General features: G+C 64.4%; 52 protein-coding genes and 1 tRNA gene (1 of these 53 only partly in view). 34 read left to right on the top strand and 19 right to left on the bottom strand.

Annotated features, from left to right (window positions below):
- Together AC0L2O_RS30500 and AC0L2O_RS30495 are read left to right on the top strand one after the other, a co-directional pair.
- On the top strand, window positions 1–925 hold the 3' portion of the coding sequence (locus AC0L2O_RS30500; RefSeq protein ID WP_473372351.1) for an ABC transporter ATP-binding protein. 77 nt of this gene lie to the left of the window's left edge; the window shows 925 of its 1,002 coding nt (coding positions 78–1,002); its start codon lies beyond the left edge, outside the window; the stop codon is at window positions 923–925.
- Window positions 915–1,877 carry an ABC transporter permease gene (locus tag AC0L2O_RS30495; RefSeq protein ID WP_369721827.1) on the top strand — a complete coding sequence of 321 codons (963 nt, stop codon included), beginning with the start codon at window positions 915–917 and terminating at the stop codon, window positions 1,875–1,877. Before AC0L2O_RS30500 ends, AC0L2O_RS30495 begins: the two co-directional genes overlap by 11 nt.
- Before the next feature lie 89 nt (window positions 1,878–1,966).
- Here the strand turns inward: AC0L2O_RS30495 and AC0L2O_RS30490 are convergent, their stop codons facing one another.
- Together AC0L2O_RS30490 and AC0L2O_RS30485 are read right to left on the bottom strand one after the other, a co-directional pair.
- The gene (locus AC0L2O_RS30490) at window positions 1,967–3,526 is read right to left on the bottom strand and encodes a glycine betaine ABC transporter substrate-binding protein (protein ID WP_409192393.1); all 1,560 of its coding nucleotides are present in this window, start codon (window positions 3,524–3,526) and stop codon (window positions 1,967–1,969) included.
- Window positions 3,523–4,305, bottom strand: coding sequence for an ATP-binding cassette domain-containing protein (locus AC0L2O_RS30485; protein WP_473372350.1), 783 nt, complete (start codon window positions 4,303–4,305; stop codon window positions 3,523–3,525). Before AC0L2O_RS30485 ends, AC0L2O_RS30490 begins: the two co-directional genes overlap by 4 nt.
- Before the next feature lie 135 nt (window positions 4,306–4,440).
- On the opposite strand from AC0L2O_RS30485, the gene AC0L2O_RS30480 reads away from it, so the two are divergent.
- The 9 genes from AC0L2O_RS30480 (at window position 4,441) to AC0L2O_RS30440 (ending at window position 12,436) form a co-directional block, all read left to right on the top strand.
- Entirely contained in the window at window positions 4,441–5,259 is an 819-nt protein-coding gene (locus AC0L2O_RS30480) for an ABC transporter ATP-binding protein (protein WP_473372349.1), read from the top strand.
- Window positions 5,259–6,044 carry an ABC transporter permease gene (locus tag AC0L2O_RS30475; RefSeq protein WP_369721829.1) on the top strand — a complete coding sequence of 262 codons (786 nt, stop codon included), beginning with the start codon at window positions 5,259–5,261 and terminating at the stop codon, window positions 6,042–6,044. The genes AC0L2O_RS30480 and AC0L2O_RS30475 overlap by 1 nt, the downstream gene beginning before the upstream one ends.
- Before the next feature lie 169 nt (window positions 6,045–6,213).
- On the top strand, window positions 6,214–7,242 hold the full coding sequence (locus tag AC0L2O_RS30470; RefSeq protein ID WP_473372348.1) for an ABC transporter substrate-binding protein: 1,029 nt from the start codon (window positions 6,214–6,216) through the stop codon (window positions 7,240–7,242).
- 29 nt (window positions 7,243–7,271) lie between these two features.
- The gene (locus tag AC0L2O_RS30465) at window positions 7,272–7,976 is read left to right on the top strand and encodes an NUDIX hydrolase (RefSeq protein ID WP_473372347.1); all 705 of its coding nucleotides are present in this window, start codon (window positions 7,272–7,274) and stop codon (window positions 7,974–7,976) included.
- A gap of 187 nt (window positions 7,977–8,163) precedes the next feature.
- Entirely contained in the window at window positions 8,164–8,931 is a 768-nt protein-coding gene (locus tag AC0L2O_RS30460; RefSeq protein ID WP_473372346.1) for an ABC transporter ATP-binding protein, read from the top strand.
- A gap of 3 nt (window positions 8,932–8,934) precedes the next feature.
- On the top strand, window positions 8,935–9,639 hold the full coding sequence (locus tag AC0L2O_RS30455; RefSeq protein ID WP_369721832.1) for an ABC transporter ATP-binding protein: 705 nt from the start codon (window positions 8,935–8,937) through the stop codon (window positions 9,637–9,639).
- A gap of 16 nt (window positions 9,640–9,655) precedes the next feature.
- The gene (locus tag AC0L2O_RS30450; protein ID WP_409192398.1) at window positions 9,656–10,537 is read left to right on the top strand and encodes a branched-chain amino acid ABC transporter permease; all 882 of its coding nucleotides are present in this window, start codon (window positions 9,656–9,658) and stop codon (window positions 10,535–10,537) included.
- Window positions 10,534–11,553 (top strand): branched-chain amino acid ABC transporter permease, encoded by a 1,020-nt coding sequence (locus tag AC0L2O_RS30445; protein ID WP_473372345.1) that lies wholly within the window; start codon window positions 10,534–10,536, stop codon window positions 11,551–11,553. The genes AC0L2O_RS30450 and AC0L2O_RS30445 overlap by 4 nt, the downstream gene beginning before the upstream one ends.
- Window positions 11,513–12,436 (top strand): polyphosphate kinase 2 family protein, encoded by a 924-nt coding sequence (locus tag AC0L2O_RS30440; RefSeq protein WP_473372344.1) that lies wholly within the window; start codon window positions 11,513–11,515, stop codon window positions 12,434–12,436. The genes AC0L2O_RS30445 and AC0L2O_RS30440 overlap by 41 nt, the downstream gene beginning before the upstream one ends.
- 220 nt (window positions 12,437–12,656) lie before the next feature.
- Here AC0L2O_RS30440 and AC0L2O_RS30435 read toward each other — a convergent pair whose 3' ends face one another.
- Window positions 12,657–13,541, bottom strand: coding sequence for an MBL fold metallo-hydrolase (locus AC0L2O_RS30435; RefSeq protein ID WP_473372343.1), 885 nt, complete (start codon window positions 13,539–13,541; stop codon window positions 12,657–12,659).
- A 756-nt stretch (window positions 13,542–14,297) separates the two neighbouring features.
- Between AC0L2O_RS30435 and AC0L2O_RS30430 the strand changes: the two genes are divergently transcribed.
- From AC0L2O_RS30430 to AC0L2O_RS30390, 9 genes are all read left to right on the top strand, one after another.
- A complete protein-coding gene (locus tag AC0L2O_RS30430) occupies window positions 14,298–16,628 on the top strand; it encodes a mechanosensitive ion channel domain-containing protein (protein WP_473372342.1) in 2,331 nt (776 codons plus the stop codon).
- 346 nt (window positions 16,629–16,974) lie between these two features.
- Entirely contained in the window at window positions 16,975–18,627 is a 1,653-nt protein-coding gene (locus AC0L2O_RS30425) for an NAD-dependent malic enzyme (protein WP_473372341.1), read from the top strand.
- A gap of 306 nt (window positions 18,628–18,933) precedes the next feature.
- The gene (locus tag AC0L2O_RS30420; protein WP_473372340.1) at window positions 18,934–19,326 is read left to right on the top strand and encodes a BlaI/MecI/CopY family transcriptional regulator; all 393 of its coding nucleotides are present in this window, start codon (window positions 18,934–18,936) and stop codon (window positions 19,324–19,326) included.
- Window positions 19,323–21,842 carry a M56 family metallopeptidase gene (locus AC0L2O_RS30415; RefSeq protein ID WP_473372339.1) on the top strand — a complete coding sequence of 840 codons (2,520 nt, stop codon included), beginning with the start codon at window positions 19,323–19,325 and terminating at the stop codon, window positions 21,840–21,842. The genes AC0L2O_RS30420 and AC0L2O_RS30415 overlap by 4 nt, the downstream gene beginning before the upstream one ends.
- A 162-nt stretch (window positions 21,843–22,004) precedes the next feature.
- Complete coding sequence (locus AC0L2O_RS30410; RefSeq protein ID WP_473372338.1) at window positions 22,005–23,462, top strand: DUF1800 domain-containing protein; 1,458 nt, start codon at window positions 22,005–22,007, stop codon at window positions 23,460–23,462.
- A 2-nt stretch (window positions 23,463–23,464) separates the two neighbouring features.
- The gene (locus tag AC0L2O_RS30405; protein ID WP_473372337.1) at window positions 23,465–24,715 is read left to right on the top strand and encodes a DUF1501 domain-containing protein; all 1,251 of its coding nucleotides are present in this window, start codon (window positions 23,465–23,467) and stop codon (window positions 24,713–24,715) included.
- A gap of 27 nt (window positions 24,716–24,742) precedes the next feature.
- Window positions 24,743–24,910 carry a hypothetical protein gene (locus AC0L2O_RS30400; protein ID WP_409192408.1) on the top strand — a complete coding sequence of 56 codons (168 nt, stop codon included), beginning with the start codon at window positions 24,743–24,745 and terminating at the stop codon, window positions 24,908–24,910.
- A 150-nt stretch (window positions 24,911–25,060) separates the two neighbouring features.
- The gene (locus AC0L2O_RS30395; protein ID WP_473372336.1) at window positions 25,061–25,594 is read left to right on the top strand and encodes a septal ring lytic transglycosylase RlpA family protein; all 534 of its coding nucleotides are present in this window, start codon (window positions 25,061–25,063) and stop codon (window positions 25,592–25,594) included.
- A 116-nt stretch (window positions 25,595–25,710) separates the two neighbouring features.
- On the top strand, window positions 25,711–25,866 hold the full coding sequence (locus AC0L2O_RS30390; RefSeq protein WP_473372335.1) for a hypothetical protein: 156 nt from the start codon (window positions 25,711–25,713) through the stop codon (window positions 25,864–25,866).
- A 51-nt stretch (window positions 25,867–25,917) separates the two neighbouring features.
- Here AC0L2O_RS30390 and AC0L2O_RS30385 read toward each other — a convergent pair whose 3' ends face one another.
- From AC0L2O_RS30385 to AC0L2O_RS30375, 3 genes are all read right to left on the bottom strand, one after another.
- A complete protein-coding gene (locus AC0L2O_RS30385) occupies window positions 25,918–26,208 on the bottom strand; it encodes a hypothetical protein (RefSeq protein ID WP_409192411.1) in 291 nt (96 codons plus the stop codon).
- 128 nt (window positions 26,209–26,336) lie between these two features.
- The gene (locus tag AC0L2O_RS30380) at window positions 26,337–26,612 is read right to left on the bottom strand and encodes a hypothetical protein (RefSeq protein WP_409192412.1); all 276 of its coding nucleotides are present in this window, start codon (window positions 26,610–26,612) and stop codon (window positions 26,337–26,339) included.
- Window positions 26,613–26,745: 133 nt separating this feature from the next.
- Entirely contained in the window at window positions 26,746–29,436 is a 2,691-nt protein-coding gene (locus AC0L2O_RS30375; protein ID WP_473372334.1) for a flavin-containing monooxygenase, read from the bottom strand.
- Between the two features lie 192 nt (window positions 29,437–29,628).
- On the opposite strand from AC0L2O_RS30375, the gene AC0L2O_RS30370 reads away from it, so the two are divergent.
- Window positions 29,629–29,877 carry a hypothetical protein gene (locus AC0L2O_RS30370; RefSeq protein ID WP_409192414.1) on the top strand — a complete coding sequence of 83 codons (249 nt, stop codon included), beginning with the start codon at window positions 29,629–29,631 and terminating at the stop codon, window positions 29,875–29,877.
- Between the two features lie 83 nt (window positions 29,878–29,960).
- Here AC0L2O_RS30370 and AC0L2O_RS30365 read toward each other — a convergent pair whose 3' ends face one another.
- Window positions 29,961–31,196: an LON peptidase substrate-binding domain-containing protein gene (locus AC0L2O_RS30365; RefSeq protein ID WP_473372333.1), complete on the bottom strand. Its 1,236-nt coding sequence runs from the start codon at window positions 31,194–31,196 to the stop codon at window positions 29,961–29,963.
- Window positions 31,197–31,464: 268 nt separating this feature from the next.
- Here AC0L2O_RS30365 and AC0L2O_RS30360 point away from each other — a divergent pair, with 268 nt between their 5' ends.
- Complete coding sequence (locus AC0L2O_RS30360; RefSeq protein WP_473372332.1) at window positions 31,465–32,928, top strand: carboxylesterase/lipase family protein; 1,464 nt, start codon at window positions 31,465–31,467, stop codon at window positions 32,926–32,928.
- A 7-nt stretch (window positions 32,929–32,935) separates the two neighbouring features.
- Here the strand turns inward: AC0L2O_RS30360 and AC0L2O_RS30355 are convergent, their stop codons facing one another.
- A complete protein-coding gene (locus tag AC0L2O_RS30355; RefSeq protein WP_473372331.1) occupies window positions 32,936–33,115 on the bottom strand; it encodes a hypothetical protein in 180 nt (59 codons plus the stop codon).
- Between the two features lie 161 nt (window positions 33,116–33,276).
- Between AC0L2O_RS30355 and AC0L2O_RS30350 the strand changes: the two genes are divergently transcribed.
- Complete coding sequence (locus AC0L2O_RS30350) at window positions 33,277–34,074, top strand: DODA-type extradiol aromatic ring-opening family dioxygenase (RefSeq protein ID WP_409192416.1); 798 nt, start codon at window positions 33,277–33,279, stop codon at window positions 34,072–34,074.
- A 12-nt stretch (window positions 34,075–34,086) separates the two neighbouring features.
- On the opposite strand, the gene AC0L2O_RS30345 is transcribed toward AC0L2O_RS30350, so the two are convergent.
- From AC0L2O_RS30345 to glgC, 3 genes are all read right to left on the bottom strand, one after another.
- The gene (locus AC0L2O_RS30345) at window positions 34,087–34,326 is read right to left on the bottom strand and encodes a hypothetical protein (protein WP_473372330.1); all 240 of its coding nucleotides are present in this window, start codon (window positions 34,324–34,326) and stop codon (window positions 34,087–34,089) included.
- A 197-nt stretch (window positions 34,327–34,523) separates the two neighbouring features.
- On the bottom strand, window positions 34,524–35,960 hold the full coding sequence (gene glgA / locus AC0L2O_RS30340; protein ID WP_473372329.1) for a glycogen synthase GlgA: 1,437 nt from the start codon (window positions 35,958–35,960) through the stop codon (window positions 34,524–34,526).
- On the bottom strand, window positions 35,957–37,219 hold the full coding sequence (gene glgC / locus AC0L2O_RS30335; RefSeq protein WP_369721853.1) for a glucose-1-phosphate adenylyltransferase: 1,263 nt from the start codon (window positions 37,217–37,219) through the stop codon (window positions 35,957–35,959). Before glgC ends, glgA begins: the two co-directional genes overlap by 4 nt.
- A gap of 628 nt (window positions 37,220–37,847) precedes the next feature.
- On the opposite strand from glgC, the gene AC0L2O_RS30330 reads away from it, so the two are divergent.
- The 4 genes from AC0L2O_RS30330 (at window position 37,848) to AC0L2O_RS30315 (ending at window position 40,699) form a co-directional block, all read left to right on the top strand.
- Window positions 37,848–38,126 (top strand): hypothetical protein, encoded by a 279-nt coding sequence (locus AC0L2O_RS30330; protein ID WP_473372328.1) that lies wholly within the window; start codon window positions 37,848–37,850, stop codon window positions 38,124–38,126.
- A 97-nt stretch (window positions 38,127–38,223) separates the two neighbouring features.
- Window positions 38,224–39,069 (top strand): CmcJ/NvfI family oxidoreductase, encoded by an 846-nt coding sequence (locus AC0L2O_RS30325; protein ID WP_369721861.1) that lies wholly within the window; start codon window positions 38,224–38,226, stop codon window positions 39,067–39,069.
- Between the two features lie 101 nt (window positions 39,070–39,170).
- Window positions 39,171–39,482 (top strand): septal ring lytic transglycosylase RlpA family protein, encoded by a 312-nt coding sequence (locus AC0L2O_RS30320; RefSeq protein WP_473372327.1) that lies wholly within the window; start codon window positions 39,171–39,173, stop codon window positions 39,480–39,482.
- A gap of 47 nt (window positions 39,483–39,529) precedes the next feature.
- Window positions 39,530–40,699 carry a Gfo/Idh/MocA family protein gene (locus AC0L2O_RS30315; RefSeq protein WP_473372326.1) on the top strand — a complete coding sequence of 390 codons (1,170 nt, stop codon included), beginning with the start codon at window positions 39,530–39,532 and terminating at the stop codon, window positions 40,697–40,699.
- Window positions 40,700–40,893: 194 nt separating this feature from the next.
- Here the strand turns inward: AC0L2O_RS30315 and AC0L2O_RS30310 are convergent, their stop codons facing one another.
- The 8 genes from AC0L2O_RS30310 to AC0L2O_RS30275 all read right to left on the bottom strand — a co-directional run bounded on the left by AC0L2O_RS30310 (window position 40,894) and on the right by AC0L2O_RS30275 (window position 50,918).
- Window positions 40,894–42,204 carry an ABC transporter substrate-binding protein gene (locus AC0L2O_RS30310; RefSeq protein WP_473372325.1) on the bottom strand — a complete coding sequence of 437 codons (1,311 nt, stop codon included), beginning with the start codon at window positions 42,202–42,204 and terminating at the stop codon, window positions 40,894–40,896.
- A gap of 189 nt (window positions 42,205–42,393) precedes the next feature.
- On the bottom strand, window positions 42,394–43,635 hold the full coding sequence (locus AC0L2O_RS30305) for an ABC transporter substrate-binding protein (RefSeq protein WP_473372324.1): 1,242 nt from the start codon (window positions 43,633–43,635) through the stop codon (window positions 42,394–42,396).
- Window positions 43,636–43,673: 38 nt separating this feature from the next.
- Entirely contained in the window at window positions 43,674–45,155 is a 1,482-nt protein-coding gene (locus AC0L2O_RS30300) for an ATP-binding cassette domain-containing protein (protein WP_473372323.1), read from the bottom strand.
- Window positions 45,155–46,081, bottom strand: coding sequence for a branched-chain amino acid ABC transporter permease (locus AC0L2O_RS30295; RefSeq protein ID WP_369721867.1), 927 nt, complete (start codon window positions 46,079–46,081; stop codon window positions 45,155–45,157). The genes AC0L2O_RS30300 and AC0L2O_RS30295 overlap by 1 nt, the downstream gene beginning before the upstream one ends.
- 1 nt (window position 46,082) lies before the next feature.
- A complete protein-coding gene (locus AC0L2O_RS30290) occupies window positions 46,083–46,958 on the bottom strand; it encodes a branched-chain amino acid ABC transporter permease (protein WP_369721868.1) in 876 nt (291 codons plus the stop codon).
- A gap of 91 nt (window positions 46,959–47,049) precedes the next feature.
- Window positions 47,050–48,228, bottom strand: coding sequence for an ABC transporter substrate-binding protein (locus AC0L2O_RS30285; protein WP_473372358.1), 1,179 nt, complete (start codon window positions 48,226–48,228; stop codon window positions 47,050–47,052).
- Between the two features lie 263 nt (window positions 48,229–48,491).
- Window positions 48,492–49,586 (bottom strand): NAD(P)/FAD-dependent oxidoreductase, encoded by a 1,095-nt coding sequence (locus tag AC0L2O_RS30280; protein WP_473372322.1) that lies wholly within the window; start codon window positions 49,584–49,586, stop codon window positions 48,492–48,494.
- A 108-nt stretch (window positions 49,587–49,694) separates the two neighbouring features.
- Window positions 49,695–50,918 (bottom strand): SMP-30/gluconolactonase/LRE family protein, encoded by a 1,224-nt coding sequence (locus tag AC0L2O_RS30275; protein WP_369721870.1) that lies wholly within the window; start codon window positions 50,916–50,918, stop codon window positions 49,695–49,697.
- 322 nt (window positions 50,919–51,240) lie between these two features.
- On the opposite strand from AC0L2O_RS30275, the gene AC0L2O_RS30270 reads away from it, so the two are divergent.
- The 7 genes from AC0L2O_RS30270 to AC0L2O_RS30240 all read left to right on the top strand — a co-directional run bounded on the left by AC0L2O_RS30270 (window position 51,241) and on the right by AC0L2O_RS30240 (window position 55,829).
- Window positions 51,241–51,468: a hypothetical protein gene (locus AC0L2O_RS30270; protein ID WP_409192804.1), complete on the top strand. Its 228-nt coding sequence runs from the start codon at window positions 51,241–51,243 to the stop codon at window positions 51,466–51,468.
- Between the two features lie 285 nt (window positions 51,469–51,753).
- Entirely contained in the window at window positions 51,754–51,909 is a 156-nt protein-coding gene (locus tag AC0L2O_RS30265; protein WP_473372321.1) for a hypothetical protein, read from the top strand.
- A 109-nt stretch (window positions 51,910–52,018) separates the two neighbouring features.
- On the top strand, window positions 52,019–53,581 hold the full coding sequence (locus tag AC0L2O_RS30260; RefSeq protein WP_473372320.1) for a 2-isopropylmalate synthase: 1,563 nt from the start codon (window positions 52,019–52,021) through the stop codon (window positions 53,579–53,581).
- A gap of 221 nt (window positions 53,582–53,802) precedes the next feature.
- Window positions 53,803–54,807, top strand: coding sequence for a TRAP transporter substrate-binding protein (locus tag AC0L2O_RS30255; protein WP_473372319.1), 1,005 nt, complete (start codon window positions 53,803–53,805; stop codon window positions 54,805–54,807).
- A gap of 208 nt (window positions 54,808–55,015) precedes the next feature.
- Window positions 55,016–55,585, top strand: coding sequence for a Spy/CpxP family protein refolding chaperone (locus tag AC0L2O_RS30250; protein WP_369721873.1), 570 nt, complete (start codon window positions 55,016–55,018; stop codon window positions 55,583–55,585).
- 28 nt (window positions 55,586–55,613) lie between these two features.
- Window positions 55,614–55,763 (top strand): hypothetical protein, encoded by a 150-nt coding sequence (locus AC0L2O_RS30245; RefSeq protein WP_409192427.1) that lies wholly within the window; start codon window positions 55,614–55,616, stop codon window positions 55,761–55,763.
- Window positions 55,754–55,829: transfer RNA gene (locus AC0L2O_RS30240), tRNA-Lys, on the top strand. Before AC0L2O_RS30245 ends, AC0L2O_RS30240 begins: the two co-directional genes overlap by 10 nt.
- The last annotated feature ends 31 nt before the right edge of the window (window positions 55,830–55,860 follow it).

Genomic DNA, 55,860 nt, shown 5'->3' with positions numbered 1-55,860 from the left:
GCTGACGAGGCGCTACGGCAAGATCGAGGTCGTGGATGCCATCGACTTCGACATCGGTCGTGGCGAGGTGTTCGGCCTGCTCGGACCGAATGGCGCCGGCAAGACCACGACCATCCTGATGATGCTCGGCTTAACCGAGATCTCGTCCGGCGAGGTCAGCGTGCTCGGTTTCAATCCGGCTCGCGAGCCGCTGAAGGTCAAGCGGCGCGTCGGCTATCTGCCGGATGCGGTCGGCTTTTACGATCAGCTCACCGCGACTGAAAACCTGGCCTATACCGCCAAGCTGATGGGCCTGGCGCGCGTCCAGCGCGGGCGGCGGATCGAGGCGGCCTTGGCGCGGGTCGGCCTGGCCGAGGTCGCGTCGCGCCGCGTCGCCACCTTCTCGCGCGGCATGCGCCAGCGGCTGGGCCTTGCCGAGATCATCGTCAAGCGCGCCGAGATCGCGATCCTGGACGAGCCGACCTCCGGGCTCGATCCGCAGGCCACCCAGGAATTCCTCGCATTGATCGGGGAGTTGAAAGCCGAGGGCGTGACGGTGCTGCTGTCCTCCCACATGCTCGACCAGGTGCAGCGCATTTGCGATCGCGTTGCGCTGTTCCAGGCCGGCCGCATCGTGCTGATGGGCGCGGTGCCGGAGCTGGCGGTCAAGGTGCTCGGCGCCGGCTTCGTCGTGGAAGTCGAGGCCGAGGGGCTCGGCATCGCGCGGCGGCTCGCGATGATCCCCGGCGTGACCCAGGTCGAGACGCTTGCCGCCGATCGCTTCCGCATGACCGCGGAACGGGACGTGCGGCCGGACGCGGCGCGGGCCGTGGTCGCGGTCGATGGATCGCTGCGAAGATTGTCGGTCGACGAGCCGAGCCTGGAGGCGATCTATGCGCGGTATTTCCAGGCCCAGCCCACGGGGGACGTTCGTCATGCGGCGTGAGGGTTCACCGTTCCAGGGTCTGTCCACCGTCTTCGTCAAGGAGCTCGCGGATCACATCTCCAGCGTCCGCATGCTGATGCTGGAGCTGCTGATCGTGTTCACTGCGCTTGCCGCGCTCTACGAGGCGATCAACAGCCTGCGGCAGAACACCGCCGAAGATCCGTTCCTGCTGCTGCGTCTTTTCACCATCGACCAGGCGCCGCTGCCGTCCTTTGTTGCGATCCTCGGATTCCTCATTCCGCTGATGGCGATCGGCCTTGGCTTCGACGCCGTCAACAGCGAGCACAACCGGCGCACGCTGTCTCGTATCCTGGCGCAGCCGATCTATCGCGATGCGCTGCTGATGGGGAAATTTCTTGCAGCGCTCGCCACCATCGGCATCAGCCTCGCCGCCTTATGGCTCCTGGTGATCGGCCTCGGCCTGATCTTCCTCGGCGTGCCGCCGGGCGGGGAAGAGATCGCGCGCTCGCTGGTGTTTCTGGTGGTCGCGATCTTCTATGCGGGCGTCTGGCTGTCGCTGGCGATGCTTCTCTCGATCGTGTTCCGCTCGCCCGCGACCGCCGCGCTGGTCTCGCTCGGCATCTGGCTATTCCTGACCGTGCTGTGGCCGATGCTGGCCCCTGCGATCGCGCAGGCGATCGCACCGGTCGATCCGCGCTACGCAATGCTCGGCCTGAATGACCCCGCGACTGCGGTCTGGACCCAGGAACTGCTGCGGCTGTCGCCCAACGACCTGTTCGGCGAGGCGATGCTCGCGGTGCTGTCGCCGACGACGCGCACGCTCGGTCCGGTCTTCCTCGATCAGCTCCGCGGCGCCGTTATGGGCGCGCCGCTCCCGTTCGGCGAAAGCGTCATGATCGCATGGCCGCAGACCGTCGGCCTTATCGCGGGCACTATCGTGCTGTTTGCGTTCGGCTATGTGCTGTTCCAGCGGCAGGAGGTGCGAGCCTAAACTGATTGCGGTTTGCCCTCTCTTCCTCCAGAGACGGGCGAGAGAGGGTGGCCGGAGTTCCCCGCCGCGGCCACCCTCTCAACTCTCACCTATGGTCGCCCGATCTTCTCCCATAGCCATCTGGCAACCGCATCGGGCGAGGAGTTCGCGTCGTTGCCGGCGGCGCGCAAATTTGCTTCTCGCATCGTGGCGATGTCGATCTTGCCCAACAGCGGCTTCAGCGCGGCTTGCAATCGTTCGTCGCCGGCGCGTTTCGGTGCCAGCAACAGAATCGCATCGTAAGGCGGGATCGCCTGTTTGACATCGTCGAGCACGACGAGATCGTATTTCGCGATCAGTCCGTCGCTGGTATACCCCGCAATCACGTCGACCTCGCCGCTGGCGACCGCAGCATACATGAAGTCCGGCTGCATCTGCCGCTGCGCACGGAACTGAAGGCCGTAAGCTTTTTGCAGCCCCGCCCATTCCGGGCGCGAGAAGAATTCGTAGTCGCCGGCGATCGACAGCGTCGATGCATGGCCCGCGAGATCGGCGATGGTGCGGATGCCGAGCGCGTCAGCGCGCTTCTTCGGCATCACCAGCGCATAGGCGTTCTCGAAGCCGAGCTCTCCGAGCAGGGTGATGTGGTCCCTAGCAAGTGCCGTCTTCAACTCCGCCACCAGTTCCGCGCGTGGCTTGATGTCGGTGCGGTGCAACTGGTTGGCCCAGAGCGTGCCGGAGTAATCGACATAGAGGTCGATGTCGCCGGCCTTCAGTGCCCCGAAGATCACGCTGGAACCGAGGCCCGATCGCGCGCTGGCCGGAAGGCCGGCCGCCTGCAGGCGATCCCTGAGCAGCGCCGACAACACATATTGCTCGGCAAACGTCTTGGCGCCGACCACGTAGCCCGACGGCGAACGCCCCATGGTCGGCACCAGCGTCGCTGCGACAAGCGCGGCTATGCCGATCACGCCGACCCCCGCACGCAGACGGCTGCGGTGGCGCAGGCCGCTCTCGATTAGGCCGAGCAGTTGGTCGACGGCCAGCGCCAGCAGCGCAGACGCAACGCAGCCGAACAGCACGAACACCCAGTTTTGGGTTTGCAGCCCTGCGAAGATGTAGTTGCCGAGGCTGGTCTGCCCGATCGGTGTCGACAGTGTCGCAGTTCCGATCACCCACACCGCGGCGGTTCGGATGCCAGCCATTATCACCGGCAGGGCCAGCGGCAGCTCGACCATGACGAGCGACTGCCGCGCGGTCATGCCGACCCCCTCGGCGGCTTCGATCAGTGCGGGGTCGATGCCGTTAAGCCCGGTGATGCCGTTGCGCAGCACCGGCAGCATCGAATAAAGCGCGAGCGCCAGCATCGCCGGCAGGAAGCCGAACGCCGAGAAGGAGATGCCGAACCACGCCAGTGTCACGGACGCCGCAGCCAGCAGCAGCGGGTAGAACAGCGCGAGCAGCGCCAGTCCCGGCACGGTCTGCACGATGCTGGCGAGCGCGAGGAGGATACTTCGCGGTGCAGGTCGGTTGCGGGTGAGAATTGCCAGCGGCAGGCTGATGACCAGGCCGAGCGCAAGCGCGGCAAGGCTTACCCGCACGTGGTTGCCGAGATAATCGGGCAAATGCGACAGCGCCTCGCCCCAGCGTGGATCGGAGAAGAGGCTCATGCCGCACCGCTTTGCGGCAGCAGCGCATTCAGCCGCTCGACCTGGCGCCGCGGTGTCCGCAACAGCTCCAGCACATAGCTATCGCTGCTTTTCGAGAGCGCTGCCGGCGTGCCCTGTGCCAGCAGGTTTCCACCACGCATCACGGCGATACGATCGGCGAGCAGGATCGCCTCCGTCATGTCGTGCGTGATCATCACGGTGGTCAGTCCGAGTTTGCGATGCAAGCCGCGAAAGTCGTCGCCGAGTGCATCGCGGGTGAGGGGATCGAGTGCGCCGAACGGCTCGTCCATCAGCACGATGCGGGGGCGTGCCGCGAGCGCCCGCGCAACGCCGACGCGCTGGCGCTGACCGCCGGAGAGCGCATCGGGCAGGCGGTCGCGATGCGCGCTGCGATCGAGTTGCACGAGCTCGATCAACTCGTCGATCCGCGCAGCGATGGCGGCCGCCGGCTCGCCCAGCAGCTTCGGTGTGATCCCGATATTGTCGGCGACGCTGAGATGCGGGAACAGCCCGCCGCTCTGGAAGACGTACCCGATCCGGCGCCGGAGCGCGACCGGGTCGATGTTTTGGACGTCCTCGCCCTCGACCGTGATGGTGCCGCCATCGGCCTCGATCAGCCGGTTGGCAAGCCGCAGCAGCGTCGTCTTGCCCGAGCCCGAGCCGCCGACGACGGCCACGAACTCGCCCTCGGCAATGTCGAGCGATACGCCGTCCACCGCCTTGAGGCGGCCGAAGCTCTTGGTGACCTGTGCATAGCCAATCATCGGCCGGGAAGGCATCAGACGCGCGCTCGGTTTGCTCGCCCCCAGGGAAGGGCGAAGGGGATGACCAGACCATCCGTACCATGCTTGGCGGCTTGATTGAACTTGGCCGCGCGAGAGGCTAAGGCATCGACCTGGGACCGGAGGAAACATATGACGTCGCCCACGGCAGTGGCGCTGGAGGACACCAAGGTTGCGTTCCGGTTGGGGGACGGGCGGGTCTATACGGCGGTGGAGAAGGCGCATCTGACGGTGGCCCAAGGCGAATTCGTCGCCATTGTTGGTCCGACCGGCTGCGGGAAATCCACCCTGCTCAACGTCGCGGCCGGCCTGCTGAAGCCCGCCGCCGGCAAAGTCCAGATCTTCGACCGGCCGCTCGCCGGGCTGAACCGGGACGCCGGCTACCTGTTCCAGGCGGATGCGCTGTTCCCCTGGAAGACCGCGCTCGACAATGTCGCGATCGGGCTCGAGATCAGGGGCACGCCCCGCGCCGAGGCGCTTCCGCGAGCCCAGACATGGCTGACCTCGGTCGGCCTCGGCGCCTTCGCCAACCGTTATCCGCACATGCTCTCGGGGGGGCAGCGCAAGCGAGTGGCGCTGGCGCAGGTGCTGATCCGGGATCCAAAGATCCTCCTGATGGACGAGCCGTTCGGGCCGCTCGATGCACAAACCCGGCAAGTCATGGGCAATCTCCTGCTCGAGCTCTGGAACGCGGACCGCAAGGCCGTGCTGTTCGTGACCCATGATCTGGAAGAGGCGATCGCGCTCGCCGACCGCGTCGTGATCATGTCGGCAGGGCCGTCCTCGCGCATTATTGGCGACTGGCGCGTGACGCTTCCGCGCCCGCGCGACATCTTCGAGGTGCGGCTGGACAAGGCATTCCACGCACTCCATCGCGAGATCTGGAGCGTGCTCAAGGACGAGGTGATGAAGGGCTACGCCCAGTCCACCCAAGCGGTGGAGGCGGTCTGATGTCGCGCGTGACGCTGCTTGCGCTGCAAGTCCTGGTCGCCATTGTCTGCATCGTGCTGTGGCAGTTGTTGTCGACCGTTCCCATCTTCGGCAAGATACTGCTGCCGCCGTTCTTTTTCTCCAATCCGATCGACGTGTTCAGCCAGATCGTCAAATGGTTTGCGAGCGGCGTGATCTGGAAGCATCTCGCCATCACCTTGTGGGAATCCATTCTGGCCTTCGTGATCGGATCGCTCAGTGGCGTGCTGGTGGGGTTCTGGTTCGCGCGGCAGCCGCTGGTCGCCGCGGTGTTCGATCCCTATGTGAAGATGGCCAACGCTTTGCCGCGCGTCGTGCTCGCGCCGATCTTCGCGCTGTGGCTCGGCCTCGGCATCTGGTCGAAGGTCGCGCTCGGCGTGACGCTGGTGTTTTTCATCGTCTTCTTCAACGTCTATCAGGGCGTCAAGGAAGTCAGCCGCACCGTGCTCGACAACGGCCGTATGCTCGGCATGAGCGAGGGACAGCTGATGCGCCACGTCTATTGGCCGTCGGCGCTGTCCTGGATGTTCTCGTCGCTGCATACGTCGGTCGGCTTCGCCGTGGTCGGCGCCGTCGTCGGCGAATATCTGGGATCGGCCGCAGGGCTCGGCTACCTGATCCAGCAGGCCGAAGGCGTGTTCGACGTCGCCGGCGTATTCGCCGGCATGTTCGTGCTGTCGGCCTTTGTTATCCTGATCGACTTCGGGGTGACCCTGGTGGAGCGGCGGCTATTGGTGTGGCGACCGACCGTGGACGGCCGCGGATAGCCGTAAACGGTCCGCGCAAGGGGATTCATGGATGATCCTCCCCATCAACAATGGTTGTTACGCACACATGCTATTGCGCCGAAATGCGCGATGGCGAGTTGCACTTAGGCAGTGCTTCTCAAGCCAGTCCCGCTGCTCTATGGTGCCGCCAGCCGAACGGAGGAAACCAATGAAGAACACGATTGCCAGGCTTGCCGGCGCGCTGCTCGCGCTGACGCTCAGCGCGGGTTTTGCCGCAGCGCAAAGCAAGGTCACCGTCGCGATCGGCGGCGGTGCCTGTCTGTGCTATCTCCCGACGGTGCTGGCAAAGCAGCTCGGCGAATACGACAAAGCCGGCCTCAATGTCGAGCTGGTCGATCTCAAGGGCGGCTCGGACGCGCTCAAGGCCGTGCTTGGCGGCAGTGCCGACGTGGTCTCCGGCTATTTCGATCATTGCGTCAACCTGGCGGCCAAGAAGCAGGAGCTGCAAGCTTTCGTGGTCTATGATCGCTATCCGGGCCTCGTGCTGGTGGTCTCGCCCTCGCACACCAACGAAATCAAGTCGGTCAAGGATCTCGCCGGCAAGAAGGTCGGCGTCAGCGCGCCCGGCTCCTCCACTGATTTCTTCCTCAAATACATGCTCAAGAAGAACGGGCTCGATCCGGCTGGCACCGCCGTGATCGGCGTCGGCCTCGGCGCCACCGCGGTCGCCGCGATGGAGCAGGGGCAGATCGACGCTGCCGTGATGCTCGATCCTTCCGTCACCGTGCTCCAGGGCAGCCATCCGGATCTGCGCATCCTCAGCGACACCCGCACGCAGAAAGACACGCTCGAGACGTTCGGCGGCGAATATCCGGGCGGTGCGCTGTACTCGACCGCGGCCTGGGTCAATGGCCACGACAAAGAGGTGCAGGGGCTCACCAACGCGATCCTCGGCACGCTCGCCTGGATCCATTCGCACTCGCCTGAAGAGATCATGGCGAAGATGCCGGAAGAGATGGTTGGCAAGAACAAGGACCTCTATCTCGCCGCACTGAAGAACACGATCCCGATGTTCTCGCAGACCGGCAAGATGGATCCGAAGGGTGCGGATGCCGTGCTCGCGGTGTTCAGCGTCGGCTCGCCGGAGGTGGCGAACGCCAAGATCGACGTCAGCAAGACCTTTACCAACAAGTACGTCGAGCAGGCCAAGAAGACGACGGGGATGAACGCCAAATAAGTGACGCGATCCCGCGGTAGTCAGGCCTCATGACCTCACCTGTCATTCATCGCGTCGCGACGCTTGATCTTGCCGTGCGCCCGGTCGTGTGGCCGTTCGCGGAAGAGCGGCGCGCCGAGATCGAGGCGCATTTCGCCGAGAAGCAGCGCGAGCGACCCAAAATCTGGAACGGCCGCGTCCTGCTTGGACGGGATGCCGTGTTCACCGATGGCCATCTCGCCGCGACCTATTTCGAGACCGACTTCGCGAGCTTCCTCGCCTGGCGCGACTGGGGCTTTCCGGATCCGGCCGTCTTCAATGGTTTTGGCATGGGCGCGCTGCGCGCCTCCGACGGCGCCTTTGTGTTGGGCGAGATGTCGCACCACACCGTCAATGCAGGCCGCGTCTATTTCCCGTCGGGTACGCCCGACCTCGACGATGTCAGGGACGGCGCGCTCGACATTCCCGGCAGCGTCATCCGGGAGATCGCGGAGGAGACCGGCCTGATCCCCGCCAACTATGCGGCAGAGGCAGACTGGCACTGCGTCGTCAGCGGCCGCGCGATTGCAATGATTCAGATCCTCAACCTCGACCTGCCGGGCGAGACGGTTCGCGCCCGGATCGAAGCCAATCTGGCGGAGCAGCACGAGCCCGAGCTGTCGGCCATCCATCTCGTGCGCGGGATGGATGATCTCGCGCCCAGCATGCCGCGATTTGTCACCGCGTTCATCGCGCAGCAGTTTGCTTCGCGCTGACGCGCGAAGGCTTGACATCGCGTCGCTCAGCCCATGTGATGGGCGAAAGCGAAAACAAAATCGCAATGCACAATCGTCCAGGGAGGTTTAGATGCGCCCGCGCATGGCTGCCCGCTTGGTCCATGAACTGTTGATCGCGATTGCAGCGGACACCACCTCCGGCAAGCAGTAGCGGCGGAGAGCGACGGTGCTGGAGGTCAGCGGGCTCGTGAAGCGGTTTAGTGGCTTCACCGCCGTCAACAACGTCTCGTTCAAGGTTGATCAAGGCGAGATCCTCGGCCTGATCGGCCCGAACGGTTCGGGCAAGAGCACGATCTTCAACATGCTCTCCGGCACGCTGGCGCCGACCTCCGGATCGATCATGTTCGCCGGCGCGGAGATCGCCGGACTTGCGCCGCACCGGATCATCAACCGCGGCATCGGGCGCACCTTCCAGATTCCGCGCCCGTTCCGCCGCCTGAGCATTTTCGAGAACGTCGCGCTCGCCGGCTTCTACGGCCAGGGCCGCCACAGCCGCGCCAAAGCAGAGCAGGCGGCCGAGCGTTCGCTCGCGATGGTGGGCCTGCCAACCGATCGCCGCGCCAGCGTCGCCGGCCTCGGCGCGGCCGGCCTCAAGAAACTCGAGCTCGCCAAGGCACTCGCGACCGCGCCAAAACTGCTGCTCGCCGACGAGAGCCTCGGCGGCCTCGACGAGGCCGAGATGTATCAGGCGGCCGACATGCTGCGCAACATCCGGGACGAGCTCGGCATCACTATCATCTGGGTCGAGCACATCATGGGCGTGCTGATGCGCGTCGTCGATCGCGTCATGGTGCTCGATCACGGCGAAAAAATCTCGGAGGGGCTGCCGAGCGCGGTTGCGGGCGATCCACGCGTGATCGAAGTCTATCTCGGCACCGATGCCGAGACCACGCAGGCCGCGGCCGCCGAAGCGCGCCGCCGGGCCGGAGGCTAGACGATGCTGGAGCTGCGATCCGTCAGCGCCGGCTACGGCACGTTCCAAGCGCTGTTCGACGTCGATCTCGACGTGAAGGCCGGCGAGGCCGTCGGCGTGATCGGCCCGAACGGCGCCGGCAAGACCACCCTGATGCGCGTGATCTCGGGCCTGCTCCGTCCCTCGCGCGGGTCGATCAAAATGGAAAGCGTCGACGTCGTCGCGACTCCGGCGCACAAGATCGTCAGCCTCGGCATCGCGCATGTGCCGGAGAACCGGCGGCTGTTTCCGCAGCTTTCGGTCGACGACAATCTCAAGATGGGCGCCTTCATGAAGGAGGCGCGCGGCCACTATGCCGAGCGGCTGGAGGTCGTGTTCGACCTGTTTCCGCGCTTGAAGGAACGCCGCCACCAGATGGCCGGCACCATGTCTGGCGGCGAGCAGCAGATGTGCGCGATCGGCCGTGCCCTGATGTCCAATCCAAAGCTCCTGCTCCTCGACGAGCCCTCCGCGGGGCTCGCGCCGGTGGTGGTGCAGCAGGTCTTCGAGCTGGTGAAGCGGATCCGCGCCCGCGGGCTGACTGTGCTGATCGTCGAGCAGAACGTGCAGCAGGTGCTGCGCGTGGTGGATCGCGCCTATCTGATCGAGGCCGGCACGATCAGGGCGTCCGGCACCTCGGCGGAGATGCTGGCGAGCGACACGGTGAAGGAAGCGTATCTCGGGGTGTGAAGGGGCGGGCGAGGGCATGCAGGCATTGCTGGACATTTTCGACATCTATCTGCTGGAAGCCGTGATCAACGGCATCCTGCTCGGTGGCGTGTTGGCGCTGCTCGCGCTCGGACTGAACCTGATCTTCGGCGTCATCGACGTGACCTGGATTTGCTACGCCGAGCTCGTGATGATCGGCATGTACGCGATGTACTTCCTGGTGCAGTATTACGGCATCAGCTATTTCATCGCCGCGCCGCTCACCATCCTGCTCGTCGCGATGCTCGGCGCGCTGCTGCACTACCTCGTGATCGCGCCGCTGCTGACGGCGCCGCCGATCAACCAGCTGCTTGCGACCGGCGGCGTGTTGTTCGTGCTCCAGAGTTTTGCCACCGTCGCCTTCGGCATCGACTTTCGCAATCTCGGCATCCGCCTGCCCGTGCTCGCTTTCGGCGACATGAATTTCAGTTACGCGCGATTGCTGTCGTTCGCGGCCGCGCTGGCCGGCATGGTCGCGGTCTATCTCTTCATGACCCGCACCTTCACCGGCACTGCAATACGCGCCATCTCGCAGGACCGGCAGATCATGGCGTTGATGGGGGTCGACACCAAGAAAATCTATCTCATCACATCCGCGATCGGCGGTGGCCTTGCCGGGCTCGCGGCGTGCCTGTTGGTGCTGCAATACGACGTGCACCCCTTCGTCGGCCTGTCGTTCGGTCCGATCACCTTCCTGATCTGCGTGCTCGGCGGCTTGGGCAATTTCATCGGCGGCTTCATCGCCGCCTTCGTGTTCGCGGAGATCATTTCGCTCGGTGGACTGTTCTCCGATCTCGAATGGGGCTACGTGCTCGCCTTCGCCTTCTTCATCGTCATGATGTTCATCCGGCCCGCGGGCCTGCTCGCGAGGCGCCGATGATCGGGCGGGGCCGGCTTGTGGCGTGGGCAATCGGGCTCGCGGCGCTGATCGCGCTGCCGTTCGTCGATCGCGAGCCCTATCATCTGCACATCCTGGTGCTGATCCTGATCTGGTCGTTCGCCTATACGTCCTGGTCGATGATGGGACGGTTCGGCCTGGTCTCGCTGGGACACGGCGGCTTCATGGGGATCGGCGCCTATGTCACGGCGCTGTTGTGGAATCATCTCGGCCTGTCGCCCTGGATCGGCATTCCCGTCAGCATGGTCGCGGCCGGTGTGCTGGCGCTGATCGTCGGTTATCCCTGCTTCCGCTTCCGCATCACCGGGCACTATTTCGTGCTGGTGACGCTGGCGCTGTCCGGCATCGTGCTTCAAGTCATCACGGCGACGCGCGACTATACCGGCGGCTCGCTCGGCTATACGCCGAACCGCGCCTCCGGCAGCAAGCTGCTGGCGCTGCAATTCGACGACAAGACGACCTGGTATCTGGTCGCGCTTGGGATCTGGCTCGGGGGCATCATCGTCTGGCACCTGGTCGACCGCAGCATGAGCCGCTACGCGCTCGAGGCGATCTCCGAGGACGAGGACGCCGCAGCGGCCGCCGGGGTCGACGTCACCGCGGAAAAATTGAAGATCACGCTGATCAGCGCGCTGATGACGGCGCTGGCGGGCGCGCTCTACTGCCAGTACCAGATGTTCATCACGCCCGACACCGTCAGCGGCATCGCGGTGTCGCTCCAGATGGTGTTTGCGGCGATCGTCGGCGGCCTGTTCGTCTCGCTGGGACCGACCGTCGGCGCAGTCATCACCATCCTGCTCGCGGAGACCCTTCGCATCGGCTTCGGCACCAAGGCGGTGGGCTGGGACAATCTCGTTTATGGCGTGCTGCTGGTGCTTTTCATCATATTCCTTCCGAAGGGCATCCTTGGTAGCGTGCTCGACCGATTGAAGCCGCAACGCAAGGTATCCCGCGCTCATGAGCAAGAAGCCGTCCAAATCGCTCGCCCAGGAACTTGACCGCTACATCACGCCGTTCCGCCACGACGGATCGGGCAAGTTTCATCTCAAGGCGCACAAGACCAACGCGAAGGGCGGCCTCGACAAGGACAAGGCGCAGGAGATTCTTGAAGCCAACAAGAAGCGCCTCGCCGAGTTTCAGGAAAAGCTCTACGCCCAGGATCGCTGGTCGCTTCTCATCGTGCTCCAGGGCATGGACGCCGGCGGCAAGGATTCCGCGATCAAGGCGATCTTCGAAGGCATCAACCCGCAGGGCTGCGAGGTTCATGCGTTCAAGCAACCGAGCAAGGAGGAGCTCGATCACGACTTCCTCTGGCGCCACGTGATCGCGCTGCCGGAGCGCGGCCATATCGGTATCTTCAACCGCTCCTATTACGAGGAATGCCTGGTGACCCGCGTGCACCCGGAGATCCTCGCCAAGGAGAAGCTGCCGCAGAAGCTCGTGACCAGGAACATCTGGACGGAGCGGTTCGAGGACATCTCCGGCTTCGAGCGCTATCTCTGCCGCAACGGCACCGTGGTGCTGAAATTCTTCCTCAATCTCTCCAAGGACGAGCAGCGCGAGCGCTTCCTCGACCGTCTGGAAGACCCGTCCAAGCAGTGGAAGTTTTCCATGGACGACATCAAGGAGCGCGCGCTGTGGCCGCGCTACCAGGCTGTCTACCAGGACATCGTCCGCCATACCGCAACGGCGCATGCGCCCTGGTACGTCGTGCCCGCCGATCACAAATGGTTCGCGCGCGTCGTGATCGGCTCGGTGATCGTCGCGGCGCTGGAGCGGTTGGACCTGCGCTTTCCCCGTGCCGACAAGGCTTCGCTCGCCGAATTCAAGGCGGTCAGCGAGGCGCTGGAGAAGGAGAAGAAGGGGAGGGGGAAGCGTTAAGTTGCAGCGAGCGCCGAACGATCTCCGCTCTCGTAGGGTGGGCAAACCGTAAGCGTGCTACAAGTCCTGCGATTTCGCGAAAACAACCCCATGCACAGTAGCCGATGGTCGTGAAATCAATGGCTTGCCCGCCGGCGCGAATGATATTCGGAATCAGCGAATTTCGTTTGACCCGTCGGGCAAAACAGGGGCATGATGTCACCATGCCCCCGTCGCCTCCTCAATACCCGCGGCCCCACCAGTAGCAGAAGCGTTCCACGTTGGCGGGCAGGCCGGTCTCGTAATTCGCCCATTTCTCGTATTTCGGCAGCTTCACTTCCTTCATGGCGGTGTCGAAGCATTTGCCGGCGTCGGCTGCTTTCTTCACCTCGGCAGACAGATCCTCCATGTAGGCGATGTCGTCTTCGACGTCCTTCTTGGTGCCGAGCCGGCCGCCGGCATTCGGATGGCCCGGGATCATCCGCTCCCAGTCGAGCGCGGCGAGCTTCTTCAGCGACGCGATGTATTCCAGCGGTGAGGTGTTGTCGGGAATGTTGCGAAACTGAACCGCCTCGATCGGCGCGAAGTCGACGACGAAGACCAGCTTCTCCTTCGGCAGCCGCATCACCAGCGAATTGTCGGAATGGTTGCGGCCGACATAGTCGAGCTCCAGCGTGGTGCCGCCGAGCGTGATGGTCTTCTTCCCGTCGACCACCTGGTCGGGCATCACGACGTCTGCCAGCAGTGCATTCTGCTTCTTGAGCTCGAGCAGCCGCTCCTTGGTGCGACGATGGGCGATGAAGGTGGCGCCAAGTTCCTTGAACGGCTGGCCGCCGGCGATGTGGTCGTAATGATGATGGCTGTAGATGACGTATTTGATCGGCTTGTCGGTGACCGCCTTGATCGCGTCGATATAGGGCTTTGCGGGACGCAAATAGGAGATCGGATCAGTTGCGATCACGCCCTGCGGCGTGACCACGAACATCGACTGATGGCCGCCATAGCGGAAGATGTAGACGTTCTCGGTGCCCTCGACCTTCCTGGTCGAGGTCTGCGGCAGAGATTGCGCGAACGCTGATCCGGTCACGAGGGCTGCGACAACCGCGATGCAAAATGATGCTTTCATCTCTGGCTTTCTGGAAAAAGGGGGGAGTGCGGGAGAGGCGGGTATCCTCCGAGACAAACTCTGTCGAAGGGGATTTATTCCATCCTACGTGCGGCCAATTCTCCGCGGCAGAGCGATAGACGCGTCCGCAAATGTGATCCACGCCCGGTTGATGCCGCTTGACAGTTTTGCGTCACGGGAGGACCATCCACACGGTCGCGAACAAGCGACAAGGTCCACATCAAGAGCAAGGGGAGGTCTATGACACCACCTCCGCAGAACCCGCCGCGTTGAATGCGATGGAGCTCATTCGGACTATCGCATAGCGGCAGAAACGCGAATGGCACGCCGGGTCAAGGTCTAGAGGGCTGCATCAGTAAGGCAGAGCCCCTACCTGCCCGGCGCTGTGCTTTCTTGCAAGGCGCTCGTCGTGTCAGATGTCTTCGTGTCGGTTCCTTGGCGCGAGCTAACTCCCGCACGAGGTAACTGGCGCAAATATCCCGATATCCTTCACTCCTCCTCCTCGCCGTCATTCCGGGTCCGATTCCCGGAATGACGGGAGAGAATCTCTGTGCCCCCCGCATTCGAGCTGCCGCTCGTCGTCGTTGAGCCGCGGTTTTGCATTTTGCGTAGCGGCAAATGCCAAGAGATTGTCGCCTCATCGGCAAACTTCCGACACAGGACGCGGGCGAATAACGCCAATCCGACATGACGCATGCGTTTCGGCGGTGGCGATTCCGACTCCGCCGGAGCGCATCTATTTTTTAAGGAATCCTCGTGTCGCATAAGCTTGCCCGGGCGCTTCTCGCCGCTCTCTTCCTCGTCATCTCATCCTTCTCCGGCGCTCGCGCCGAGCCCGCCGCGGCTGCGGCCAACCAAGCGGCCGCGCTGTCGCCGGACGAGGCCAGGCGCGCGCTGGAGACGCTTCAGGACGACAAGAAGCGCGCGCAGATGATCGAGACCTTGCGTGCGATCGCGAGCGCCTCGGGTCCGCAGCAGCCCGCGCCCGAGCAGACATCAGCGATCCCGCTCGCAGCCGACGGCCTCGGTGCGCAGCTCCTGCTCAGCGTGTCCGAGGAGATCGCCGAGATTTCGCGCGAGGTCGCCGATATGGCCCGAACGCTCACGCATTTCCCCGCGTTCTATTACTGGGTGGTGCGGACCGCGAATGACCCTGCCGCCTATGATCTCCTGATCGAGATCGCCTGGAAGCTCGCGCTGGTGTTCGGCTGCGCCCTCGCCGCGGAGTGGGTGATCTTCCGCCTGATGCGGCGCCCCCTGGCATACCTCGAACGGCGCGCGCCGCAAAACGCGCGCCTGCCGGCGCAAGTGCTGCCCATTGCCGATCCGCCGTCATCGGTGGCCGACGTCACGCCTTTGCCTGAATTGCACAAGCGCCGCCACAGTCTCGCGCGTGCCTGGCAATTGTTGCTGCGGCTGCCCTTCGTGTTCGGACGCCTCGTGCTCGAACTGCTCCCGGTATTCTTCTTTGTCGGCGTGGCGACGGCGCTGCTCGGAACCGAGATCGGCGATCCCGCAACCGTCCGCCTCGTGATCCTCGCGGTGGTGAACGCCTATGCTTTCTCGCGCGGACTTATCTGCGTCCTGCGTGCGCTGGCAGGTCCGTTCGGCCTGTTTCCGGTCCGCGCCGAGACTGCCGCCTATATCGAGATCTGGGCGCGCCGCATCGTCGGCTTCGGCGTGTCCGGCATCGCCTTCGCCAATGTGGCGCTGCTGCTCGGCCTGCATCGCGCCGGCTACGCGGCGCTGCTGCGCATGGTGATGCTGGTCGTGCATCTCTTCATCGCCGTCATCATCCTGCAATGCCGCCGCCAGGTCGCCGACGCCATTCGCGCACCGGCCGGCCGGCCGGGCATCGCGGCGGGCCTGCGCAACCGCATCGCGGGCGGCTGGCATTATCTTGCGATCGCGCTCGATCTCGCGCTGTGGGCGGTGTGGGCGCTCAACATCCGCAACGGCTACTCACTGCTGCTGCAATATTTCGTCGGCACGATCGCGGTGGCGCTGGTCACGCGGATCGCCATCATGGTGACGCTGGGCCTGATCGACCGCGGCTTTCGCATCAATCCCGAGATCCTTCAGCGCTTTCCAGGGCTGGAGATCCGCGCCAACCGCTATCTGCCGCTGCTGCGAAAGATCGTCTCGGGCGTCATCGCCTTTATCGGCGTCGTCGCCGTGCTCGAAGTCTGGGGTGTCGACGCCATCGTCTGGTTCTATGGCGGCCAGATCGGCAGCCGGCTGCTCTCCGCCGTGGCGACGATCGGCGTCGCCGTATTCATCGCCGCGGCGATCTGGGAAGCCAGCAACGCGTTGCTGGATCGCCAGATTAATACGCTGTCGCGGGACGGGCACTATGCCCGCGCCGCGCGGCTGCGCACCTTCCAGCCGATGCTGCGGACTGCGTTGCTGTGCGTGATCGCAACCGTCGTCGGCCTCACCGCGTTGAGCGAGATCGGCGTCAATGTCGCGCCGCTGCTCGCGGGTGCCGGCATTGTCGGCATCGCCATCGGCTTCGGCTCGCAGAAGCTGGTGCAGGATCTCATCACCGGGCTGTTCCTGTTGCTGGAGAACACGGTGCAAGTCGGCGACACCGTCAGCGTGTCGGGCCTCACCGGGGTGGTCGAGAACGTCTCGATCCGCACCATTCGGCTCCGCGCCGGCGACGGCGCCGTACACATCGTGCCGTTCAGCGCGGTGACGACCATCACCAATGCCAGCCGTGGCGCCGGCAACGCATCCGTCAGCGTCAACGTCGCCTACAAGGAGGACACCGACCGCGCCGGGCAGATCCTCAAGGACATCGTCGACGAGATGCGCCGCGAGCCGGAATTCCGTGGATTAATCCGCGGTGACCTCGAGCTCTGGGGCATCGACAAGGTCGACGGCGCGATGGTGTCGATCGTCGGCCAGATCCGGTGCACCGAGACGGGCCGCTGGCCGGTCCAGCGCGAATTCAACCGCCGCATGAAGCAGCACTTCCAGCAGCACGGCATCGAAATCGCATCCGCCACCCAGACGATTTTGATGCACGTTGCGCCCCCGGCCGATGTCGCCACAAACCTGACGCCGCGGCGGGCGGCGGGATAAAGCACGGGCTTGCCTCCGCTCAGTTGGCGGCGTTCACTCGGACGAGGCGGGCCCGGCCATGCCTCATCACAAGCCTTCATCCTGAGGGCCCGCCAAAGGCGGGCGTCTCGAAGGATGCGCCGCGAGCGGGGGCCTTGATGGTTCGAGACGTGCCGAGACGCGCTCCTCACCATGAGGAGAGGGAGCGTCGCCCTGTTAACCCTTGCATCGCGCGCGCTGCGATCTGCACTAAAATTCTCGCTGCGGTGCGAGATCACAATCGCGGCCTGGGAGGCAACGTCCTTGATCTCAACTGAGCACTGGCCGACAATGCTTCCCCTTCAATAAGAAATTCCGTGGGGGATTCGTGAATAGACTTGCCCGGGTCGTTGCCCAAACGACATCGTCCGATCCCGCTCACGGCATGGCGCTGCTGCGCGATCCCCTCCTCAACAAGGGCACCGCCTTCACGGAAGCGGAGCGCGGTGCGCTCGGCTTGCGCGGCCTGTTGCCGCCATGTGTGCTGACGATCGAGACGCAGGTCGAGCGCGTGCTCACCAATCTGCGCGCGCTGCCGACCGATCTGGAGAAATACGTCGCGCTCAATGCGCTGCACGACCGCAACGAGGCGCTGTTCTTCCGCGTCATCGTCGACAATATCGACGAGATCCAGCCGATCATCTACACGCCGACCGTTGGGCTGGCCTGCCAGAAATACGGCCTGATCTTCCAGCGGCCGCGCGGCATGTTCATCTCCTCGCGCGATCGCGGCCAGATCGGCGAGATCCTGAAGAACTGGCCCTATCCGGCCAAACTCATCGTCGTGACCGATGGCGAGCGCATCCTCGGTCTTGGCGATCTCGGTGCCAACGGCATGGGCATTCCCGTTGGAAAGCTCGCGCTCTATTCGGCCTGTGCCGGGGTGCATCCCGAGCATTGCCTGCCGATCGTGCTCGACGTCGGCACCAACAACGAAGAGCTTCTGAACGATCCCTATTATCTCGGCCTGTGCGAGCGGCGGCTCACGGGCGCAGCCTATGACAGTTTCGTCGACGAATTCATGGTTGCCGCGCGAAAGACGTTTCCGGGCGTGCTGATCCAGTTCGAGGATTTCGCCAATCACTCGGCGTTCAAGCTGCTGCACAAGTACCGCGACGAGACCTGCGTCTTCAATGACGACATCCAGGGCACCGCGGCGGTGGCGCTCGCCGGTTTGTTTTCGGCGCTGCGCATCTCCGGCGGGAAGCTGAGTGAGCAGCGGATCCTGTTCCTGGGCGCGGGCGAGGCCGCAACCGGCATCGCCGATCTCGTGGTCTCCGCGATGATGGCGGAGGGCGCCACCGAGGCCGAAGCGCTCCGGCGCAACTGGCTGGTGGATTCCCGCGGGCTCGTCGTCAGCGGCCGCGCCGGCCTTTCGGGCCACAAGCTCCGCTATGCGCATACCGAGCAGGCGCCGATCACCGATTTCCTCACCGCGATCAAGACGCTGAAGCCGACGGCGATTATCGGCGTTGCCGCGGTCGGCGGTGCGTTCACGCCCGAGGTGCTGAAGGCGATGGCCGAACTCAACGAGCATCCGATTGTGTTCGCGCTGTCCAACCCGACTTCGAAGGCCGAGTGCTCGGCGGAGGATGCCTATCGCTACACCGCAGGCCGCGCGCTGTTCGCCTGCGGCAGCCCCTACGACCCGGTGACGCTCAACGGCCGCACCTTCGTGCCGCGGCAGGGCAACAACTCCTACATCTTCCCGGGCGTCGGCCTCGGCGTCATCGCCAGCCGATCGCGGTTAGTCACGGACGAGATGTTCATGGCGGCGGCCCATTCGCTCGCCAACTGCGTCGGCAAGGACGACCTCGCACAGGGCAGTCTCTATCCGGCATTGCCGCGAATCCGCGAGGTCTCCATCGGGATTGCCGCTGCGGTCGCGGACGTCGCCTATCAGCGTGGATTGGCCGACGGTCCCGCGCCGAACGACGTCAAGGCGCTGGTCCAATCGCAAATGTACGAGCCGCGGTACTGACGTCTGACGACTTTTGACTGACTCGATCTGGCGGCTGGCTCGGTCACCTCTCCCGCTTGCGGGAGAGGTCGGCGCACTTGCGCCGGGTGAGGGCTCTATCCTCTTGGGGAGTCCCGCTGCGGAGACATCCTCACCCCAACCCTCTCCCGCAAGCGGGAGAGGGAGCGCACCGCCCTCGCAGCTGGCAATGCGCCTCGTTAGGGCAGCACCGCGATACTATTTCAGGTAGAATGCCGTTGCGCGGCGCGGCCCTATATGCGACGTTCTGTAGCGTTACAAAGAACTCAAGCTGCTGGGTAGGCCACCATGGACGATCGTTTGCCCGACCTGGGCGACCTCGAGCACGAGGTCATGCAACTGGTTTGGGCCCATGGTCCGGTGACGGCCGAGGTCGTGCGCGAGCGGCTGTCGCGGCCGCTGAAGGAATCGACCGTCCGCACGGTGCTGCGCCGGCTGGAAGAAAAGGGCTATGCGAACCACACCGTGGACGGTCGCACCTATGTCTACCACGCCGCCGAACCGCGGGCGCAGGTCGCGGCCAAGGCGGTGCAGCGGATTGTCGACTGGTTCTGCAACGGCTCGATGGAAGAGGTCCTTGTCGGCATGGTCGACAACGCGATGCTCGACCAGCAGCAATTGCGCACACTGGCCGACCAGGTCGCCAAGGCGAAGAAGGCGAGGGGAGTGAAGAAAGAATGATCGCAACTCTGGCTGAGGCGGCGCTACGCTCCTTCGTGCTGGGAGGCGTCGTCTGGTTCGGTCTCAACCTGTTTCGGGTGCGCAATCCGCACGTCCATATGACGGCGTGGGTCGTCGTGCTGCTGGCATCGCTGGCGATGCCTTTCGTGATGCATTGGCCGACGCTCACGGTCGATCGCCTGCCCCTATCCGTGCCGATGGCGGACGAACTCTGGCCGGCCGATATGTCGATGCTGGAGGCGCCGCAGCCGGCCTTGCCGGTCGCCCCCAGCACTGCCGTCGTGCTGCCGGTGAAAAGCGGTCCCTCGGTCCATTGGGGGTTGGTGGCGACGATCGTCTACGCCGGCGTCGCCTGCTTGCTGCTGCTGCGGCTGGCAATTGGCCTTTGCCTGACCTGGCGCCTGGCACGCGCGGCGAAGCCGATGCAGGCTCCGCACATGATCGATGCCGATGTTCGCGTCAGCCGCGACGTCGGCGGCCCCGTCACCTTCGGCTCGACCATTCTGGTGCCGCCGCAATTTTTCGGCTGGGACGCGAAAAAGCGCCTCGCAGTGCTCGCGCATGAGGGCGCGCATGTCGCCAACGGTGATTTCTACGTCCTGCTGCTTGCCTCGCTCAACCGCGTGGTGTTCTGGTTCAGCCCGTTCTCGTGGTGGCAGCTCGCGCATCTGGCCGAGCTTGCCGAGATCATCAGCGATGCCCAGGCGATCGAGGTGATCGAGGACCGGCTGTCCTATGCCGAAATCCTGCTCGACGTCGCAACCTCGGTGAAGCCGCGACCGATGGAGCTCGCGATGGCGCGGGTCTCGACCGTGCGTGCCCGCGTCGAGCGCATCATCACGGCTGCTGCGCTGCCCGTTGCCGTCGGTTGGCGCAAACGGCTGTGGATCGCAGCGGCGATCGTGCCGGTCGTCATCGTCTCCGCCGGCATGATCGCCTATCGCACGCCGGACCCGGCGCCGTTCGCAACAAATCTCGGTGAAGAGCCGGCGCAGCATTATCGTCCGTTCGTCAATTTCTACGCCATGGGGCCCGCCTCGGTGTTCGCCGTCTTCCGCGACGGCGACGAGCTCTACGGCCAGCTGACCGGACAGCGCAAGCTGCGCCTGTCGATCGGCAATGACGGCACGGCGTCCTACGCGGGTTGGTTCGGCGAGATCACGTTCCCGCTCGATGCGGAGCGCAGATCCCCCGAGCTGATGCTGCATATGAACGGTCGCGATGTGCGCGCGGTGCGCGTTGCGGAAATGCCGCTGCCGGCCGCGGACCCGACCTCGCTCGATCAATATGCGGGCTGGTACAGGATCGCGCCGAACCGCGTGCTCACCGTGCGCAGCGACGGCGATCGTCTGCAAGTGCAGGAAACCGGGCAGGGCGGATCGCAGGTTCTCGCCGAGGGCGCCGATGCGTTTTCCGTGCACGGCGATCATCTCCTGATCTTCCTGCGCGACGAGCAAGCCAGAGTGTCGCGCGTGCTGGTCCACAGCGAGGTCTTCGGCGCGCGACTCGCACCGCGGATCGACGCAGCCGTGGCCCAGGCGGTCGAGGCCGACTTCGCCCGCCGCCTCGCCGAAGTTCCGGATCGATTCCGCGAGCAGGTCCCGGCCGCGGGCGGCAAGGAGATGATCTTGCGCGGCATCGAGGACCTGCGCGCCGGCACGCCGAGCTACGATCGCATGAGCGCGCCGCTCGCCGCCAAGATCCACGGCCAGCTCGAGCAATTGCACGCGACATTCGTCGCACTCGGCGCGATCGAGTCGATCTTCTTCCGCGGCGTCGGCCCCGGCGGCTATGACATCTACGGCGCGAAGTTCGCGAACGGTACGGCGGAATTCCGTCTGCTGCTCGAGCCCGACGGCAAGGCCGGCGACGTGACCTTCCGTGCCGACGGCAATGACGAACTCGGCGGCATCATGCTTTGCTCGGAGCAGGCGAACCTGCGCGGCCGCGCCGGCACCTCGCCGATCAGGATCATGGTCTATAACGAGCTGGGCGAGGACATCCAGGTCTTCAATCTCGACGCGGACGGCAACCGCAAGACGCAGAGCGTGGTCAGGCCCAACATGAGCTGGGCCTCCCTGACCACCGTGAACGATCCCTGGGTGATCGCCGACAAGTCGGGACGTTGCCTCGAGGTCCTGGTGCCGGGCCGGCAGACCCGTTTCCACAATGTCGAGGCTTCGAGTCTCGGCGCGCGGCCGGGGCGCGCGGCACGGCGCGCCGTTCCGATCGCCAACGGCGAGGAGATGCTGCGGAGCTACATCGAAAGCGTCGGCAAGGGCCAGCCGGACTACGAGCGCATGACGTCGGAGGTCGCCGACATCACGCGTCAGCAGCTTCCGTTCGACCAGGCGATCCTGACGCGGCTCGGCGCGTTGCGCGCGATTTCGTTCCGTGGCGTCACCGCGCTCGACAGCGACATCTACATTGCCCAGTTCGCCAACGGGTCGGCGGAGTGGCGCATCGGCGTCAGGAACGGCACCATCACCAAGATCGCGCTGGGGCCGAATTTCTAGGCCTCTCCCGCGCATGCGCTGGATTACGGATGCGCGTTCGATCGGCTTCAATCTCCGCTTGCAAAGGCCTAGCTCAAGTGTTACGTTCCGTAGCATACGGATCGTAGCTTGATGCGGCGACGTGGGCCGCCGTCGGACTGCTGGAAGAATCGGGCGTTCGTCATGAGCAATTCCGCAAAGGCCGAGACCGTGCTGGCGCTTCATCGTTTCGGGATGGGGCCGCGACCCGGTTCGATCGCTGCCGTCGGGAGCGACCCGCGCGGCGCGCTGATTGCCGAGCTCGATCGGCCGCTGCTGCTGACCGCTGCGGCCAGCCTGCCTTCCAGCGCGAAAGCCTATCGCACCGTGGCCGACGCCAACGCACGGCGAGCGGCGCGTGCCAAGCAGGCGCAGCTGCAGGCAAAGAAGCAGCAGGCGGCTGCGACGCCGATGATGTCGGAAGACCAAACGCAAGGGCAGGCCCCGGGCGCCGAGAAGGATGCCGCGGCGATGGCGGCCAAGCAGGCCGCCGAAGCCGTTCCCGATCCCGGACGGCCGATCTATTTGCAGGAAGCCAAGCTGCGCATCGAAGCCGCGCTCTGCGCGGACATCGGCTTCGCCGAACGGCTGGTGTGGTTCTGGTCCAATCATTTCTGCATCTCGGCCTACAAGATCCAGAGCATGTCGGGTGCCTACGAGCGCGAGGCGGTTCGCCCCAATGCGCTCGGCCGCTTCGCCGATCTGCTTCAGGCGGTCGAGGGCCATCCGGCGATGCTGTTCTATCTCGACAATCTCGGCTCGATGGGCGCGAACTCGATTGCGGGCATCAACCGCAACCGCGGGCTCAACGAAAACATTGCGCGCGAGATCATGGAGCTGCACACGCTCGGTGTTCGCGCCGGCTACACCCAGGACGATGTGATCAGCTTCGCCAATGTGTTGACGGGATGGACGCTCGTGCCACCCGGCGTCAATCCCGAGCACGGCGGCGAGTTCACCTTCAACCCGCGGCTTCACGAGCCCGGCGGGCAGACGGTCCTCGGCAAGCGCTACGAGCAGGAGGACGTCGAGCAGGGCCGTGCCGTGCTGCGCGACCTTGCCGCACATCCGGCGACCGCGACCCATGTCGCGACCAAGCTCGCACGGCATTTCGTGGCCGACGAGCCGCCTCCGGCCCTGGTCGAACACATGGCAGAGACGTTTCGCGACACCGACGGCGATCTCAAGCAGGTCGCGATTGCGATGGTCTCGTCGGACGACGCGTGGCGCGTGCCGCCGTCAAAACTCAAGCGTCCGGGCGAATGGGGCGTAGGCATGGTGCGCGCGACCGGCCTCAGGGAGGTCGATCCCGCACTCTTCACCGGGGCCCAGGACCTGCTCGGCGAGGGACTGTGGCGCCCGTCGGCGCCCAAGGGCTTTCCCGACGACGAGGCCAGCTGGATCGACGGCATTGGCCGGCGGCTCGACATCGCCAACAATTTTGCCGAGCGCGTGGCGGCCACCGCGGATCCGCAGGTGATCATCGAGGATGTCTTCGCATCCGAGATCACAGCAGAGGTGAAGCAGGCGGTCGGGCGCGCCGAGAGCCGGCAGCAGGCGCTGGCGTTGTTGTTCATGTCGGCGGATTTTCAGAGGAGGTGAGCATGGGCGTCGCCAATCATTTGCCCACGCGGCGCGAACTTCTGGTCGGCTCCGGCGCGCTGTTTGCGTGGAGCCAGATGCCGCGGCTCGCACGCGCCGAAGGGCGTGATCCGCGCCTGCTCGTCATCGTCCTGCGCGGCGCGCTCGACGGCCTTGGTGCGGTCGCGCCGGTCGGTGATCCCGACTGGATCTCGCTGCGCGGCGATGGCGCGCTGACGCTGGACGGCAAGCCGCCGGCGCTGCCGCTCGATGCCTTCTTTGCGCTCAATCCGGCGATGCCGAACCTGCACCGGCTCTACAAGACCGGCAAGGCCTCGATCGTTCATGCCGCAGCGACACCCTATCGCGAGCGCTCGCATTTCGACGGCCAGGACGTGCTGGAGAGCGGATTCACCAAGCCCGGCGCGACCTCCTCGGGATGGCTCAACCGCGCGCTGCTCGCACTGGAGTCGGGCGGGCGCGTCGACCCGCGCGGCAGCCGCGCGCTCGGCATCGGGTCGGTGACGCCGCTGGTGGTGCGCGGTACCGCGCCGGTGATGACATGGGTGCCGCAGAAATTGCTGCCGGCGAGCGAGGACACGCAGAACCGGCTGCTCGATCTCTACCAGCACACCGACCCGAAGCTCGCGACCGTGCTTCAGGCGCGCATCAAGCTTGCCTCGCTCGCCGGTGCGCCCGGCACCGGCGATCCGATGTCCGACGACCCAACTTTGATGCCGCCCGGCATCGAGCGTGTGCGCGCCTATTTCGCCGAAGCCGCCGGCACCGCGGCGCGCTATCTCGCCAAGCCCGATGGCCCGCGCGTCGGCGCCATGGGCTTCGTCGGCTGGGACACGCACATCGCCGAAGGTGCTGCGTCAGGCCAGCTCTACAATCTGCTCGGTGCGCTCGACGGTGCCTTTGCCGCGATCGAAAAAAATATGGGCGAGGCCTGGGGCGAGACGGTCGTCGCTGTCGTCACCGAGTTCGGCCGCACCGCGCGCATCAACGGCACGCAAGGCACCGACCACGGCACCGGCACGGTCGCCTTCCTGATCGGCGGCGCGCTCGCCGGCGGCCGCGTGATCGCGGACTGGCCGGGACTGAAATCGGCGCAGCTGTTCGAGGACCGCGATCTCAAGCCGACCACTGATCTGCGCGCCGTGCTGAAGGGCCTGCTGCGGGATCATCTCCGCGTCGAGGAGAAGGTGCTCGCCGAAACGGTCTTCCCCGGCAGCGCGGATGTCAAAGCGATCGGCGGCCTCGTCGGCTGACGGGGCCATCGCAACTGGATCGGGTTCATGATGTGCACACTGACGCAACGGGAGCTCGACTTTCTCGCCAGCCTGAAAACGGGCTGGCGGCGGCTCTATCGGCGCGAGCTCATGCGGCTCCTGAAGGGCGACATCAGGACCGGTGAGGTTCAGTCGGACGGGCGCCCGATCATCTGGCGCGTCGTATCGGGCTGATCTTCGCAGGCTTGTCCCGATCCAGGACACGCGACTGTGGTGGAATCGCCACAGCCGGCGCGAAACGATGGTGGCCCTAAGGCCGCTTTTGTTCAGCCAAGGTTCTGCCCTCATTGCCCACCGAACTCCGGGTTGTTCGGAGGGCGCATCATGTCTCGCTTCGCACGTGCCGAAACTGCCCGGATTTGGCTTACAACCTCGTGCCGCCAATCGGCTCGGCTGCTGCTCGCGATCGTCGCCGCGGCATCGCTCGCCGCCTGCGCCCAATCGCCGGTGGGACGCCAGAAGGCCGATCTGGTTGGCACCAGCAGGCAGGCGGTGGTCGAGCGTCCGCACAGGATGGCGGCGCTACATCCGCGGGCGATCCACCGGGCGCGTCCGTCCGATGATGCAGGAAGCACGCAGACTGCCTCGCGAGGCGTTGCCAGTTTCTATTCGGATACGGAGACCGCCAGCGGCGAGAGGTTCGACAAGAACGAATTGACCGCGGCCCATCCCACGCTGCCGTTCGGCACAAAGTTGCGCGTCACCGATGTCTCGTCCGGCCGCTTCGTGACCGTCAGGGTCAATGATCGCGGGCCCTATGTCCGCGGCCGCGTGGTCGACATCTCTCCGTCCGCGGCCGAGGCGCTTGGGATGGTGGACAGGGGTGTTGCCAATGTCAGGCTCGACGTCGTCCAATAGTGCGTGATCGATCCCGTCGAACGGGCGCGCTTAACCGGCTGTTAGCCGCTCTCGCGCACCATGGCTGTCCAGACAAGTCGCGGCTCCCAATTCGGGGCCTGTGGGGGAGGCGGCGTTTGAACGCGATCCAGTATCTCGAAGATCAGGCCGCACGCGCCGAGCGGATCGCCAAACGGATCACGGATACCAGGACGATCGAACAGCTCCTGACCTTCGCAGGCGATCGCCGCCGCGAGATCGAACTCATCGCCGCAAGGCGACGGCGGGCTTAGCTTCCGGCATATCATCGCCCACGCCGGTGCATCGACAAGGACGATGCGCGATCAGCTATGGCTCTCGACGAAATCGCTGAGATAGTCCGGCAGCTCCATACCCTCGATATCGCAGCGAGCCCGAATCTCACGGGCGACGTCGATGGAGATGTCCTTCATCCAGTGCTCGAGCGTGTTGAAGGAGATCACCTTGACGGGATCGTTGAAGCAGCCCGCGACGAGCTCGCGGATGGTCGCGTCGATGTCGCTTCGCTCGACGCGGATCTCGGTCGCCTCGTCGCGACGATCGATCACGACGAACAGGGTCTGGTCAGCGCCGTAAGGCACCGTTGGATCGGGCATGCTGGTTTCGAGCATCTCAGGCACTCACGCCTTGGCTTTCCGATCACGACAACCGCAGAATCGGCGAGAAGGTTCCTAGCTTGCTGAGAACCCCGGCGTGCACGTGCGGATATCGCGTCTACCCGCAATCAGAGAAACTCTCTCCAGCGCGACAATTCAATGACGTGCTCGGGCGACAGGATCTCGGTGACCAGCGGCGGCTGCGGCGTCGTGTGGATCTCGTAGAGATGCCTCGTGGACTCCGGCTTGGCCATGAAGACCGAGATACATTCGTCGAGCGTCCCTTCGCTCACCTGGTAGGGCTCCCGCTCGGCTCTCCGCTGGTTGGCAAGCGACGGCCATTTATGCAGCGCGGCGCGCGCGCCGAAATCGACCTTTGAATCCGTAGCCGGTGCGTCCCCCATCGTCCCAGCCTCACGCAAAAACAACCCCAGCACACAAAGCTTGCTTGCGTGCCGGGGCCCACATCAATCGCTACATCTCAATGCCACGCCCACCAACGCAGCGACCGGGAAATGGTTCCCGGCCGCTGGCGGCTCAGCTCGCGGCCGCTGCTATCCTGTGCTCGGGGCTGGCAAGGCCGCGGGCGTTGTCCTCGCCACGCCGCACCTCCGGCGGAAGCCCGGCAAAGCGTCGCATCGCGTCGGCCATTTGCACCCGGCCCGAGACGCCGGTGATCACCACGTCCACCATCACGAAGGACGAGTGGAAATGGCCACGGGCCTTGAGCTGCTCGACCGGCACGCCGGCGGCCGCCATGGCATCGGCATAGGCGATGCCCTCGTCGCGCAAGGGATCGAACTCGCAGGTTACCACGAAGGCCGGCGGCAGGCCGGCGACCTTGCCGCGCAGCGGCGAGACGCGCGGATCGGTCCGGTCGGCCGGTGCGCAATAGAGGTCCCAGAACCAGTACATCAACGAACGCGTCAGGAAATAGCCGGTCGCATTGTCGTTGTAGGATCCACGATCGAAGCTGCAATCGGTGACGGGGCACACCAGGAGCTGGCCGGCGATCTCCGGCCCGCCGCGGTCGCGTGCGATCTGGCAGGTAACGGCGGCGATGTTGCCGCCAGCACTCCAGCCCGCCACCAGCACCGGGCCCGGCTGCCCGCCGAGTTCGGCCGCGTGCTCGGCGATCCAGCGCGTTGCCGCATAGCCGTCCTCGGCAGCCGCGGGAAAACGATGCTCCGGCGCGTGGCGATAGCCGACGCTGACGAAGATCATGCCGGTTCGTCGCACCATGTCCCGGCAGAACGGATCATCGGACTGCTCGTCGCCGAGTACCCAGCCGCCGCCATGGAAATAGACCACGACCGGATGCGGCCCCGGCGTTGCAGGCTTGTAGACACGATAGGGCAGGGGACCGTCGGCGCCGGGCAGCGTGCCGTCGGTGACGGCGCCGACCGGCCGTCCCGCTGGGCGGCCCTTGTTGAATTCGTCGACAAAGGCGCGCGCGCCGAGCGCGCCCATCGACTCGATCGGCGGCAGGTTGAGCGATGCCAGCAGGTTCAGCACCAGCCGCACGTCCGGTTGCAGGCGGACCACCTCGCCGTCATTGCATTGCGCGGCGACATCTGGGCCGGTGAGCCTGAAGCCGAGCATGCCGCAGTTCGCGACCTCGTCGCAGATGCTGCGATAGGGGCCGACGCCGCCGGTATAGGGCATCAGCGCGTGCACCTTGCCGGGCACGTTGGCGCCCGTGTACCAGGTGTTGGCAAGCCGGTGCAGCGTCAGCGTCGCACAGTCAGCCATGTGCCGGCCCCAGCCGGCCTGTGCGGTCTCGGTGGCTTCGATCGTGGTGAAGCCGGCGTCACGCAGTGCGGCAAGCCGCTCGACCACCCAATCGACATGCTGCTCGATCGACACCGCCATGTTCGACAGCACCGACGGACTGCCGGGGCCGGTGATCATGAAGAAGTTCGGGAAGCCCGCCACGGTGAGGCCAAGATAGGTCTGCGGCCCCTGTGCCCAGACGTCGGACAGCGACTTGCCGCCGCGTCCGGTGATCGGATGCACGGCGCGGATTGCGCCGGTCATGGCGTCGAAGCCGGTCGCGAACACGATGACGTCGACGTCGAAGCTGCGCTTCCCGGTGGTGATGCCACCCGCACTGATCGCCTTGATCGGCTCCTGCCGCAGATTGACCAGGGTGACGTTCGGCCGGTTGTAGGTGGCGTAATAATTTGTATCGAGGCAGGGGCGTTTTGCGCCGAACGGATGATCGTGCGGCGTGAGCGCCGCGGCGGTTTCGGGATCCTTGACAATGGCGCGGATCTTTTCCCGGATCAGGTCCGCGACGATGTTGTTGCCGTCGATGTCGACGCCCTGATCGGCCCAGAGCTGGGTCAGGATGTAGATCAGGTCGCCCTTGCCCCATGCTTCCTCGAAGCGCGCGCGCAGTTCGGCCTCGCTCAATTGCCAGCTGACCGCCGTCTGGTGCGGGTAGGGCACGCCGGTCATCGACTGGCGCGCCTGTTCGCGATAGCCGGCGCGGTCGCCCCGCAGCAGGCTCATGCGGTCGGACGGGGCGGGACCGTTATGGGCTGGCAGCGCGAAATTCGGCGTGCGCTGGAACACGGTCAAATGTGCGGCCTGCTCGGCGATCACCGGGATGGACTGGATCCCTGAGGAGCCGGTGCCGATCACCGCAACGCGTTTTCCCGCAAGATTGACGCCGCCATGCGGCCAGCGTCCGGTGAAATAGACCTCACCGCCAAATTGGCTAACGCCGTCGATTTCCGGCGGCTTCGGCGCCGAGAGGCAGCCGGTGGCCATGATGTAATGGCGGCAGGACACGGGCGCACCATTGTCGGTGCTGAGCTGCCAGCGCTCGGTCGCTTCGTCCCATTTGGCTTCCGTGACCTTGGTCTTGAAGCGGATGTCGCGCCTGAGCTCATAACGGTCGGCGACGAAGCCGAGATAGCGCAGGATCTCGGGCTGGGTCGCGTATTTCTCCGACCAAGTCCAGGCGGCTTCGAGTTCCGGGTCGAACGTGTAGCTGTAGTCGATGGTCTGGATGTCGCAGCGCGCGCCGGGATAGCGGTTCCAGTACCAGGTGCCCCCGACATCGTCGGCCTCTTCGAGCACGACCGTGGTGAACCCCGCCTTGCGCAGGCGGTGGAGCAGATAGAGGCCGGCAAATCCGGCGCCGACCACGGCGACATCGACCTGTTGGGCTGTTCCACTTGCTGCCTTGGACTCGCGTGCGGCGACCATTGCGTCAGGCATGGCATATTCCTTCCCGTGCTTTTATTTTGCCGTCAGGCTATCGCCGCCGGCCCGGCTTGTCATCAGAACAAGCGCAATCTGCGGTAGCGGTTTGCGGCGTCATCGTGGCCGCGCGAACGTTGCTTCGATGCACGCATCGCGATGCACAATGGCCGTGATTGCCCGGGCTAATCATGACCGATCCGTCTGTGTATGCTTGCGGCTACAAGCCACGCGTACCGACCGGGCGTCATGACAGAGTTGAGTGAGCGGACCAAAGCCAACATGGACGTCGTCCTGGAGGAGACGTGCCGCCAATTGCCGCATGGCGGCGATCACGACAGCCGCCGCTTCATCGCCGAGCGCCTGATCGAGGCAGCGCGATCCGGCCATTCAACGCTCGGCGAACTCGGCATCATCGCGCGGCGTGCGCTCGCGGAGATTATCGGCAAGGGCGGTTAGGCTTGCAGTCGATGGGACAGTCCGGACCTGGGCGCCAGGTCCGGCTGCGACGTTCCTGCCAGAATGCAAACGGGGCGGGCGCTTCAAGTCTCATTTGGACTGCGAGCGATGAACTCGGCCGCACGGGCGCGCAATATCCCATGTTCGCCGAGCAACTGCGCTGCAGGGCTTCGCGTCTCCGGAAATATGCCGATCAGCATGTTCGCACCGGTTACCGCGGCGCGTCCGAGCTCATACGCATGGATTTCTGCACGCTGTTCTGCGCGTTGGAATGCGGCGGTGGGTTTGGCGTCCTCGTCATTCTGGGTGACGATATTGTCGAGCTCCCGATCGATATAGGCTTTGATGCTCGGTCTCATGGCGCCGATGTCGGCCTTGCAAGCCTGCATCACGGCGACGGCGTCGGCATCGTCGAGGAGTGCGAGCAGGAGATGCTCCAGCGTAGCGTATTGATGATGCCGCTCCGTGGCATAGCCGAGGGCGCGGAGCCTTGTTGTCTGGAGCGCCGGCGAGAGCGGGCGGCGAAACTCCATGAACGCGTCGACCTGCCTCAGCCGCGCGACTGGATCGAGGGTCGCCAGCAGATTCTGCTTGTCGGCCATCGGCAATACCAGCCGCGTTGCGATGATGTCGGCGACGCGTCCCGGATCGCGGGTCTGTTCGAGCAAGGGCCATACCCCCGGGATGCGGATGTCACGGGCCGCCGTATAACGTTCGAAGCGCCTGACGGCGCGAAGGATCAGTTCCGGTGCATCGGGGATCGGCCCCTCCGAGAGGGCAACAATCTCCGCCTCGTATGCGCCGCTGCCGGTGACGAAGCGTTGGATCAGGACGCGGCGATTGACTTGCGTGAGCACTTTCAGCGTCCCGTCAGGAAGCGGTTCAAGTTCGAGCAGTTGGGCGAGGACGCCGATTGCATGGACATCCCCGTCCCCCGGCTCGTCGGTGCCTTGCTCCTTCTGGATCGCCAGCACCACCTCGCGCTGTCGTCCGAAGGCGTGGTCGAGCGCCTGCATGGTCTTTGGGCGTCCAACGAACAAAGGGTACGTCGCAGTCGGGAAGGGGACCAGGTCCCGCAACGGAACGGCGGGGTAGGTTGCCAATCCGGCTTGAGGTCCTGCTGCGTGCGCGCTTGCGGGTGGCGCCTGACCGTTGCGTCGGTCGGCCTGGAGCAGCGCCGACATGGTGTTCCAGTCGGTGAGGCCGAAGATCCTGGAGACCAGGTCCAGGCTCTCGCCGTGACTTATGTTGATAGCTTTGGTCTGGAGTTGGTCGCGCAGGGTCTGCGCCATAGCCTTCGCATCGCGAAAATCGCGCATCGGTGTCGTCCTTTGCTATGAGCGAACCAGGCGTGTCAGGTGGTTGCGTTGCTGACCCGGTCGCTCGGGCAAAGGCAGGCCGAAAACGGCTTCGATACGTTCACCGTCCCGTGGAGGGTGCAACCGGCCGGTCGTATCAACCGAACGAAAAAGTGACCCAAAGTGCGCTCGCTGTCAATCGCAACGGCGCCCGCGGCGAAGCTTGCCTCGCTGCCGGCCGCAGACGTAACCTGCCGGGGAACCTTTCCGCGCATCGAGATGTCCGAAGATGCGGTCCCTGCTTGCGTTCGTTGCGGCTTCCGTCGTGCTCTGCTGCGCCGATGTGGCCGCGGCTCAGGCGGTCGGCCAGTTTCCGTTCGCCTTGACGCGGGAAGGCCAGATGCTCGGCGCCGTCGAAGGCGAGGTGGCCTCCTTCAGAGGGCTTGCCTATGCGGCGCCGCCGGTCGGCGCGCTGCGCTGGCGTCCGCCGCAGCCGATGCCCGAAAGCTCGGAGATGCGCACCGTCTACGACTACGGTGCGCCGTGCCTGCAACCGTCGCTGCCGGGCGCGAGCGAGGACTGCCTGACGCTCAACGTGTTTCGTCCGTTCGGCGTCGACGGCCCGTTGCCGGTGATGGTGTTCGTTCACGGCGGTGGTTTCGTGACGGGCACCGCGAACGATCCGCTGTTCGACGGCGCAAAGCTGGCGCAGGCCGGCGTCATCGTGGTGACCGTGAATTATCGTCTCGGCGCGTTCGGCTGGCTCACTGAGCCCGCGCTGCCGGAGGGCGCCTCCGGCAATTACGGATTGATGGACCAGATCGCAGCGCTGCACTGGGTCCACGACAACATCGCGGCGTTCGGCGGTGATCCCAACAACGTCACCCTGTTCGGGAACGGCGCCGGCGCGACATCGATCGCGCTGTTGATGCTGTGCGCGCAATCGCGCGATCTGTTTCAGAAAGCCATTCTGCAATCGGTGCCCGGCCGTGCGCGGCTGCACTCGCCGCAGGAGGCCGAAGCTGTGGGCCGCCAATTCGTGGCCGCGCTCGGGCAGGGGGCGGATTTACGCGCAGCCACGCTCGCACGGCTGCTTGCAGCTGAAAAGAAATTGCTGGAAAAATCGCCGCGCAGTTTTGCGCCGGCAATCGATGGACGCCTGGTGACCGAGGACGTCGCCGCGGGATTTGCGGCGGGACATGAGAGCCGCATTCCCCTGATGATCGGCTCGAATGATGACGAGACGCGGTTTGGCGGCGAGCTTGAGATCAAGGAAGCGCTGTGGTCCATAGGCGACAGCATCGACGCGCTTCGCAAGCTTTATCCAGACGCCGCGACGCCTTCGGACTTCGCGGCGCGTCTCTATACAGACAAGGTCTTCTCCGAGCCGGTGCGATTGCTGGCTCGCCTCCATGCGGCAACCGGCGCGCCGACCTTCCGCTATCGCTTTGGCTATGTGCCGGAAGCCCGGCGCAGAAATCCCGACGAAGGGCACGGGCGGGAGCTGCAATTCGTCTTTGGTGTAGAAGGGGTGCCCGGTGCGGGGGTCTTCTCGCGAGGAGATCGCGAGGTCGCAAGCCGCTTGCGCACTTATTGGATCAACTTCGCCAGGAGCGGCGATCCCAACGGCGCCGGTTTGCCGCATTGGGACGCCGCCGACCGCCTGCTGCTGATCACGAACGATCGCATCGCGAGCGGCGACGACCCCTGGTCGGAGCGTCTGGACCGGCTGGCGCGTGAGAGCAAAAACTGAGTTGGAGTTACGCCGCGAGTTCGACGCGGGGCGCCGCTGTCAGCCGGTCTTCCTCCAGATAGTCCAACGCGCCGTCCTTCTCGACGGCGTAGAACTGCTGGCCTTCCCTGGATTTGAAGGCGGCGCGAACGACGCCGCGGCGGCCCTTGTCACTGTTGACGACGTCCCCCAGCGCAAACTTCTTCATCTCACGTCTCACTTGCCTTCTGGCCGATTCCATTAGCCACGGCTGGATTGTGGAAGGCAAATCGTTAACGCCTTGCTAACCATCACGGTTTGCCTATGCTCACCTCATATGGCGCGGCTGTTGCGCGCGCATTGTTGCGAAAAAAACGCGAGCCGACTTCCATGACGCGATTACCAACCTTTTTCCTGTCCCACGGCGGCGGCCCCTGGCCCTTCATGGAGGACCGCCGCATGCAATACGCCAAGACCGCCGCGGAATTCGTCCGGCTGCCGCAGCTTCTGCCGGCGCAGCCGAAGGCGGTGCTCGTCATCACCGGTCACTGGGAAGCCGAGGCTTTCACGGTGTCGAGCTCGGCGCATCCGCCCATGGTGTATGACTATTACGGTTTCCCCGAGCACACCTATCATCTCAAATACCCCGCGCCGGGCAAGCCCGAACTGGCCACCGAGGTGAAGGCACTCCTCACGCGCGCGGGGCTCGATTGCCGCGAGGATGCCAATCAGGGTTTTGATCACGGCACCTTCGTGCCGCTCGGCTTGATGTATCCTAACGCCGATATGCCGATCGTGCTGTTGTCGCTGAAGTCGAGTTACGATGCGGCCGAACACGTCAAGGTCGGGCAGGCGATCGCCTCGTTGCGCGACGAGGGCATTTTGATCGTCGGCAGCGGGCTCACCTATCACAACATGCGCGGCTTCGGACGCGCCGAGTCCAAGCCGGTCTCCTATGATTTCGAAGCCTATCTGAACGATGCCATCAGTGCGCCGGATGCGGCGCGCCGCAACGCGATGCTGGTCGACTGGCAGAACGCACCGACTGCGCGCCTCGCCCATCCCCGCGAAGATCACCTGCTGCCGCTGATGGTGGCCGCCGGTGCGGCGGGCAGCGACGTCGGCCGGCGCGTCTTCGTCGACGAGGTCGCGAATGTGGCGATGGCGTCCTATGTGTTTGGCGGCTGATTCTGGCGGCCCCTAGATTTTATGCTGAGCCATTATTTTGTAATCCCCCGGAACGCACTTGTAACGCTGAATATGCCAGCTTTCAGAACGGTAGACGGGATGATCTTCCTTCCATTTGGCTAAGCCAGCTTGACCTCCGATGGCGCAGCTCTGAAACGTCACGCCACTGTCTAGTGCCGAGCTGGTGACGATTTCTTCGATGCAAGCGGTGGATGACAAATGGCAAAGCACAGCGACAACTGTCACAAACATTTGGCCCTCAAATTGATTTCGAAAAAATAAGCGGTAAAAAGTATTCAGCCTTCATACCAGAATGGTTGCTGCTCGAAAAGCATCACCACTCGCCGGCGCAAAGAATACCGTGCGTCCCCTGTTACCACCGGGCCCTTAAAGCATCCTGGGCCGGCTCAGGTTTCTATGCCCGCTCTATCGCGTGGATAGGATGGCGGTCACGCCGTGCGGCGGGAGGCGATCAGGTCGCGATACAGCGTGGCGTACTCGCCCGCCCGGTTGCGCCAGGAGACGTCGGTCGAGAGGCCGGCCAGCTGCAATTTTCGCCACGCCGGCTTGTCATGGAAGGCGAAGCTCGCACGTCCGAGCGCGGCCGAGAGGTTTTTGGATGTGACCGGTCCGAACGTGAAGCCCGTCGCCGCGTCGCTGACGGTGTCCGCAAGACCGCCGACGCGCGACACGATCGGCACGGCGCCATAACGCAGCGCGCAGAGCTGGGTCAGGCCGCACGGCTCGAACCGCGACGGCACCACGAGCGCATCGGAGCCGGCCTGGATCAGATGGGCGAGCGCCTCGTCATAGCCGATTACGGCCGCGATCCGGCCCTGATGCCCGCGTGCGGTCGCCTGATAACGATCCTGTAGTTCGGCATCGCCGCTGCCGAGCAGTGCCAATTGCATTCCATCGGTCAGGACGGTGGGCATCGCCTCGAGCAGGAGATCGAGCCCCTTCTGCCACGACAGCCGGCTGATGACGCCGAGCAGCAGCGCATCCGGCCGCGGATCGAGGCCGAGCCGCTGTTGCAGCGCTGCCTTGTTGGCCGACCGAAACGACAGCTCTTCGGCGCTGAAGCGATAGGCGATGTGCGGATCGGTGTGCGGATTCCAGACCGAAACGTCGATGCCATTGAGGATGCCGCTCAGCACGCCGGCGCGCTCGCGCAACAGGCCGCCCAGTCCCATGCCGCCTTCGTCGCTCTGGATCTCCCGCGCATAGGTCGGCGACACCGTGGTGATGCGATCGGCGAGTTGCAGCCCGGCTTTGAGAAAGCTGATGCCGCCGAAATATTCGAGGCCATGGACATCGAACGACGCCGCCGGGGGCAGGCCGATCGCACCGGCCAGCTCGCGCGAAAACTTGCCCTGATAGGCCATGTTGTGAATGGTCATCACGGTGCCGGGCCGCGGGCGGTTGTCGTAGTGCAGATAGGCCGGCGCGAGCCCGGCCTGCCAGTCATGGGCATGCACGATGTCGGGCACGAAGGCCGGAACGAGGCCGTGGCCGATGTCGGCGGCGATGCGCGACAGCGCAGCGAAGCGCACGCCATTATCGGGCCAGTCGAGGCCCTCGGCGGTGACATAGGGATTGCCGGGCCGGGCATAAAGGTGCGGCACGTCCAGAACCAGCAGATCGAGCCCGTCGCGCGAGCCTGCGAGCAGGCGGCCCGGACCGCCGAAATAGTCCGGCCAGCGCCGGATTTCCTCGGCGCCCGCGAGCTGCCGCATCACGTCGGGATAGCCCGGCATCAGCGTGCGCATCTCGACGCCATGGGCTTCCAACGCGATCGGCAGCGCACCGGCGACATCCGCGAGGCCGCCGGTCTTGAGGATGGGATAGACTTCAGATGCGACCGCGAGGACGCGAACAGGCGTCATGTATTGAGCCTGTCGATCATCGGCTGGGTGACGAGGGAGATGCCCTGCTCGGTGGTGCGGAAGCGCTTCGCGTCGAATTCGGGATCGTCGCCGATGACGAGTCCCTCGGGAATCTCCACGCCGCGATCGATCACGACGTTCTTCAGCCGCGCGCCGCGGCCGACATTGACGTAAGGCATGATCACGGCGTTCTCGACATTGGCGTAGGAGTTGATGCGTACGCCGGTGAACAGCAGCGAGCGGCGCAGCGACGCGCCCGAGATGATGCAGCCGCCGGAGACCAACGAGCTCACCGCCTGGCCGCGCCGGCTTTCCTCATCATGGACGAATTTCGCCGGCGGCGTGATCTCCGAATAGGACCAGATCGGCCACGCCCGGTCGAACAGGTCGAGCTCGGGCACCACGTCGGTCAGGTCGATGTTGGCGGCCCAATAGGCATCGACGGTGCCGACGTCGCGCCAATAGGCGCGCGGGTCGTTGCCGGTTCGCACGCAGGAGCTGGAGTATTGATGCGCGATCGCGCGGCCATTCTTGACGATATAGGGAATGATATCCTTGCCGAAATCGTGGTTGGAGTTCGGATCCTCGGCATCACGCTTCAACTCGTCGAACAGGAACTTCGCGTCGAACACGTAGATGCCCATGCTGGCGAGCGAGACGTCCGGCTTGCCCGGCATCGGCGGCGGATCGGCCGGCTTCTCCAGGAACGACTTGATCCAGCCGTTCTCGTCGATATGCATGATGCCGAAGCCGGACGATTCAGCTCGCGGCATTTCGAGGCAGCCGACGGTGACGTCGGCGCCGCTGTCGACGTGCTGGCGCAGCATCACCTCGTAGTCCATCTTGTAGATGTGGTCGCCCGCGAGCACGACGATGAACCGGCAGGCGTGCGGCTCGACGATGTCGATGTTCTGGTAGACCGCGTCGGCCGTGCCGACATACCACATCGACTCCGAGACGCGCTGGCTGGCCGGAAGAATGTCAAAGCTTTCGTTGCGCTCGGGGCGGAAGAAGTTCCAGCCCATCTGCAAATGCCGGATCAGGCTGTGCGCCTTGTACTGGGTGGCGACCGCGATGCGGCGGATGCCGGAGTTCACCGCGTTCGACAGCGCGAAATCGATGATGCGGGATTTGCCGCCGAAGTACACCGCGGGCTTGGCGCGCCGGTCGGTCAGCTCCAGGAGCCGGCTGCCGCGTCCGCCGGCCAGGACAAACGCCAGCGCTTGACGGGCAAGCGGCTCAGGTCTCGCGGCACTCATGTCATCCTCCCACGCACATTGGGGCGACCTAAATCCCTCTCTCGCGGAGGGCGTGTGGGGCGCCGTCGGATCAGAATAGTAGCGGTACCAACGGTAAGTCGGAAAGTAGCTTGTTGGTTGCGAAATGCGTGAACCTTAATGCTTTGCCGCGACGGGCGGGCCGGCTTCCACCCGGATCGGTCGCGGGCGGGCCGGGCCGTCCGGATGCCCGGCCGCGGCGGTTCTGCCGGACGCGCCTTGGTTTGGCGTCGCTATTTGGGCCGGGGCTTGCAGCTATGGAAGGGCTGATGGGCAAGCACACCCGTGCACCAGGGTCTTTTCAGGCGAGTGACCATAGGCCGCCTGGAAGGCTCGACGGCCAGATTTCTGAGCTCAGCAGCTTTGGCGTCCTGCCTGGGCGTCGTCCGGGGGCCGCCTGTCGTCACGCCAGCCGTCCTGGCCGACATGGCTGAGGGCGGTCACAATTGACCAGAGTGCGGGATCGAAACTATCCGTGATGACGCTGGATTGTGCTGTTCTCCTTCGTATGGCAATTCCCTCCTGTCGGGGTGATGAGCACCGCGCTGCCCGCGATAAACGGCAGTCCGGCGTTGAGGCTGACAGTTGCTTAGCTCGTTGCCGATTTCGCATGCAGATGAAGGCTCAGCGAGAGCGCGGCGACCGCGATGCTGGCAAGCAGCGCCACAATGGCGCGACAAAGTCGCGAACTATGATGCGCAATTGCGCATCTGAGAATCCATTCATCTACAATCATTGCGGCCCGATGGATTCCGGGTTCGCCCTCGGGCGCCCCGGAATGACGATTGAGGGTGGCAGAGTTCGCGAGTCTCCTCAAGCATCCGTGAAGCGGAAAGAACGCATTCCAGCCCAATCCAGTTTTTCGAAACGTTTCTTCTGCATTCCGTGACGCCGACAACATCCCCATTGCTATTTGCGCCACCTCCCTTGCGACGCGGTCCATCCCGTCAAAAATCAAGCAGACGACCACATCGGGAGACCTGGCCATGGGCCTGCAAGAAACAAAAATCGAATCGCTTCCTTTCGTCACCGCTGAACTGAACTATCTCGCGCCGGTTTCCGGCAAACCGCGCACCTATGCTTTCGATCCGCCCCCGGGCGAACCGAAAAGCACATCGCTGCCGGAGCCGCATCAGGTCCCGATCTTCGACGCGCGGCTGATCGCCGACAACTTCTCGCTCGATCGTGAAGGCTTTGCGCTGGTGCGCCATCCGAACCAGGTCAAGGACTTCTACAACGACGACGAAGTGAGGGCGGTCTACTATCCCGCTGTCGAAGCCTTTCTCCGCGCGACGCTGAAGGCCGACCGCGTCGTCATTTTCGATCACACCGTGCGCAGGCGCGTTGACGGTGCCCCCGATCTTCGCGACGGTGGCCCGCGCCAGCCTGCGACCCGCGTCCATGTCGACCAGACCGCGACCTCGGGTGCCAACCGCGTGCGTGAGCATGTGCCTCATGAAGCCGAGGAGTTGCTCAAGGGCCGCGTGCAGGTGATCAATCTCTGGCGACCGATCCGCGGTCCCCTGCGCGATTCACCGCTCGCGATGGCCGACGGCACGACGGTCGCGCCTGACGATCTCGTCGCCTCCGACCTGATCTATCCCAATCGTCGCGGCGAGACCTATTCGGTGAAATACAATCCGAACCACCGCTGGTTCTATTTCCCCGAGATGAGCGCCGACGAGGCGCTGCTGCTCAAGTGCTACGATTCCGCAACCGACGGTCGCACCCGTTTCGCACCCCACACCGCCTTCGTCGATCCGACCACGCCGGCAGATGCGGCGCCGCGCGAGAGCATCGAGGTGCGCACGCTGGTCTTCCACAAACAGTAACAATGTGTGATGGCGCTGCCGGAACTTCCCGGCAGTGCCCCAGGAACCCAGGGAACCAACAAACGTTTGCGCCCCGGGCAGGGCCAACCCGGAGCATTGCCGTGCGAGCGCAGACCACGCTATTCGCTTGCCTTGCCAGTGTTTCGCTTTCTGCTGTTTCCGTTGCACAAGCCGAAAGCGGACTTGCCTCATACTACGGCTACGGAAAAGCCGGCAAAGGCGAGTTGACCTGCGCGCACCGGACGCGCCCGTTCGGCAGCGTGTTGAGGGTGTCCTATGGCGGCCGCTCGATCCAGTGCCGCGTCAATGATCGCGGTCCTTTCATCCGGGGCCGCATTGTCGATCTCTCCATTCCCGCCGCCCGCGCGCTCGGCATGATGAGCGCCGGAGTGGTCCGCGTCTCGGTGGAATAGGCCGTCGTTCGGGCTATAGTGCCGCCCAAGCAAGGCGAGGGGGCACAATGGCGAGGATCAGGGTTGGGCTCATAGGCTGCGGCTTCGTCTCGGAGCTGCATATGTATGCGTTCCGGCGTGTCTACGGCGTGGATGTCGAGGTCGCGGCGGTGGCCGCGCGCGGCGATCGTGTCGTGGAGTTCGCAAGCCGGCACCAGATCCCGCGTGTCTACCGCAGCTTTGCGGAGGCGATCGCCGACCGGGAGCTTGATGTCATCGACATCTGCACGCCGCCCAATCTCCACGCCGAGATGATCGTCGCTGGCATGCAGGCCGGCAAGCACGTGATCTGCGAAAAGCCGTTCGCGGGGTATTTCGGCCGCGAGGGTGACGCTCGGCCGATCGGCAAGCACGTAGCCAAGGCGCTGATGTATGAGCGCGTGCTGGAGGAGATGGACGCGACGCGCGCGGCGATCGAGCGGACCGGAAAACTCTTCATGTATGCCGAGGACTGGATCTACGCGCCCGCGGTGACCAAGACCGCGGAGATCATCAAGGCGACCAGAGACAAGATCCTGTTTATGAAAGGCGAGGAGAGTCATTCCGGCTCGCACGCCGCCCATGCCGCGCAATGGGCGATGACCGGCGGCGGCTCGCTGATCCGCATGGGATGCCATCCGCTTTCGGCCGTGCTCTATCTCAAGCAGGTCGAGGCCAAGGCGCGCGGCGAGACCATCCGCGTCGCCAGCGTCAGCTGCGATGTCGGCAACGTCACAGCTTGCCTGAAGCCCGAGGAGCGCACCTACATCAAAGCCAATCCGGTGGATGTCGAAGACTGGGGCACGCTCACCGCCACCTTTTCCGACGGCACCAAGGCTACCGTGTTCTCCGGCGACATGATCATGGGCGGCGTGCGCAATCTGATCGAGACCTACACGAGCGGCGGCTCGCTGTTCGCCAACATCACCCCGAACACGCATCTGATGAGCTACCAAACCTCCGAGGAGAAGCTCGCCAGCGTCTACATTACCGAAAAGGTCGACCGCAAAACCGGTTGGCAATATGTCTGCCTCGAGGAGGAATGGACCCGCGGCTATCTCCAGGAGATTCAGGATTTCATGGAATGCGCCGCGACGGGACGGCAGCCGTTATCCGATCTCGCGTTGGCGTATGAGACCATCAAGGTGAACTATGCGGGGTATTGGGCTGCGGAGGAGGGGAGAAGGGTTGTGTTGTAAGGATATCGTGAGGTCGACGCGCGCGCTGCAAATCCTTCTCCGCTTGTGGGAGAAGGTGGCGCGAAGCGCCGGATGAGGGGTCTGTTTCGGCAAATCCGGTGAGAGTTGGGCGTGCCGACAGATACCCCTCACCCGTCTCGCCGCTCCGCGGCGAGCCACCCTCTCCCACAAGGGGAGAGGGTGCATTGAGCATCTCACGCCCCGTAAGTCGAACCCTTCGGCAGCGGAAACACCGGATCCTGCGTCCTGATATTCGTCGGCCACACCACCGAGATGTGCTCGCCGGCGTTCTGCATCACCACTGGGGTCGAGCGTTCGTTCTGGCCGGAGAGCGGCGTGCCCGGCGGGAAGAATTTGACCCCGTAGCCCTGGATGGTGCCACCGGCGGGGATGTCGACGTCGAGCGCGGCTTTGCGAATGGCGTCGGGCTCGAAGCTGCCGTATTTCTCCTTGGCGACGGGCAGCACGTTGTTGAGCAAGACCCAGGTCTGGTTGAAGCCCATCGAGCAATGCGGCGGCACGTCGGTGGCGCCCATCTTCGCTTGATAGCGCGAGACCATGGTCTTGATCAGATCGCCGATGCCGGGCGCGAGCTTCGACGGATCCAGCAGCTGCGCCGGCACCGGATCGATGTTGCAGAAATGGTCGATGTCGGGGCCGAAGGTCGCGCGCAGCTTGTCGAGCTGGCTGTAACCGGCGCCGGCACCGAACAGCATCTTGAAGCGCAGGCCGCTCTCGCGGGCCTGGCGCAGGAACAGGGTGATGTCGGGGTTGTAGCCGGCATGCGAAATCACATCGGCCTTGGCGCGCTTGATCTTCGTGACCAGCACCGACAGGTCCGGTGCCGAAGCCGAATAGCCCTCCTTCAAGACAACCTGAAGTCCGGCCTCCTTGGCATAGGCTTCGTCTGCGGCGGCGACACCGACGCCATAAGGGCCGTCCTCGTGGATCAGCGCGATCCGGACGTCCTTCGGCTCCATGCCGAGCTTGCCCTTGGCGTGCTCGCTCATGAAGCCGGCAAAGGCCTGGCCGTACTGATCCGAATGGATCTGCGCGCGAAACACATAGTGCAGGTTCTTGTCCTTGAACACGGCGGTCGAGACCGCGGTCGTGATCCAGAGGATCTTCTTCTGCTGCTCCACCTTCGCCGCCATCGGCACCGCGTGCGCGCTGGAATAGACGCCGTTGATGATGTCGATCTTTTCCTGGCTGATCAGGCGTTCGGCCTCGTTGATGGCGACGTCGGCCTTGCTCTGGGAGTCGGCCGCAACGGGCACGATCCTGGTCTTGCCGCCGATGCCGCCTTTCTCGTTGACGAGGTCGATGGCGATCTGTGCGCCGACCGATGAGGCGACCGAGCCGCCGGCGGCAAACGGGCCGGTCAGGTCGTAGATCAGCCCAATCCGTAATGTTTCGGCCTGTGCCTGGGCCCGGGTCCAATCGAGGCTGAGTGCGGCGGCAGCGGCCGCCGATGTCTTCAGCAGCTGCCTGCGTGAAGTGGGCATCCTATCCTCCCTCAAAACCATCTTGTGATTGGTTGTTGTTTTTTTCGAAGTATGGGGAGTGGCACGGCGGAAAGTCAACATCGCCCAAGGTCGATACGCGGTGCGCCGCGGCCACAACGCATCTGCGAGACGCAAGGAAAAGCCCACCGCTGGCAAGCGAGCGATGGGCTCGATGCCAGCGTGAAGCGATTATTGCGACAGCTTCACGAAGTCCGGAAACTTCAGCTTGCCTTCGGCGATCTTCTCGGGCCAGACCACGACCTGCTTGGCGTTCTGCCACTGGAAGACGAGGCCGGTTACGGTGCCGGGGCCGGACTTGATGCCGTGGGTGAATTCGTCGTCCTTGCCGTAGAACTGGATCCGGCCGATCGTGCCCTCGTAGTTGGTCTTCTCCATCTCCGCGACCATCTTGTCGGGATCGGTCGAGCCCGCGCGCTTGATCGCATCGGTGATGATGTAGACGTCGTCATAGGCCGTGTAGCCGGTATAGGCCGGCGGCGTGCCGAACTTGGCCGCGAAGGCCGCCGCGAACGGCTTTGTCTTGGAGGTCACGGCGACGTCGGGTGTCGCGACGGCCAGCGACGGCACGCCATCGGCGGCGCCATTGGTGTCCTTCCAGAACGTCGGGCTCAGCGCCTGCGCGCTGATGCCGAACATCGGGATCGGCACCTGCTGGTTCTTCCACTGCACCGTCGGCTGCACGCCGACATGCGAGATGCCGGTGACGATCACGTCGGGCTTCTTGCCCTCCATGTTGTTGAAGATCGGCGTGAAGTCGGTGGTATCCGGCGAGAAACGCACATGCTCGACCACCTTCAGTCCAGCCTTGGGCAGGCAGGCCTCGTAGCCGACGTCGAGCGGCTTGGTCCAGGCGGCGTCCTCGCTCATGATTGCGACCGTCTTGAACTTGAGCTTGTCGACAAGGAGATCCTTGGCGGCGTCGCAGACGATCTGGGCTTGCGCTGCCGAGGTCAAATAACCGTGGAAAGTATACTTGTTCTTCTCGTAGTCGTTGTGGATCGCCTTGGTGATCTCGTTCGACGCCGCGCCTGGCGTGATCAGCGGCATCTTCAGCCGCGCCGCCCACGGCTCCAGCGCCAGCACGACCTCGCTGATGTAGCTCGCGATCACGGCGGAGACCTTGTCCTCGCTCACCGCGCGCTGGAATGCGCGCACCGAGTCTGCCGACGAGCTCTTGTTGTCGTAGGTGACGATCTCGACCTTGCGGCCGAGGGTGCCGCCCTTGGCGTTGATCTCGTCGGCGGCGATCTGCGCACCGCCCGGTGTGGCTGCACCTGCAATCGACTGCACCTCGGCGATGACGCCGATCTTGATCGGGTCGTTCGACTGCGCGTAGGCGGGCGCGGCGAGGCACAGCGCCAGCGCGGAGGCGAAAAGCAAGTTGCTGCTCAATTTCGTCGATGATCGCATGGTCGTTTCCTTTCTTGTTCTGTTGTTTACGTTGCGAACTAGAGAAAGTCGGCACCGGCCTCCGCGGCGAACCGGCCGGGATCGCCTTCCCAGACGATGCGGGCGTGTTCGAGCACATAGACGCGGTCGGCATGCGGCAGCGCGAAGGTGACGTTCTGCTCGCCCAGCAGCACGGTGATCGAGGTGGTCTGCCGCAGCTTCTCCAGCGCCTTGGACAAGAGCTCGAGGATGACGGGCGCAAGTCCCAACGTCGGCTCGTCGAGGATCAGGATCTGCGGCTGCATCATCAGCGCGCGGCCGATCGCCAGCATCTGCTGTTCGCCGCCCGAGAGCGTCTGCGCCAGCTGGCCCTGCCGCTCTTTCAGGATCGGGAACAGCTCGAACAGCCAGGCGAGCTGGGTGGCGCGTTTGTCGTCGGTGAGATGCTGGCCGCCGAGATCGAGATTTTCCCGCACGCTCATCTCGCCGAAAAGCTCGCGCGATTCCGGGCATTGCACCAGGCCGCTCCGGGCGATCTTGGCTGGGCTCGTACCGCGCAGCGTCTCACCGCCACGCACGATCTCGCCGCTATAGGGAAGGAAGCCGGAGATGGTGTTGAACAGCGTCGTCTTGCCGGCGCCGTTGAGACCGACGATGGAGACGAACTCGCCCTCGTGGACGTGGATCGAGACGTTCTCCAGTGCCTGCGCCTTGCCATAGAACACGCTGACATTGTCGACCTGGAGCAGGGGCACCTTGTCCTTGAAGCTGGTCTCCGGCCGCGCATGGCTCTCGAGCGCGCCGCCGAGATAGACCCGTCGCACGGTCTCGTTCTTCATGACGTCGTCGGCCTTGCCGGTGACGATCTCCTCGCCGAGATACATCGCGAGCACGCGGTCGACGAGGGCCGCGACGCTCTTGACGTTGTGGTCGACCAGCATCACCGCGCGGCCCTCGTCGCGAAAACTGCGGATCAGGTCGGAAAAGACGTCGACCTCGGCGCGCGTCAGGCCCGCAAACGGCTCGTCCACCAGCACGACCTTGGGATCGCGTGCGATCGCCTTGGCGAGTTCCAGCCGGCGCAAATCGGCGAAGGGCAGCGTCGGCGGCCGGCGGTTCATCACCGCGCCCAGCCCGACGCGATCCGCGATCCACTTGGCGCGCTCGAGCAGCGCCTTGTCCGGGAACAGCATGAACAGGCTGTCCGGCAGCAGCGCCACCATGATGTTCTCCAGCACGGTCTGTCTGTTCAGCGGTCGGGAGTGCTGGAACACCATGCCAAAACCTTTGCGCGCGATCCTGTGCGCGGGCAGGCCTGCGACATTCTCGCCCTCGAAGATCACGTCGCCGGCGGTCGGGCGCTCGATGCCCATCACGCTCTTCATCGCAGTCGACTTGCCGGAGCCGTTCGGCCCGATCAGGCCGAAGATCTCGCCGCTGTTGACCTCGAAGCCGAGGTTCTTCACCGCCGTCAATCCGCCGAAGCGCTTGGTCAGGCCGCGGACTTCGAGCACGGGTCGGTTTGCAATCCTCTGGTCCATTACGAGCGTGCCTCGCGCGAGAGGGCCGCTCCGAGGAAGCCGCCGGGGAAGAACAGAACGACGAGGAGGGCGACCGCCGAGACGATGAAGGTCGCAAGTTCGCCGGTTGGCCGCAGGAATTCGCCGGCCACGATCAGGAAGATCGCCCCTAGCGCTGCCCCGAGCACGGTGCGCCGGCCGCCGAGCACGGCCGCGACGATCACGTTCACGCCGACCGCGACATCGACGACGGTGCCGACCGATGCGGTGCCGAAGTAGAACACCAGCAATGCGCCGGATAGGCCCGAGAAGAACGCGCTGACGACGAAGGCGGCGAGCTTGTGCTTGACGATGTTGAAGCCGAGTGCGCCGGCCTGCACCGGATCCTGACCGCTGGCTTGCAGCACGAGCCCGACCGGCGACTGCGACAGCCCATAGAGGATCGCCGCGGAGATCGTCATGAAGCCGAGCGCGATCCAGTAATTGGTGCCGGCGTTGATCGAAATGACGTCGGGGATGGTGAGACCGATCTCACCGCCGGTGAGATCTGCAAACACCACGATGAAGTTTTGCAGCATCAGCACCGCGACCAGCGTGGTCAGGCCGAAATACGGCCCGCGCACCCGCAACGCCGGCAGCGCCAGCACGAGGCCGGCTATGACCGAGGCGAGTGCGCCGAGCACGATGCAGAGATAGACCGACCAGCCGAACTGGGCATTGAGGATGCCGGCGGTGTAGGCGCCGACGCCGATCAGGAAGGTCGGCCCGAAATTCACTTCGCCAGCGAAGCCGAACAGCAGGTCCCAGGCCATCGCGAACACGCCGAAATAGAACGCGACGGTGAGCAGACCAAGCACATAGCCGGAGACGTAAAGCGGCAATGTTGCCGCGATTACCACCAGCGCAAGCGAGACAAAGAACAGGCGCGACGTAAAGAAGCTTGCCATCTCAGCGCCTCCCCAGAAGGCCCTGGGGCCGGATGTACATCACGAACACGAGGAGCAGGAGCGCCGGAATGGTGCGGTAGGCCGGTGATACCAAATAGGCTGTAAAGGTCTCGAGATAACCGACCACGAAGGCCGCGATCAACGAGCCGGAGACGCTGCCGAGCCCGCCGAGCACGACGATCGAGAACGCGCTCGCGGTCAGCGGTCCGACGCTGTAGGAGCTGACGCCCAGAAACATCCCAAGCAGCACGCCGGCAATGCCGGCGAGGATGCCGTAGATCGCCCACACCACGACGTAGATGTTGGTGAGCTCGAGCCCGAGCAGGGTGACGCCGCGCGGGTTCATCGAGGCGGCCAGCACCGCCTTGCCGGTGCGGGTGCGGTTCACCAGCAGCCACAACAGGGCGATGACGAGGCAGCAGACGATCGCGGTGAAAATCTCGTTCTTCGGTGTGCGGACGCCGAGCACGTCGACGACGCCCTCGACGATCGGCAGCACGGTCTTGGCGTTGTTGGTGAAGAAGTAGGCGATCAGCTCCTGGATCATGATGCCCCAGAGCAGCGTGCCGGTCAGGACGAAGATCTCCTTCTCCTCATTGGGGATGCGCCGGGAGTCCTGGATCGGCTTCACGACGGCGAAATAGGTGGCGAACGCCGCGACGAGGGCAACGACGACCCCGATCAGTGCGCCGGCATAAGTGCCGACGTTCAGGATGCTGGCGGCGGCCCAGGCCGCCACCGCTGCTGCCACCATGATGGCGCCGTGCGAGAGATTGAGAACGCCGGAGACGCCGAAGATCAGCGTGAAGCCGGTGGCACCGAGGGCGTAAAGAGCGCTGATGGCAAAGCCATCGATCAGAATCTGGAATACTCGCATCTAAGATCGGCCAAGAGTCCTGCTGGAGGGAAGGTGCTGCCGGGCGCCGCATGTAGAAGCTCCCGGGAGGTGGTCCCGGGAGCGTGTCCTGCTAGTTCGAGAGCTTGATGAAGCTCGGGAACTTGATGTCGACCTTGGCGACTTCCTTGGGCCAGACCGCGCTCTGCTTGCCGTCCTGCCATTGCAGCATCAGCCCGGTGATCAGGCCCTTGCCGTATTTGATCGAGTGGGTGAACGGATCGTCCTTGCCGTAGAACTGAACGCGGCCGATCGTGCCTTCCCAGTCGGTCTTCTCCAGCGCGTCGACCAGCTTGTCGGCATCCGTCGAGCCGGCCCGCTTCACCGCGTCCGCGATGTAATAGACTTCGTCATAGGCGGTGTAACCGGCATAGGACGGATAATTGCCGAACTTCTTCTTGAAGTTTTCCGCGAACGGCACCGACTTCGGCGTCACCGCCACGCCCGGCCCCGAGACGCCCTGATAGAGCACGCCTTCGGCCGCCTGGTTGGTGTCCTTGCCGAAGGTCTCGTTGGTCGCCTGCGACGAGATGCCGAACATCGGGATCGGCACCTGCTGGTTCTTCCACTGCACCGTCGGCTGCACGCCGACATGGGAGATGCCGGTGATGATCACGTCGGGCTTGGCGCCCTCGATCTTGTTGAAGATCGGTGTGAAGTCGGTGGTGTCGGGCGAGAAGCGGATGTGGTCGAGCACCTTCAGCCCGATCTTGGGCAGGCATTCCTCATAGCCGACATCGAGCGGCTTGGTCCAGGCGGCATCCTCGCTCATGATGACGGCCGTCTTCATGTGCATCTTGTCGACGAGAAGGTCCTTGGCACCATCGCAGACCGAGAGCGCGAGTGCTGCCGAGGTCAGATAGCCGTGGAAAGTATACTTGTTCTTCTCGTAATCGGCGTGAACGCTCTTGCTGATCTCGTTGGAGGCCGCGCCTGGTGTGACGAACGGCGTCTTCAGCCGTGAAGCCCAGGGCTCCAGCGCCAACACCACCTCGCTGATATAGCTCGCGATGACCGCGTTGACCTTGTCCTCGTTGACCGCGCGCTGGAATGCGCGCACCGAGTCTGCCGAGGAGGAGTGATTGTCGTAGCCGATGATCTCGATCTTGCGGCCGTCGACGCCACCGGCGGCGTTGATCTCGTCGGCGGCGAGCTGTGCCGCCTGCGGAATGGAGGCGCCGGCAATCGCCTGAGCTTCCGCGATCACGCCGATCCTGATCGGATCCGCCGCGAATGCCGCGCCTGACGCCATCGTCAGCGTCCCGACCGCGGCCGCACCAAATGCCATTCGCAATGCAACAGAGTATCGCATGTTATTTCTCTCCCTTGAACAAGCCTCTAATGAGCTATTGCGCGGGACTATAGCGGTGAGGTCATTCTCGGCAAGCGAAACTGCATTCAGGATTATGCGAGGAGAACTAAAGTCTAGCGCGGCGCAAAGCTTTCACGCGCAGGCATGCAGATTTCGGCGACGGGCATGCGATTGCATGCAGGCGTACAACTGTGTCATCGTGATCATCGTCGGCGCACATTGAGTGGCTTGAGGCGGGCAGGGTCGAATGGCGCGAGATCGACATTGCGCGTTGCGCCTTCGACGATCAGCTCCGCCAGCGCTTCGCCCGTTGCGGGGGCGTTGAGGATACCCCAGACACCATGTCCGGTCGCAACATACAGGCCGTCATCCTGCGGCACGCGGCCAATCAACGGCAAGCCGTCCTCGGTCACCGGACGAAAGCAGGCCTGTGTCGCGATGATCTTCTCCGGCCGGAACAGTGGCGATAGTCGCTCCGACATTCGTTGCAAGTTGTGCAGACGGTTGTACTCGGGCTTCACGTCGGCCGGATCGGTGGGGAAGGCAGCGGTGTCGGGCCAAGCGGTCACATAGGTGCTGCCGTCGGGGCGAGGGAACACCTCGATGGGGGTGACCGCGCCGTAGATCTCCATCTCGAGAAACAAGGCGTCTGCCGACACATGCGTGCCGGTGTCGTACACGATGCTCGGGCCGCGTTGACCATAAAGGGCGGGCATGTTCATCCAGATCGCGGCGAGCAGCGACCAGGGACCCATCGCGATCACGATGGCATCCGCTTCAATGATGCTGCCTTCGACCTCGACGCCTTTCGCGCGGGTCCCATGCGGATCGCGGCCGATGCCGGTGACGCGGCCGAAGCGAAGCTCGGCGCCTTGCGCGAGCGCCGCGTTCATCATGGCCGACGTGAACTTTTGCGGATGAACGATCGCGGTCGTCTCGGTGGTGCCGAGGGGCTGCCCGATCACGATGCCATCGCTGAGCCAGTCGAATGCCGATGGTGCAGTCCGCCGCGGATCGCCATCGGGCACAACATGGCCGGCATACGCGCTCATCGGGCGATAGCCCCAATCGCCCTCGATCTCTTGCGGCAGTCGCGCGTGAAGCGCAAAGCTGCGCCGCGCCAGCGCGTCGAGCGGCGTTCCGCTACACCAGTCGCGCGCCAGGAATCCGCCGGCCTTGCCGGAGGCCGCGGCCGCCACTTCGGTCCGTTCCACGACGATGACCTCGACGCCGTGCCGGCGGAGGAAGTAAGCGGTGCAGGCCCCGATCACGCCGCTGCCGCAGATCACAACGCGCATGGTTGGTTTCCTGACCCGAGTCTATCGTTGGGAGCCAAGCGTAGCACGCAAAGTTTGAGGCGCCAGCGGGGAGCGCGGGCGCCTCGTCGCAATTCAGCTCGCGCATGCTCAGCCCGGCCCGGCACCCTGCGTTGCCGTGTACACCGCATAGAGCGACTGGCTCGCGGCCATGAACAGGCGATTGCGCTTGGGCCCGCCGAAGCAGATGTTGCCGCACACTTCCGGCAGGCGGATGCGGCCCAGCAACTTGCCCTCCGGCGACCACACCGTCACGCCGTTGTAGCCGACGGCGCGGCCCGCATTACTGGAGGTCCAGACATTGCCGTTGACGTCGCAGCGTACGCCGTCCGGCCCACACTTCACGCCGTCGATAACGCAATCGGCAAACCGCTTCTTGTTGGAGAGCTTGTTGTCGCTGCCGACGTCGAACACGAAGATCTCGCCATTGCCGCCCGGGCCGGTGTCGCCCGGGCCCTTGCCGGTCGAGACGACGTAGAGCTTCTTGAAGTCGGGCGAGAAGCAGAGGCCATTCGGATCGGGCAGCTGGTCCTCGCTGACGACGAGGTCGATACGGCCCGAGGGATCGATGCGATAGCAGTTGGTCGGCAGCTCGCGCTTGCTCGGTGCGAAGCCGGCCGGCTGGCCGATCCGTGGGTTGAGCTTGCCGGGCGCATTGCCCGGTCCGCCCGCCGCATCGGGCTCCCCTTCATAGAGCTGGCCGCCATAGGGCGGGTCGGTGAACCAGTAGCTGCCGTCGGGATGCGCGACGACGTCGTTCGGCGAGTTCAGGCGCTTGCCGTTGTAGTTGTCGCACAGCACGGTGGCAGTGCCGTCGTGCTCATAGCGTGTGACCCGTCGGGTCAGGTGCTCGCAGGAGAGCTGGCGGCCCTGGAAGTCGAACGTGTTGCCGTTGGAGTTGTTGGAGGGCGAGCGGAATACGCTGACGCGGCCGTCGTCCTCGCTCCAGCGCATCTGCCGGTTGTTGGGAATATCGCTCCACAACAGATACCGGCCCTGTGCGCTCCACGCCGGACCTTCCGCCCAGAGCACGCCCGTGTAGAGCCGCTTGATGGAGGTGTTGGGTTGCGCAAGGTCATTGAAGGCCGGATCGACGGCGATGATGTCGGGGTCCCAGAAATAGGTGGTCGGCGCGCCATGGGGGCCGAAGTCGCGCGGCGGGGTGGTGATCGTCGTGGGCGGCGCGGCGGGGCTGGCTTGCGCCAGCGCGGTGCTCGTTCCGGCCATTGTGGCCGCGGCCCCGAGCGCAAGCCCTTGAACCAGCGTCCGTCGTGAAAGCGCAGTCTCCTGGTCACGCTGTTGTTGGCGTGTCATCGCGTCCTCCCGGATCATTTCACTGGCCGGTTGATCCGGCCGAGCACGACAAGGTTAGTTCGGTCCGCGGCCGGTTGCGAGTGCCATCTGGGCATCCTCGCGTAACCGCGAGCGCAATCAATTCACGTTCCGATTTCGTCGCGATTGTGCGCAAATTGCGTCATCACCGAGAACCGAAAACGTTCCGGGCCGTCACACGAAAATTTTGTTTGCATGAAGATCACGCGTCGCCCGTTCGGGCCGTGTCAAGCATTGACCTCGCGGCCGATCCTGGCAGAACTTGCGGCTGAAACAGCCGGAGCTGATTGTGCAAGCCGCTATCATGTTGATCGTACTGCTCGGGATCGGGTTTGCGGGTGGTTATTTCACGCGCGATTTCGTTTCCCGCAAACGGCGGGCGGAGGCTCGCCGCTGGCGTGAGTACACGCAGCCGGACTGGCTCCCCGCCGCGCCGGCCAACACCAACGAGATCGCCCTGCCGGCCACCGGTGAACTCGGCCAAATGCTCGATCGCTGGGAAAGCAGAGCCCGCGCCCGCCGCGCGGGTTAGCGGTCCACCTCGCGCGCCGATCGGTCTGCATCAGTTGTCGTCATTCCGGGGCGCGCGGAGCGCGAGCCCGGAATCCATCATGCAGCGGGTTACGCCGAGAAATGGATTCCGGGCTCGCGCAAAGTGGCGCGCCCCGGAATGACGGAAGGATGTATGTCCCGACTGCCCGGGAGGCATCCCTGCAGTTAGGTCAGCTCCGCTGACCATCTTTTGGCGTTGCAGTGGCGCCCATTTCTCGTCTAGAACCGCCGCATCGAGCCTCCCGGCAACCAACCGTCAACGGTTTTGACCGAGGATCTGAAGGCTCAAAAGGGTCTGGCAATGCTGATTCGCGGCCAAATTGATGGGATTTCGGGGGAGGTGGCTCTGGCCGCCGCCACGATCCCGGCCGCGCTGCTGCCCACCCTCATGATCGGCGGGCTTCTTCTTAGCTGCCCCTGAGGGCCGGCTGGGCGCCATGCGCCTGGGCGCTCAGGGGATGTACGAGATCAGCGGCCCCCGTTAGCGCCCCCAGCAACGACCGGCGCGAAAGCTCAAAAGGAAATCTGAAATGGCCTCCGTGAACAAGTCCGACAAGGACCGCGTCATCATTTTCGACACCACGCTGCGCGACGGCGAGCAATGTCCCGGCGCTACCATGACCTTCGAGGAGAAGCTCGAGGTCGCCGAGATGCTGGACGATATGGGCGTCGACGTCATCGAAGCCGGCTTTCCGATCACCTCCGAAGGCGACTTCCAGGCGGTGAGCGAAATCGCCCGCCGCTCCAAGAATGCGGTGATCGCCGGCCTGTCCCGCGCGCACCCGGCAGATATCGACCGTTGCGCCGAGGCGGTGAAATTCGCCAAGCGCGGCCGCGTCCATACCGTGATAGCGACCTCGCCGCTGCATATGCGCGTGAAGTTGAACAAGACCCCGGAGCAGGTGCTCGAGACCTCGGTCGCGATGGTCGCGCGCGCGCGCAACCAGATCGACGACGTCGAATGGTCGGCCGAGGACGGCACCCGCAGCGAGATGGATTATCTGTGCCGCATCGTCGAAGCGGTCATCAAGGCCGGCGCCACCACGGTCAACATTCCGGACACGGTCGGCTACACCACGCCGGACGAATACACGCACTTCATGAAGACGCTGATCGAGCGCGTGCCGAACTCCGACAAGGCGGTGTTCTCCGTGCACTGCCACAACGACCTCGGCATGGCGGTGGCGAACTCGCTGGCCGGCGTCATCGGCGGCGCGCGCCAGGTCGAATGCACCATCAACGGCATCGGCGAGCGCGCCGGCAACGCCGCGCTGGAAGAGATCGTGATGGCGATCAACGTGCGCAACGACAAATTCCCCTTCTGGAACAAGATCGACACGACGCAGCTCACCCGCGCCTCGAAAGTGGTATCGGCGGCGACCTCGTTCCCGGTGCAGTACAACAAGGCGATCGTCGGCCGGAACGCGTTCGCGCATGAGAGCGGCATCCATCAGGACGGCGTGCTGAAGGACGCGTCCACCTACGAGATCATGCGGCCCGAAATGGTCGGCCTGAAGCAGTCCTCGCTGGTGCTCGGCAAGCATTCCGGCCGCCATGCCTTCGTGCACAAGCTGGAGGAGATGGGCTACAAGCTCGGTCCGAACCAGCTGGAAGATGCGTTCACGCGGATGAAGGCCTTGGCCGACCGCAAGAAGGACATCTACGACGAGGACATCGAGGCGCTGGTCGACGAGGAGATGGCGGCGTCGCACGACCGCATCAAGCTGACTTCGCTCACGGTGATCGCCGGCACGCACGGTCCGCAGCGCGCGACCATGAAGCTCGACGTCGACGGCCAGATCAAGATCGAGGAGGCCGAGGGCAACGGTCCGGTGGATGCTGTGTTCAACTGCATCAAGGCGCTGGTGCCGCATGAGGCCAAGCTCGACCTGTATCAGGTCCACGCCGTGACCCAGGGGACCGACGCGCAGGCCGAGGTCTCGGTACGGCTGTCGCATGAGGGACGTGCGATGACCGCGCGCGCGGCGGACCCGGATACGTTGGTGGCGTCGGCGAAGGCCTATCTCGGCGCGCTCAACAAGATCGTCATGAAGCGCCAGCGCGACACCGTGACCACGGCAGCGGCGAGCTGACGAACGAAGTTCGTCATTCCGGGGCTCGCGAAGCGAGAACCCGGAATCTCGAGATTCCGGATTCGGTCCTACGGACCGCTCCGGAATGACTCTGCATTTGCGGCGAATAGCTGCCCTGCTAACGGCCAATAGCAGTTCGATGCGTGAGCCGCTATTGATCTCCCGGCTAGAGGATAGGCGGCCGCGTTAGGCTGCCCAAGAGAATATACAAGGGAGACATCATGCGCACCTTCGCGATCGCGGCCTCCATCGCGGTCCTGGCACTTGGCTTGGCCGGCCCGGCATCGGCCCAGTCGCCGATCATCATCAAGTTCAGCCACGTGGTCGCCACCGACACGCCGAAGGGCAAGGCGTCGGAGAAGTTCAAGGAGCTCGCCGAGAAATACACCGGCGGCAAGGTCAAGATCGAGATCTATCCGAACTCGTCGCTCTACAAGGACAAGGAAGAGCTGGAGGCGCTCCAGCTCGGCAGCGTGCAGATGCTGGCGCCGTCCAACTCGAAATTCGGCCCACTCGGCATCCGCGAATTCGAGGTGTTCGATCTGCCCTACATCCTTCCCGACCTGAAGACGCTGCGGAAGGTGACGGAAGGCCCGCTCGGCGCGCGGCTGCTCAAGCTGCTCGAGCCCAAGGGCATCACCGGGCTTGCTTATTGGGACAACGGCTTCAAGCAGATGAGCGCCAACAAGAAGCTCATCACGCCGGCGGACTATCAAGGCGTCAAGTTCCGCATCCAGTCCTCGCGCGTGCTCCAGGCGCAGTTCAAGGCGCTCGGCTCGCTGCCGCAGGTGATGGCGTTCTCGGAAGTCTATCAGGCGCTCCAGACCGGCGTGGTCGACGGGCAGGAGAACACCTGGTCGAACATCTATACCCAGAAGATGCACGAGGTGCAGAAGTACATCACCGAGACCAACCACGGTTATATCGGCTATGTCGTGATCGTGAACAAGAAGTTCTGGGACGATCTGCCGGCCGACATCCGCGACCAGCTTGCGAAGGCGATGAAGGAGGCGACCGACTTCAACAACGCGCAGTCGCAGAAGGAGAACGACGACGCGCTCGCCGAGATCAGGAAGAGCGGCAAGAGCGAGATCATCAAGCTCACCCCGGAGCAGGACGAGGCGATGCGCAAGGCGATGGAGCCGGTCTACAAGGACGCGGCGAGCCGCGTCGGCCAGCCGCTGATCGACGAATTCCAGAAGGAAGCCAAGAGCACGACAAACTAACTCGGTTACATGGATGTATAGTGCAGGCAAGAATGGCTCCTGTGCACCGCATGGGAGCCCTTTTTGTTGCGAATGATTTCAGTTTGCGTCTGAACAGACGTTAACGGCGACTACATTTCTGCAGGAACGCGCTTCCTGTCCAAGTTGTAAGTTGCGCGCGGAGGCCGCCGGGCTCATCTTCAAACCATCCTTTCCAGAGGAGGTTGTTATGAGAAAGTTCACCATCGCCGCCATCGCCGCGCTCAGCATCGCCGGCTCGGGCGCGGTCTACGCTCAATTTCACCGCCCGTGGATGGAGCACTTCCACCACATGCGCATGAACCCGGAAGACCGCGCCGCCATGGTCGACGCACGGATCGCTGCCGTCCATGCCGGGCTGAAGCTCAATGTCGACCAGGAGAAGTTGTGGCCGCCGGTCGAGACCGCCGTGCGCGACTTCGCCAAGCTGCGGATCGACCGCGCCAATGCGCGGATGAATGCCGGTCCAGGCGATGCCAACAAGGATGCCGACAAACCCGAAGATCCAGTTGCCCGTCTGCGCCAGCGTGCCGAGGACATGGGTGCGACTTCCGCGGCGCTTAAGAACATCGCCGACGCCGCCGATCCTCTGTACAAAACGCTCGATGAGGGCCAAAAGCGGCGCCTCGCCGTCCTGACCCGCCACCGTGGCCCGTTCGGCGGCGGCGAGGACGGTCTGCGGCATCGGTTTATGGACCGCTTCCACGGCGGGGATCGCTTTAACCGGGACGGTGGCGGGGACCGGGAAGGCCGATTGTGAGCGGACCGGGATTTCCCGGGATCTAGCCTTGGCGAAGCCGCTGGAATCCAGCGGCTTTTCGCATTTCGGGGCCTGTGGAAGAACCTTGGAAAACCTGCGCCGCATCGCTTGCCATACCCGGATCGCTTTGCTAAACGACCGGCCTCGCAAGGCTTTTGACCGCCTTTCGGGCGCATAGCTCAGTTGGTAGAGCAGCTGACTCTTAATCAGCGGGTCCCAGGTTCGAGCCCTGGTGCGCCCACCAAATAAATCAAGACCTTAGCGAGAGAGACCGT

This window comes from Bradyrhizobium sp. Kon10, from assembly GCF_055807395.1.
The sequence above is the reverse complement of the archived record's forward strand: the minus strand, read 5'-3'. Positions and strand labels throughout refer to the sequence as shown.

What these genes read in the sequence shown, in the direction of transcription:
- AC0L2O_RS30470 (WP_473372348.1), top strand. Translation starts at nt 6,214, where the DNA reads ATGAAGAACACGATTGCCAGGCTTGCCGGCGCGCTGCTCGCGCTGACG.
- AC0L2O_RS30315 (WP_473372326.1), top strand. Translation starts at nt 39,530, where the DNA reads ATGGCGAGGATCAGGGTTGGGCTCATAGGCTGCGGCTTCGTCTCGGAG.
- AC0L2O_RS30350 (WP_409192416.1), top strand. Translation starts at nt 33,277, where the DNA reads ATGACGCGATTACCAACCTTTTTCCTGTCCCACGGCGGCGGCCCCTGG.
- AC0L2O_RS30450 (WP_409192398.1), top strand. Translation starts at nt 9,656, where the DNA reads ATGCAGGCATTGCTGGACATTTTCGACATCTATCTGCTGGAAGCCGTG.
- AC0L2O_RS30305 (WP_473372324.1), bottom strand. Translation starts at nt 43,635, where the DNA reads ATGCGATCATCGACGAAATTGAGCAGCAACTTGCTTTTCGCCTCCGCG.
- AC0L2O_RS30380 (WP_409192412.1), bottom strand. Translation starts at nt 26,612, where the DNA reads ATGGGGGACGCACCGGCTACGGATTCAAAGGTCGATTTCGGCGCGCGC.
- AC0L2O_RS30490 (WP_409192393.1), bottom strand. Translation starts at nt 3,526, where the DNA reads ATGAGCCTCTTCTCCGATCCACGCTGGGGCGAGGCGCTGTCGCATTTG.
- AC0L2O_RS30330 (WP_473372328.1), top strand. Translation starts at nt 37,848, where the DNA reads ATGCAGATGAAGGCTCAGCGAGAGCGCGGCGACCGCGATGCTGGCAAG.
- AC0L2O_RS30300 (WP_473372323.1), bottom strand. Translation starts at nt 45,155, where the DNA reads ATGGACCAGAGGATTGCAAACCGACCCGTGCTCGAAGTCCGCGGCCTG.
- AC0L2O_RS30395 (WP_473372336.1), top strand. Translation starts at nt 25,061, where the DNA reads ATGTCTCGCTTCGCACGTGCCGAAACTGCCCGGATTTGGCTTACAACC.
- AC0L2O_RS30260 (WP_473372320.1), top strand. Translation starts at nt 52,019, where the DNA reads ATGGCCTCCGTGAACAAGTCCGACAAGGACCGCGTCATCATTTTCGAC.
- AC0L2O_RS30495 (WP_369721827.1), top strand. Translation starts at nt 915, where the DNA reads ATGCGGCGTGAGGGTTCACCGTTCCAGGGTCTGTCCACCGTCTTCGTC.
- AC0L2O_RS30310 (WP_473372325.1), bottom strand. Translation starts at nt 42,204, where the DNA reads ATGCCCACTTCACGCAGGCAGCTGCTGAAGACATCGGCGGCCGCTGCC.
- AC0L2O_RS30455 (WP_369721832.1), top strand. Translation starts at nt 8,935, where the DNA reads ATGCTGGAGCTGCGATCCGTCAGCGCCGGCTACGGCACGTTCCAAGCG.
- AC0L2O_RS30440 (WP_473372344.1), top strand. Translation starts at nt 11,513, where the DNA reads ATGAGCAAGAAGCCGTCCAAATCGCTCGCCCAGGAACTTGACCGCTAC.
- AC0L2O_RS30405 (WP_473372337.1), top strand. Translation starts at nt 23,465, where the DNA reads ATGGGCGTCGCCAATCATTTGCCCACGCGGCGCGAACTTCTGGTCGGC.
- AC0L2O_RS30365 (WP_473372333.1), bottom strand. Translation starts at nt 31,196, where the DNA reads ATGCGCGATTTTCGCGATGCGAAGGCTATGGCGCAGACCCTGCGCGAC.
- AC0L2O_RS30420 (WP_473372340.1), top strand. Translation starts at nt 18,934, where the DNA reads ATGGACGATCGTTTGCCCGACCTGGGCGACCTCGAGCACGAGGTCATG.
- AC0L2O_RS30410 (WP_473372338.1), top strand. Translation starts at nt 22,005, where the DNA reads ATGAGCAATTCCGCAAAGGCCGAGACCGTGCTGGCGCTTCATCGTTTC.
- AC0L2O_RS30250 (WP_369721873.1), top strand. Translation starts at nt 55,016, where the DNA reads ATGAGAAAGTTCACCATCGCCGCCATCGCCGCGCTCAGCATCGCCGGC.
- AC0L2O_RS30295 (WP_369721867.1), bottom strand. Translation starts at nt 46,081, where the DNA reads ATGGCAAGCTTCTTTACGTCGCGCCTGTTCTTTGTCTCGCTTGCGCTG.
- AC0L2O_RS30375 (WP_473372334.1), bottom strand. Translation starts at nt 29,436, where the DNA reads ATGCCTGACGCAATGGTCGCCGCACGCGAGTCCAAGGCAGCAAGTGGA.
- glgC (WP_369721853.1), bottom strand. Translation starts at nt 37,219, where the DNA reads ATGAGTGCCGCGAGACCTGAGCCGCTTGCCCGTCAAGCGCTGGCGTTT.
- AC0L2O_RS30445 (WP_473372345.1), top strand. Translation starts at nt 10,534, where the DNA reads ATGATCGGGCGGGGCCGGCTTGTGGCGTGGGCAATCGGGCTCGCGGCG.
- AC0L2O_RS30360 (WP_473372332.1), top strand. Translation starts at nt 31,465, where the DNA reads ATGCGGTCCCTGCTTGCGTTCGTTGCGGCTTCCGTCGTGCTCTGCTGC.
- AC0L2O_RS30400 (WP_409192408.1), top strand. Translation starts at nt 24,743, where the DNA reads ATGATGTGCACACTGACGCAACGGGAGCTCGACTTTCTCGCCAGCCTG.
- AC0L2O_RS30280 (WP_473372322.1), bottom strand. Translation starts at nt 49,586, where the DNA reads ATGCGCGTTGTGATCTGCGGCAGCGGCGTGATCGGGGCCTGCACCGCT.
- AC0L2O_RS30385 (WP_409192411.1), bottom strand. Translation starts at nt 26,208, where the DNA reads ATGCCCGATCCAACGGTGCCTTACGGCGCTGACCAGACCCTGTTCGTC.
- AC0L2O_RS30475 (WP_369721829.1), top strand. Translation starts at nt 5,259, where the DNA reads ATGTCGCGCGTGACGCTGCTTGCGCTGCAAGTCCTGGTCGCCATTGTC.
- AC0L2O_RS30345 (WP_473372330.1), bottom strand. Translation starts at nt 34,326, where the DNA reads ATGTTTGTGACAGTTGTCGCTGTGCTTTGCCATTTGTCATCCACCGCT.
- AC0L2O_RS30465 (WP_473372347.1), top strand. Translation starts at nt 7,272, where the DNA reads ATGACCTCACCTGTCATTCATCGCGTCGCGACGCTTGATCTTGCCGTG.
- AC0L2O_RS30355 (WP_473372331.1), bottom strand. Translation starts at nt 33,115, where the DNA reads ATGAAGAAGTTTGCGCTGGGGGACGTCGTCAACAGTGACAAGGGCCGC.
- AC0L2O_RS30435 (WP_473372343.1), bottom strand. Translation starts at nt 13,541, where the DNA reads ATGAAAGCATCATTTTGCATCGCGGTTGTCGCAGCCCTCGTGACCGGA.
- AC0L2O_RS30480 (WP_473372349.1), top strand. Translation starts at nt 4,441, where the DNA reads ATGACGTCGCCCACGGCAGTGGCGCTGGAGGACACCAAGGTTGCGTTC.
- AC0L2O_RS30415 (WP_473372339.1), top strand. Translation starts at nt 19,323, where the DNA reads ATGATCGCAACTCTGGCTGAGGCGGCGCTACGCTCCTTCGTGCTGGGA.
- AC0L2O_RS30290 (WP_369721868.1), bottom strand. Translation starts at nt 46,958, where the DNA reads ATGCGAGTATTCCAGATTCTGATCGATGGCTTTGCCATCAGCGCTCTT.
- glgA (WP_473372329.1), bottom strand. Translation starts at nt 35,960, where the DNA reads ATGACGCCTGTTCGCGTCCTCGCGGTCGCATCTGAAGTCTATCCCATC.
- AC0L2O_RS30285 (WP_473372358.1), bottom strand. Translation starts at nt 48,228, where the DNA reads ATGGCGTCAGGCGCGGCATTCGCGGCGGATCCGATCAGGATCGGCGTG.
- AC0L2O_RS30255 (WP_473372319.1), top strand. Translation starts at nt 53,803, where the DNA reads ATGCGCACCTTCGCGATCGCGGCCTCCATCGCGGTCCTGGCACTTGGC.
- AC0L2O_RS30275 (WP_369721870.1), bottom strand. Translation starts at nt 50,918, where the DNA reads ATGACACGCCAACAACAGCGTGACCAGGAGACTGCGCTTTCACGACGG.
- AC0L2O_RS30485 (WP_473372350.1), bottom strand. Translation starts at nt 4,305, where the DNA reads ATGCCTTCCCGGCCGATGATTGGCTATGCACAGGTCACCAAGAGCTTC.
- AC0L2O_RS30325 (WP_369721861.1), top strand. Translation starts at nt 38,224, where the DNA reads ATGGGCCTGCAAGAAACAAAAATCGAATCGCTTCCTTTCGTCACCGCT.
- AC0L2O_RS30370 (WP_409192414.1), top strand. Translation starts at nt 29,629, where the DNA reads ATGCTTGCGGCTACAAGCCACGCGTACCGACCGGGCGTCATGACAGAG.
- AC0L2O_RS30270 (WP_409192804.1), top strand. Translation starts at nt 51,241, where the DNA reads ATGTTGATCGTACTGCTCGGGATCGGGTTTGCGGGTGGTTATTTCACG.